Below are 57671 nucleotides of genomic sequence, written 5' to 3' on the forward strand. Positions count from 1 at the left end.
CATTCGGCGTACCCGGGGCTCAATGTGCTCCGTGATCTCGGCAGGCACCGTGGTGAGCCGGTGCTGGCGCCGGTTGTGTACACCAGCGCGCTGAATCTGGGGGAGCTGTTCGCCACGTCGGTCATGGACACCTTTGGCGAACCGGTCTGGATCATTTCCCAAGGGCCGCAGGTGCTGCTGGATGCGCAGGTCACTGAGGTACGCGGCGGCCTGCTGCTCAACTGGGATGTGCGTGAATCAGCTTTCCCGGAGGGCATGGTCGACACCATGTTCGCGCGCTACACCGATGCGGTGGCCGCGCTGTGCACCGGAGACGACGGCTGGAATGCCGATGCGGCCGTGCGGCTTCCGGCCTCGCAGGCCGAGATCAGACGAACCGTCAATGCGACCGACGGCCCGGTGAGCGGCCGATGCCTGCATGAAGGCTTCTTCGATTTCGCGAAGACGTACCCCGGCGCATCCGCGGTGGTGTGGGGCTTCGGTGACGAGGACGGGGCATGGACGTATGGCGACCTGGCCGCGCAGGCCTTGGCTGTGGCCGGTGCGCTTCGGGCCCGGGGCGTTCAGCCCGGTGATGCGGTGGCGGTGCAGCTGCCCAAGGGGCGCGATCAGATACTTGCCGTGCTCGGCGTGCTTGCCGCTGGGGCGACGTACATCCCTATCGGATTTGACCAGCCCGCCCGTCGCCGGGCCAGCATCCTCGAAACCGGTGGTGTTGCGGTGGCGATAACCGCCTCGGGCGCTGATATTCCGGTGCCGTCGGTGTCCATCGATACCGCCCGGCACCACAGTGAGCCGTTGGCTGCGCCGGTCATTCCACCGACCGATGCGATCGCGTATGTCATCTTCACGTCTGGCTCGACCGGCACGCCCAAGGGTGTGGACGTGCTGCACCGTGGGGCGATGAACACCATCGATGCCGTCAATGAATGGTTCGATGTCGGGTCGACCGACAGGGTCCTGGCGCTTTCGGCGCTGGAGTTCGACGCATCCGTGTATGACATCTTCGGAATGTTCTCGGTCGGCGGATCGCTGGTGGCGGTCGATGTCGCACAGCGTGCCGAGGCCACCACGTGGGTGGATCTGCTACGGCGCCACAAGGTTTCGATCCTCAACTGTGTGCCGAGCATGCTGGACATGATCCTGGAGATCGGCGGCAACGGCCTGGGCGACTCGCTGCGGGCGGTCACCCTGGGCGGTGACTGGGTGGGCGCTGACCTGGCGACCCGCCTCGCCGCGCAGGTCCCGGGTTGCAGGTTCTCCGGTTTGGGCGGAGCCACCGAGACATCCATTCACAACACCATTTGTGAGGTGGTGGGAGATCCGCCCGCGCACTGGGCGACAGTGCCTTTCGGTGTGCCGCTGCGCAACGTCCGATGCCGGGTGGTGTCACCCGCGGGTCGCGACTGCCCGGACTGGGTGCCCGGTGAGTTCTGGGTGGGCGGCGCCAATGTTGCAGCCGGATACCGCAACGACCCCGAACGCACCGCCGAACGATTCGTCGAGTACGACGGACTGCGCTGGTATCGGACGGGAGACATGGCCAGGTACTGGCCGGACGGAACCATCGAATTCCTGGGCCGCGCGGACCATCAGGTGCAGATCCGCGGTTATCGCGTGGAGCTGGGCGAGGTGGAAAGCGCGCTGCGGATGGTGCCCGGCATACGCCATGCCGTCGCCGGCATCGTCGGCGGTGATGCGCCGATTCTCGTTGCCGCGGTGTCGGGTACCCCGGATCAGTCGGCAGATTATGCCGCGTTGCTCGGCGATGTGGTGCCCGGTTACATGATCCCGGCCCGCGTCGAGGTCCTCGATCAGATGCCGTTGACCCCGAACGGGAAGATCGATCGGGGAGCGGTGACCGCGCTGCTCGAAGAGGTGGCCACCGCCGGCACCGACTCGGCTCCCCGGGATGATCTCGACACAGCCCTCGCCGATCTGATGGCAGGTGTGCTGGGCGTGGAATCCATTGGGGTGTACGACGACTTCTTCGCCCAGGGCGGTGACTCGGTGCTCGCCACGACGGTAATCGCGCGCGTGCGCGACTGGCTGTCAATCGAACACGCACTGGTCGGCGATCTCTTTGCCACCCGTACCGTCGCCGGGCTTGCCGACCGACTCAAGCAGCGCGAGATCGAACTCGGCACGCCGGACCGCCTGGCCGTGGTCGCGGGGCACTACCTGGAGATCGCGGCGATGACCGATGAGGAGATCCTGGCGGGCACCACCTGACCGGTCATGAGGTCACGGGCGTACCAAGCACCATGCTGCCCACGCTGCACTCCTGCAGCTCTGGAACGGCTGCGGCGGCGGTGAATGCCGCTGTATCGCCGAATCCCTGGGCGCATGCGCCCAGACCCATGGCAGTGGCGGCCAGGTAGATGGTCTGCATGAGAACACCGACATGCTTGAGGATGGCCGAGTAGGCGACCTGCTCGTAGGTCCACATCACCCGCCCGGTGCGCGCGGCCATCACCAGCAGCACCTGTGGTTCGGCGCCCCCCTCCAGCGTCGCGGAGGTCGATTTCAGCAGCTGCTTCACCGCGGTGGAATCGGCGTCGGCCACCGGCCGTAGAACATGCTCAAAGGAGTCGTAGTGGTACATGCCCGGTGCGAGTCCGGCGACGTTGCGCACCACCGGATACAGCTCCAGCTCGTACACGCTGCCACCCGAGGGATACGGACGGGACAGGAGTTCTTCGCCTTCGCTTTCCGAGCGGGCGCCACGGGTACGGGCCGTGCGGTATAGGAGCTCGGAAAGCTGTCCGATGGTGATGGGGTTCGCGTCATCGAAGGCGCGCACCGAGATCCGGTCCTCGATCACCGTGGTGAGTGTCGGATCCCCGGCGCGTAGGGCCGCCAGGTCTGGGGCGGGTAGCGCGACCGGGCTTCCCGGATAGTCGGGTTTGCGTGCGGCCGGCTGCGGGAACTTGCCCTTCGCCCATTTCGTGGGACCGAAGTGGTCCCAGGTGATGGTGCGTTCCCCCAGGGTGCTGCGTCGGTGGAACCACAGGTCCGATGCGTTCCAGCTGACGGAGGTGAACTGGTGGTTTTCCTCAGCGCTGTGGGAGACGACGAATCCGCCCCAGCGCAGATCGGCCTGGAACCGCGCGATGAGATCCTCGCTCAGGTCGGCGATAGCGTGTCCGGGGCCGTCGAGCAGGGGGAGCAGGCGCAGATCCTGGATGCGGATATCGCACCAGCTCAGCGGATTTTCCAGCACGTATCCGCGTGAATCGCGATGCAGTACTGAGAATTTCGACAGATGGACGCCCGACGGTGCGGCATCTTTGGGTTGGGGGCCGGGGACGCCGAAGCACTCGACGGCATAGAGGTCGTGTCTGTCGTCTCGGACCGCCAGCGACAGCCATCCACCTTCGAGTAGCCGCGTGACGAGTGCCTCGATGGCGTCGCTATCGGCATCGGTTATCAGTTCCGCTAGCGTCGCGGGGCCGCTGTTGAGAGTTTTCAGCACGCGCCGCTGCTGTTGCGAGAGCCCGGTGAGTTTCTCGTTGCGCGGTGGGTTCAGAAGTATCGCGCCCGCGGCTGTGACGAGGCACGTTGCGCCGTCACGTAGGGCGAACCGGGTCCCGGCAGGATAGGTGAGAGCGGACAACGGAGGCCTTCCGGACGGTATGCCGACGCCGAATGCGTATGCGTTTTCACCGACGATCATAAGGAACCCCGGTAAGGTACCCCTAACTTGGGTCCTATTTGCTGGACGGGTGGATTGCTGCCAGCCGTTTGGATGCATGAGCTACCTGCTCTGCGGATTCTGTGCGACCTGACGGATGAGCATGCGCGGCCACCCGGCCGATGGTGCTGGATGAGGCCGAAAGTGCCCAGTACGCTGAGCATCCAGCGAATGCCCGAACAATGAGGAGTGCTCGATGAACTTCGGCGATTTCCAGCTCCAGTTCTATGCGGCGGGTGCGCTCGGCAAGGTGTCGACTCTTCCGTTCAACTTTGCCGAGTTGGAGAGCCGTGCGGAGCAGACGCTGGGCGAGGGAATCTTCGGCTACGTGCGCGGTGGCGCAGGCGATGAACACACTCAGGACGCGAATGCCACCGCACTCCGTCGCTACGGGCTGGTGCCACGGATGTTGCGAGACCGCACAACTCGGGACATGTCGACATCGTTTCTGGGGCGGCAGCTCACCAGCCCGGCGTTCATCTGCCCGGTCGGCGTGCTGGGTGCGGTCCGTGACCGCGGCGATCTGTTGACCGCGGCCGCTGCCCGGGAGCTCGATGTGCCCGCGATGTATTCGACGCTCTCCTCGGCCACGCTTGAGGAGGTCGCCGCCGAGCGCGGTGATTCGTACGGAATCTTCCAGCTGTACCCGTCATCGGATTCTGAGCTGACCGACAGCTTCATTCGACGTGCCGAGGCGGCGGGGTACGACGCGCTGGCGGTGACTCTCGACACCGGCACGCTGGGGTGGCGTCCCCGGGATCTGAAACATGGGTACCTGCCGATGCTGCACGGACACTGCCTGGCGAACTACACTTCCGATCCCCGCTTCCTGGAAATCGCGGGAGTACGCTCCGCCGGGGAATTGATGCCGATGCATGCGGGTCTGGTGTGGGCGTCGCTGTTCAGCCATCCCGGGCTGACATGGGCGGATATCGACCATTACCGGGAGCTGACCGATCTACCGATCATCCTGAAGGGCATCTGTGATTCCGACGATGTCCGGCAGGCCGTCGACCGCGGTATCGATGCCGTCGCCTACTCCAATCACGGTGGGCGGCAAGCGAACGGGGGAATACCGGCCATCGATGGCCTCGCGGCGGCCGTCGAGGCCGCCGGCTCGGTTCCGGTGACGTTCGACTCAGGGATCCGCGATGGCGTCGACATCTTGCGGGCCGTCGCTCTCGGCGCCAGCCTGGTGGGGATCGCCCGACCGTACGTCTATGGGCTGGCGCTGGACGGAACCAATGGTGTCAAACACGTCATCCAGTCGCTACTGGCGGAGGCCGACCTGACCATGGCGGTCAACTGTTACCTGTCGCTCGACGAGCTGTCCGTGCAGCGGGTGCTCTGAGGTTCAGCCCCCGAATCGGGGTCCGCGCCGTCGGAGATACCGCTCGAACTCGGCGGCCAGGGCGTCCCCATCGATCTTGCTGAGAATCTCGGTCGTATCCACCTCGGCGTCGCCGCGTTCTTCGAGCGACTGCACGTACTCGGCGATTTCCTCGTCGTCCGTGGTCATCTCGGTGACCGCCTGCTCCCACTCCTCGGCCTGCTCGGGCAGATCTCCGAGCGGTACCTCCACATCGAGCACGTCCTCGACGCGCTGAAGCAGCGCGACCGTCGCCTTCGGATTGGGTGGTTGCGATACGTAGTGCGGGACCGCGGCCCAGAACGCGACAGCCGGTATCCCGGCGTTCACACAGGCGTCCTGGAAGACCCCGGCGATACCGGTGGGGCCTTCGTATCGTGTCTCCTCCAGGCCGAAAAACTTGGCTGCGTCGGGGGAGTAGGCGGTCCCGCTCACGGGCACCGGCCGCGTATGCGGAGTATCGGCCAGCAGCGCACCCAGGATCACCACCGTCGATACGTTGAGGCGGTCCGCGATGGCCAGCAAGCGGTTGCAGAAGGTGCGCCAGCGCATATTCGGCTCGACGCCGTGCATCAGAACCACATCGCGCTGTGAGCCGGGGGGTGAGCAGTAGGAGATGTGCATGCCGGGCCACTCGAGCTCACGGGTGACGCCCTCGACCAGCCGCACGATGGGACGATTGACCTGGTAGTCGTAGTAGTCCTCATCGTCGATGGTCATCAACGGAGTGGCCTGCCAGGTGGTGTCCAGGTGCTCCAGCGCGGCGCTGGCCGCATCGCCGGCGTCATTCCACCCCTCAAACGCGGCAACCACCACCGGGTCGCGCAGCACGGGCAGGCCGTTCTGGGCGGTATCCGACAGGGTCACGGTGCCAGCGTAAGCCCTGCGTGACGGGGACGAGCCGCGGCGGGCGGAGAATGGATTGGATAGCCGGATCACATTGTTGATATGACCGCCCCTCATAGAAAGCCGCACGACACATTGGGCGTTGGCACGACTGTTGCGTGACGACGTAGACTCCATCTGGTCGAGAGGCGTTGCAACGGTTCCGGATCACAGCCCGTGACCGCCACGCTCGGCAGAGTTAAGGACGCCTTCCGCTACGGAAGGAGTGCCCTGTGAACGCCGCGAAGTCGGACCTCTCTGCGCCGGACAGCTTTGTGTCGAACGTCCGCCCCGACTGCACCGATGAACTGACCGCAGCGCTGCGCCGGCGGATCATGGTTATCGACGGCGCGATGGGCACCGCGATCCAGCGCGACCGCCCGGACGAAGAGGGTTACCGCGGTGAGCGGTTCATGGAATGGCCGACCGCGCTGCAGGGCAACAACGACCTGCTCAACCTGACGCAGCCGCACATCATCGAGGGAATCCACCGCGAGTACCTGGAGGCGGGCGCCGACATCCTTGAGACGAACACGTTCAACGCGAACGCGGTCTCGCTCTCGGACTACGACATGGCCGACCTCAGCTACGAGCTGAACTACGCCGGAGCTGCCCTGGCGCGCGCTGCCTGCGATGAGTTCAGCACCCCGGACAAGCCCCGATACGTCGCCGGAGCCCTCGGACCGACGACGCGGACCGCGTCGATCTCGCCGGACGTCAACGACCCCGGCGCCCGCAACGTCTCCTACGACCAGCTTGTCGCCGCCTACCTCGAAGCCCTCAACGGACTTGTCGACGGTGGCTCCGACCTGATCATCATCGAGACGATCTTCGATTCGCTGAACGCCAAGGCGGCGGTGTTCGCCGTCGAGACGCTGTTCGAGGAACGCGAACGTCGCTGGCCGGTGATCATCTCGGGCACCATCACCGATGCCTCCGGCCGGACGCTGTCCGGTCAGGTCACCGAGGCGTTCTGGAACGCGATCAGGCATGCGAAGCCGATCGCGGTCGGCCTCAACTGCGCGCTGGGTGCGCCGGAGATGAGGCCCTATATCGCCGAGGTGGCGCGCATCGCGGACACCTTCGTGTCCTGCTACCCGAACGCCGGCCTGCCCAACGCCTTCGGCGAGTACGACGAGTCTCCGGAGGCCCAGGCCGGCTACATCGCCGAATTCGCCGAGGCCGGACTGGTCAACTTGGTCGGTGGCTGCTGCGGCACGGCGCCGCCGCACATCGCCGAGATCGCCAAGGTCGTTGAGGGTAAAGCGCCGCGCGAGCTGCCGGAGATCGAGTTGGCCACCCGGCTCTCGGGCCTGGAACCGCTCAACATCACTGACGACTCGCTGTTCGTGAACATCGGTGAGCGCACCAACATCACCGGCTCCGCCCGGTTCCGCAACCTGATCAAGGCCGAGGACTACGACACCGCGCTGTCGGTCGCGCTGCAGCAGGTCGAGGTCGGTGCGCAGGTCATCGACATCAACATGGACGAAGGCATGATCGACGGCGTCGCCGCGATGGACCGGTTCACCAAGCTGATCGCTGCCGAGCCGGATATCAGCCGCGTCCCGGTGATGATCGACTCCTCGAAATGGGAGGTCATCGAGGCCGGCCTGAAGAACGTGCAGGGCAAGCCGATCGTCAACTCGATCTCCATGAAGGAGGGCGAGGAGAAGTTCATCCGCGAGGCACGGCTGTGCCGCAAGTACGGTGCCGCCGTCGTCGTGATGGCCTTCGACGAGCAGGGGCAGGCCGATAACCTGGAGCGCCGCAAGGAGATCTGCGGGCGCGCCTACCGGATCCTGACCGAAGAGGTCGGATTCCCAGCCGAGGACATCATCTTCGACCCGAACTGCTTTGCGCTGGCGACCGGTATCGAGGAGCACGCGACGTACGGGATCGACTTCATCGAGGCCTGCGCCTGGATCAAGGAGAACCTGCCCGGGGTGCACATCTCCGGCGGTATCTCGAACGTGTCGTTCTCGTTCCGGGGCAACAACCCCGTCCGCGAGGCGATCCACGCGGTGTTCCTGTTCCACGCCATCAAGGCCGGTTTGGACATGGGCATCGTCAACGCGGGTGCGCTGGTGCCCTACGACTCGATCGACCCCGAGCTGCGGGACCGGATCGAGGACGTCGTCCTGAACCGTCGCGAGGACGCGGCCGAGCGGCTCCTGGAGATCGCTGAACGGTTCAACAGCTCAGAGAAGGCCGAGGACCCGGTGGCCGCCGAGTGGCGCAGCCTCCCGGTCCGCGAGCGCATCACACACGCCCTGGTCAAGGGCATCGACGCCGACGTCGAGTCCGACACAGAGGAATTGCGGGCCGAGATCGCCGGCGCAGGCGGTCGCCCGATCGAGGTGATCGAGGGCCCGCTGATGGACGGTATGAACGTCGTCGGTGACCTTTTCGGCGCAGGCAAGATGTTCCTTCCCCAGGTCGTGAAGTCCGCCCGGGTGATGAAGAAGGCTGTTGCCTACCTGCTGCCGTTCATCGAGGAGGAGAAGGAACGCTCCGGCGACACTTCAACCGAGGACACCAACGGCACGATCATCATGGCGACCGTCAAGGGCGACGTCCACGACATCGGCAAGAACATCGTCGGGGTCGTCCTGCAGTGCAACAACTACAAGGTGATCGACCTCGGTGTGATGGTGCCTGCCCAGAAGATCCTGGACGCGGCGTTGGAGCACAAGGCCGACATCATCGGGCTGTCCGGCCTGATCACCCCGTCCCTTGACGAGATGGTCAACTTCGCCGTCGAGATGGAGCGTCAGGATCTGCAGATCCCGCTGCTGATCGGTGGCGCGACCACCTCGCGCGCTCACACGGCGGTGAAGGTGTCACCGCGTCGTAGCGGTCCGGTGGTCTGGGTCAAGGACGCCTCCCGCTCGGTGCCGGTCGCCGCCGCGCTGCTCGACGACAAGCAGCGTCCGGCCCTGCTGGAGGCCACCGAGACCGACTACGCAGCCCTGCGCGAACGGCACGCCCAGAAGAGCGAGCGGCCGATGCTGACGCTGGAGAAGGCCCGCGCGAATCGGACGCCGATCGAGTGGGACGGCTACACGCCGCCGGTGCCCGCGCAAGGTACGGGAGTACGAGAATTTCTTGACTACGACATCGCCGAGCTGCGCGAGTACATCGACTGGCAGCCGTTCTTCAACGCCTGGGAGATGAAGGGCAGGTTCCCCGACATCCTCAACAACCCGGTGTCGGGCGAGACTGCCCGCAAGCTGTACGACGATGCCCAGGAGATGCTCGACACCCTGATCAAGGAGAAGTGGCTGACGGCCAACGGGGTGATCGGTTTTTTCCCGGCGAACGCGGTCGGCGACGATATCGAGGTCTACACCGATGAGACCCGGAGCGAGGTGAGGACGAAGCTGTTCAACCTGCGCCAGCAGGGCGAGCATCGGGACGGTATCCCGAACCGGTCACTGGGCGACTTCATCGCGCCCAAGAACACCGGCCTGGCCGATCATGTCGGCGCCTTCGCCGTCACCACCGGGCTCGGCAGCGGTGACAAGATCACCGAGTTCAAGGCGGACCACGACGACTACAACGCGATCCTGCTGGAATCGCTCGCCGACCGGCTGGCAGAGGCGTTCGCCGAGCGGATGCACCAGCGAGTCCGCAAGGAGTTCTGGGGATTCCAGCCCGAAGAGCAACTGGACAACGAGGCGCTCATCGGTGAGAAGTACGTGGGAATCCGCCCTGCTCCCGGCTACCCGGCCTGCCCTGAGCACACCGAGAAGGCGACGCTCTGGGAGTTGATGGACGTCAAGGAGCGGGCCGGTATCGAGCTGACCGAGTCGATGGCGATGTGGCCCGGTGCCGCCGTCAGCGGCTGGTACTTCTCGCACCCGCAGTCGCAGTACTTCGTGGTCGGCCGGGTGGCCCAAGACCAGGTCGCCGACTACGCGAAGCGCAAGGGCTGGACCCTGAAGGAAGCCGAGCGCTGGCTCGGCCCCAATCTCGGCTACAACCCGGAGGACTGAGCACCAGCGTCATAGGCAGCAGGCGACCTCTGACAGAATTGGTCGCATGCGTGCGGTGCTGTGGGACATGGACGGCACGCTCATCGACTCGGAGAAGCTCTGGGATATCTCGATGGCCGAAACGTGCCGCAGGCTTGGCGGCGAGATGACCCCCGAGCTGCGCACCGCGCTACTCGGGGGATCAGCCGAGGCCACTATGCAGATGATGTTCGCAGCGTTCGGGCTGGAGCCGGACCCCGAGCTGATGGCCCGTGAGAACGACTGGCTGCATGAGTACACCGCCGAGCTATTCGAAACCGGGCTCACCTGGTGTGACGGTGCCCAGGAGATGCTGACGGCTCTCGCCGCCGAGCAGGTGCCCATGGCCCTGGTGACCAACACCATCCGGTCACTTACCAACCATGCGCTGAAGACCATTGGCACACAGTGGTTTTCTGGAACCGTATGCGGTGACGAGGTGGCGCGCACCAAACCGGCCCCGGACCCGTACTTGCGGGCAGCAGCCCTGCTGGGCGTAGACCCGGCCGACTGCCTGGCCGTCGAGGACTCGGTGACCGGTGCCGCGGCCGCTGAGGCCGCGGGCTGCGCGGTGCTGGTGGTGCCGAACCATGTACAGGTGCCCGGCACCGATCGACGCAGGCTTGTCACCACGTTGTCGGGGCTGTCTCCGGACGACTTGCGACTTGCGCACGCCGACGTGCTGACGGCGACTACCTGCAAACCCATATGACTCGCCAGGCCGGCTCGTGACAGAATCGCCACCCGTGAAGACCTTCGACGAGCTGTTCGCCGAGCTCAGTGACCGCGCCAAAACCCGGCCCGAGGGGAGTGGGACCGTCGCCGCCCTCGACGCGGGGGTGCACACCCTGGGCAAGAAGCTGCTCGAAGAGGCCGGCGAGGTGTGGCTGGCCGCCGAGCACGAGAGCGATGAGTCGCTCGCCGAGGAGGTCAGCCAGCTGCTCTATTGGGCGCAGGTTCTTCTGATTGCCCGCGGTCTCACTCTCGACGACGTCTACCGGAAGCTCTGACATGACGAGTTCAAATGGAGCGCTGCGCGTCGCGGTCCCCAACAAGGGGGCGCTCAGCGAGGCTGCATCCGAGATTCTGTCCGAGGCCGGATACCGGCGGCGTGGGGACGCGAAGGACCTGACTGTGCTCGACCCCGGGAACGATGTCGAGTTCTTCTTCTTGAGGCCCAAGGACATCGCGATCTATGTCGGTTCGGGCGAGCTGGATCTTGGTATCACCGGCCGCGACCTGATGATGGACTCCGATGCACCGGTGGCCGAACGACTCGCTCTGGGATTCGGTGGATCGACGTTCCGCTACGCCGCGCCCGCCGGGCGAGACTGGACGATTTACGACATCGCGGGGAAGCGAATCGCCACTGCCTACCCCAACTTGGTCCGAAAGGATCTGGACACCAAGGGAATCGAGGCCGATGTCATTCGGCTGGACGGTGCTGTCGAGATATCCATTCAGCTTGGCGTGGCCGATGTGATCGCCGATATCGTCGGCACCGGCCGCACCCTGCGCCAGCACGGACTGGTGGCCTTCGGTGAGTCGCTGTGCGATTCGGAGGCCGTGCTGATCGAGCGGGAGAACGCCGACCCGGCAACGGAAACGGCTCGCGCACAGCTGACGGCGCGTATCCAGGGTGTGGTGTTCGGCCAGCTGTATTTGATGCTCGACTATGACTGCCCGCGTGCGGTTCTGGACGAGGCACTCAAGGTGACGCCCGGCCTGGAATCTCCGACGCTGGCCCCGCTGGCCGATGAGAAGTGGGTGGCGGTGCGTGCCCTGGCCCCGCGCAAGGGTGTCAACACCACCATGGATGCGCTGGCCGCGATCGGCGCGAAGGCCATCCTGGCCTCCGAAGTCAGGTTCTTCCGGGCCTAACCCATCCTGCGAACAGTCCCCCGCAAACGGGAGGTGCCCCCAGCTTAGTGCGCATGTATCTCGACATTTCTGTGCACTTTGCGTCTGCTCGCCGGGGGAACGGCCTAGCATGGCCGTATGGCGCTGCACGTCCTCGTCTATAGCGATGACATCACGGTCCGGCGCAAGGTAATTGAAGGAATTGGCACACGACCGGATTCCGCACTGCCGCCGCTGGAGTTTGTCGAGGTGGCCACCGGGCCCATGGTCATCGAACGCCTCGCCGCGGGCGGTATCGACCTCGCGATCCTCGACGGTGAAGCGACGCCGTTCGGCGGGATGGGCGTGGCCAAGCAGGTCAAGGACGAGGTCGATGCGCCGCCGCCGATCATTGTGCTGACGGGGCGTCCAGAGGACCGCTGGCTGGCGAACTGGTCACGTGCCGAGGCTGTTGTACCGAGGCCTATCGACCCGATGCGGTTGACCGCGACGGTAATCGAGCTGCTCGGTTCGACGGCCGCCACGCACTGCTGACTTCATTCGTCCAAGGCCCGCCGGCACCGATACTTAATTACGCAAAACACTGTCAAACGGTGGCACGGATCACGCGCCAACCGATAGTGTGTTTGTTAGGTCACATCTGTACTGGTCGGCAGCCCTCGACCACACACGGAATGACACGGCAATGTTGCCGATCCAGCACAGGGACCCGATGGATCTATTCGGGAGGCTGGTCTGCCATGGATGCGTATGTACCGATTCTGGTACTCGGCGCCATTGCGATGGCCTTTGCCGTTTTCTCCATTGGGATTTCGTCATTCGTGGGTCCGCGCCGCTACAACCGCGCCAAGCTCGAGGCGTACGAGTGCGGTATCGAGCCCACCCAGCATTCGATGGGCCGTGATCATCACGGTGCCGCCGTGGGCGGACACCGGGTGCCCGTGAAGTACTACCTCACCGCGATGTTGTTCATCATCTTCGATATCGAGATCGTCTTCTTGTATCCGTGGGCCGTTCATTTCGAGGCCCTCGGAGTGTTCGGACTGCTCGCAATGGCCCTGTTCATCGTCAACGTGTCGGTGGCATACGCGTATGAATGGAGGCGCGGTGGCCTGAGCTGGGATTAGCTCCGCTCGATTGCCGGAACAGCTGGAAGTCCTTGCAACATCACGAATAAGCACACCTGTTGGGAGAACCATGGGTCTTGAGGAAAAACTGCCTAGCGGATTTCTGCTGAGCACTGTCGAGACACTGGCTGGGTATGTGCGAAAAGGTTCGTTGTGGCCTGCCACCTTTGGACTGGCCTGCTGTGCCATCGAGATGATGTCGACGGCGGGCCCGCGATTCGATATTGCCCGCTTCGGCATGGAGCGGTTCTCGGCGACACCGCGGCAGGCCGACCTCATGATCGTGGCGGGCCGGGTCAGTCAGAAGATGGCGCCGGTGCTACGGCAGATCTATGACCAGATGGCCGAACCGAAGTGGGTGCTCGCCATGGGGGTCTGTGCGTCCTCGGGTGGCATGTTCAACAACTACGCCATCGTGCAGGGTGTCGATCATGTTGTCCCCGTGGATATCTATCTTCCTGGCTGCCCGCCCCGCCCGGAGATGCTGCTGCACGCGATCTTGAAGCTGCACGAGAAGATCGGCCAGATGCCGCTTGGGGTCCACCGTGAGGAAGTCATCCGCGAGACCGAAGCGGCAGCACTCGCCGCTACACCGACCATCGAGATGAAGGGTCTGCTGCGGTGACGGGTAACGAGCAGAACCCAGGGGAGGTCATCGGGGTTCGGCACGGCCTTTTCGGGGTCAGCGGTAGCGGCGACACCTCGGGATATGGCGGGCTGGTTCAGCCAATCTCCTTGCCGGTGAGCTCGAACCGGCCATACGGCGGGTACTTCGACGAGGTTGTCGACCGGCTCGAATCTGTTCTCGCGGCGCAGGAGCACGTCACCTTCGAAGACGCCGTAGAAGGTGTGGTCGTCTTCCGTGATCAGCTCACGATCCATGTGCGCGCCGAACACCTGGTGCAGGTCGCGCAGTCACTGCGCGACGACCCGCAGCTGCGTTTCGAACTCAGCCTCGGTGTCAGTGGTGTGCATTATCCCGATGACACCGTGCGTGAACTGCACGCCGTCTACCCGCTCATGTCGATTACCTGGAACCGCCGGATAATGCTTGAAGTGGCTGTGCCGGATGATGATCCGCATATTCCTTCGCTGAATGCCGTGTACCCGACGACGGACTGGCACGAGCGGGAGACCTACGACTTCTTTGGCATCGTCTTCGACGATCACCCGTCGCTGACGCGGATAGCGATGCCCGATGACTGGGAGGGGCATCCACAGCGCAAGGACTATCCGCTCGGTGGCGTTCCGGTCGAGTACCACGGTGCGACCATCGCTCCACCCGATCAGCGGAGGTCCTACAACTAATGACAGCACAGCCCGAGATCCATCTCATGGCCGGTGGGCAGGACTGGGACGAGATCGTCACCGCCGCAGCCCAAGCCACTGACGAGCGGATCGTCGTCAACATGGGTCCTCAGCATCCGTCGACACACGGTGTGCTGCGTCTGATCCTGGAGATCGAGGGGGAGACGGTCACCGACGTACGCTGCGGAATCGGCTACCTGCACACCGGTATCGAAAAGAATCTGGAGTATCGAAACTGGACCCAGGGCGTCACCTTCGTGACTCGGATGGACTACCTGTCACCATTCTTCAACGAGACCGCCTACTGCCTGGGAGTCGAGAAGCTGCTCGACATCACCGAAGAAATCCCCGAGCGTGCCAACGTGATTCGGGTGATGCTGATGGAACTCAACCGCATCTCCTCGCATCTGGTCGCGCTTGCCACCGGTGGCATGGAGCTCGGCGCGATGACTGCGATGTTCCTTGGTTTCCGCGAACGCGAAATGATCCTGAAGGTCTTCGAAGCGATCACCGGTCTGCGCATGAACCACGCCTATGTCAGGCCCGGTGGCCTCGCGCAGGATCTGCCCGACGGTGCGGAACAGGAGATACGGGATCTGCTCAAGATCCTGCCCGTCAGGTTGCGCGACATGGAAAATCTGTTGAACGAGAACTACATCTGGAAGGCGCGCACCCAGGGCGTCGGCTATCTGGATCTCACGGGGTGCATGGCACTGGGTATCACCGGCCCGGTGCTGCGCGCAACCGGGCTGGCGCACGACCTACGGCGCGCACAACCGTATTGCGGGTACGAGTCGTACGACTTCGATGTCGTGACCCACGAGGACTGCGACTCGTACGGCCGCTATCTGATTCGGGTCAAGGAGATGCACGAGTCCATCAAGATCGCGCAGCAGTGCTTGGATCGGTTGCGGCCCGGACCGGTAGTGGTGGACGACAAGAAGATTGCCTGGCCCGCCGACCTCTCCTCGGGCCCGGATGGGTTGGGCAACTCACCCAAGCACATCGCCAAGATCATGGGCACCTCGATGGAGGGGTTGATCCACCACTTCAAACTGGTGACGGAGGGGATCCGGGTGCCTGCGGGGCAGGTGTACATCGCCGTCGAATCGCCGCGTGGCGAGCTCGGTGTGCACATGGTCAGTGACGGTGGAACCCGGCCCTACCGTGTGCATTTCCGCGATCCTTCATTTACGAATCTGCAGTCCGTCTCGGCGATGTGCGAGGGCGGGATGGTGGCGGATCTGATCGCCGCGGTGGCGAGCATCGATCCGGTGATGGGTGGGGTGGACCGGTGAGCGACGTCTTTCTCGAGCTTGGCAGCCGTCCACCCGAGGACGGGGGAAGATTTGCGGGGCGTAAGAGCTATCCGCCGGAGGTGGTTTCGCGGCTTGCCATCGACGCCAAGGAGATCCTGGATCGGTATCCGAGCCGCAGATCGGCATTACTCCCGCTGCTGCATCTCACGCAGTCCGAGGACGGCTACGTGACCAAGGCGGGTATCGAATTCTGCGCCGGGCAAGTGGGTTTGACATTCGCAGAGGTGACTGCGGTGGCGAGCTTCTACTCGATGTACCGGCGCGAACCGACCGGTGATTACCTCGTCGGGGTGTGCACCAACACGCTGTGCGCGGTGCTGGGTGGCGACGTGATCTTGGCCCGGTTGGTCGATGAGCTCGGCGTGCAGCCCGGCGGCACCACCGAGGACGGCAAGGTCACGCTCGAACACGTCGAGTGTAATGCCGCCTGCGACTACGCCCCAGTCTTGATGGTCAACTGGGAGTTCTTCGATAACCAAACCCCGGATGGGGCAGCCGATCTCGTGGAAGGCCTACGGGGCGGCCGTATCCCCGAGCCCCGCAGAGGCGCGCCGCCGTGCACCTTCAAGGAGACGGGCCGGATTCTGGCCGGGTTCGCCGATGAGCGGCCCGACGCGGTGGCTGCAGCGCAGGCGGGTGGACCGACGCTGGCCGGACTCCGACTGGCCAAGGACGTGCGGGAGGAGGTGCGGTGAGTTCTTCGATCCTTGCCCCGGTCCTATCCGAGCACTGGGACGAGGCCGACTCGTGGACGCTCGACGGATACGTACGCCATGACGGATATCAGGGTCTGCGAACCGCATTGGGGATGGCACCGGATGCGGTCATTGCCCTGGTCAAGGATGCGGGCCTACGCGGACGTGGTGGCGCCGGATTCCCGACGGGCACCAAGTGGTCCTTCATCCCGCAAGGGGATGGCAAGCCGCACTACCTGGTGGTGAACGCCGACGAGTCTGAACCCGGTACCTGCAAAGACATTCCGCTGATGCTGGCGACACCGCACACCCTGATCGAGGGAATCGTCATCGCCGCCTACGCGATCCGTGCCGCACACGCCTTCATCTACGTTCGTGGCGAGGTCATCTCGGTGATCAGGCGGTTGCAGACCGCGGTGGCGCAGGCGTACGAGGCCGGATACCTCGGCCGCAACATTCTTGACAGCGGCTTCGATCTGGAACTCGTGGTGCACGCGGGTGCCGGCGCCTATATCTGCGGTGAAGAGACCGCACTGTTGGACTCACTTGAGGGACGACGCGGACAGCCTCGGCTGCGTCCCCCGTTCCCGGCCGTCGCCGGTCTGTACGCCAGCCCGACCGTCGTCAACAATGTCGAGTCCATCGCCAGTGTCCCGGTCATCTTGCGGCGCGGGGTCGAATGGTTCCGGACGATGGGATCGGAGAAGTCGCCGGGATTCACGCTGTACTCGTTGTCCGGGCATGTGCGCACTCCCGGTCAGTACGAGGCTCCGTTGGGGGTGACGCTGCGCCAGCTCCTGGAGTTGGCCGGGGGAGTGCGGGACGGGCATGGGCTCAAGTTCTGGACTCCCGGAGGTTCGTCGACTCCGTTGTTCACCGCCGAGCATCTGGATGTCCCGCTCGACTACGAGGGGGTGAGTGCCGCCGGATCGATGCTGGGCACCAAGGCATTACAGATATTCGATGACACCACATGCGTGGTGCGTGCGGTACTGCGCTGGACCGAGTTCTACGCACACGAGTCCTGTGGCAAGTGCACACCGTGTCGTGAGGGCACCTATTGGTTGGTGCGCATCCTGGAGCGGCTCGAGTCAGGCGAGGGCATCCCCGAAGACCTGGACAAACTGCTCGATATCTCGGACATCGTGTTGGGTAAGTCCTTCTGCGCTCTCGGCGACGGCGCCGCGAGCCCGATCATGTCCTCTCTCAAGTATTTTCGCGGCGAATATGAGGCGCACCTGGAGAACGGGTGCCCCTTTGATCCGGCCGCTTGCACCGTCTTCGGGGAGGCAGAACAGTGACCGTAATAGAACCGGCCGTCACCACCGATATGATCACCGTCGATATCGACGGAACCAGCATCTCGGTGCCCAAGGGCACGTTGGTGATTCGCGCCGCCGAGCTCATCGGCGTGCAGATTCCCAGGTTCTGCGATCACCCATTGCTCGAGCCGGTGGGCGCATGTCGCCAGTGCCTGGTCGAGGTGGAGGGCCAGCGTAAGCCGCTGGCTGCGTGTACCACCACCGTCACCGATCAGATGGTGATCCATACCCAGGTCACCTCCGAGTCGGCACAGAAGGCGCAGAGCGGTGTGATGGAACTGCTGCTGATCAATCATCCGCTCGACTGTCCCGTCTGCGACAAGGGCGGAGAATGTCCGTTGCAGAACCAAGCCATGTCAACCGGCCGCACCGAGAGCCGTTTCACCGAGGCCAAACGCACTTTCCCTAAGCCGATTCCGCTGTCCACCGAGGTACTGCTCGACAGGGAACGCTGTGTGCTGTGCGCCCGCTGCACCCGGTTCTCGCAGCAGGTGGCCGGTGACCCGTTCATCGAGCTGCTGGAACGCGGTGCGCTACAACAGGTGGGAATCGCGGATGACGAGCCCTTCGAGTCCTACTTTTCCGGCAACACGGTGCAGATCTGTCCGGTAGGTGCTCTCACCGGAGCCGCATACCGATTCCGCGCGCGCCCATTTGATCTGGTGTCTACCCCCAGTGTGTGCGAGCACTGCGCCAGCGGGTGCGCGCAGCGCACCGACCATCGGCGTGGAAAGGTTCTGCGGCGCCTGGCCGGTGACGATCCCGAGGTCAACGAGGAGTGGAACTGCGATAAGGGACGTTGGGCGTTTACCTACGCCACGGCGGGGGACCGCGTCACCAGCCCGATGATCCGCGACGAGTTCGGGAATCTGGTGGCGGTGTCGTGGCCGCAGGCATTGGAAGCCGCCGCAAAGGGTTTGGCGGATGCCGGGGCCAATTCGGGAGTACTCACCGGTGGTCGGATCACCGTCGAGGATTCCTACGCCTACGTCAAGTTCGCCCGGACGGTGTTGGGCACCAACAACATAGACTTCCGGGCCCGCGCGCACAGTGTCGAGGAGGCGGCGTTCCTCGGTTCCGCGGTCGCCGGACGCGGTATGAGGCAGACGTACGCGGCGTTGGAGTGTGCGCCGGTGGTGCTGTTGGCGGGATTCGAACCAGAGGAAGAATCTCCCATCGTCTTCCTACGGCTGCGTAAGGGGGTGCGTAAACGAGGACTGAAAGTGCTTACCATCGCACCGTTCGCCAGCCGCGGCTCCATCAAACTCTCGGCGGATGTGATCGCCACCGTCCCCGGCGGTGAGCCGGAAACCCTGGCGGGCCTGGCTGATTCGGATCTGTTGGGTCAACCCGGGGCTGTGATCATGGTAGGGGAACGACTGGCGTCGGTACCGGGGGGCTTGTCGGCGGCGGCTCAGCTGGTCGAGAAGACAGGTGCGACGCTGGTATGGGTCCCACGGAGGGCCGGGGAGCGCGGAGCGCTGGAAACCGGAGCGCTACCGCGGCTGCTGCCGGGCGGGCACCCGGTATCCGATAGTGCGGCGCGGCGAAATATCGCCGAACACTGGAATGTCATCGCGTTGCCCGATATGCCGGGGCTGGACACCGCAGGCATGCTCAGTCCTGGAAGCCGTCTTTGCGCATTCGTGGTTGGCGGCGTCGAGCTTGCCGACCTTCCGGATCCGCTTGCGGCCACGGCTGCGCTCAAGGCGGCCTTTGTGGTGAGTCTCGAGATGCGGCACGGCGCCGTGACCGAGCTTGCCGATGTGGTGCTTCCGGTCGCGGCGGTGGCGGAGAAAGCCGGCAGTTTCGTGAACTGGGAGGGCAGGCTGAGGTCCTTCGAGACCGCGCTGGACGCCAGCGACACGTTGGATGATCTGAGGGTGCTGGCCGCGCTAGCCCAGCGGATGGATCGCCCGATAGGCCTGGCGCGTGGAGATGACGCGCTCGCCGAGCTCGCCGACATCGGTCCGTGGGAGGGGGCCCGGGAGACACTGATGAGCCACTTGGGCGAAGCGCATCAGACGGCGGGTGCGGTGCATGCGACCGGCAGACCGCGGGCCGAGGCAGGGGAGGCGGTGCTGGCGTCTTGGCGGCAGCTGCTGGATTCCGGTCGGTTGCAGGACGGTGAGCAGTATCTCGCCGGTACCGCACATCCTGCCGAGGTGCGGCTGTCGGAGACGACCGCCAACGAAATCGGGGCCGTCGATGGCGATTCGGTGACCGTGGGCAGCACATCGGAGCCGACCCGGGGCTCTATCACCCTGCCGTTACGAATAACGGAAATGCCCGACAGAGTGGTGTGGGTGCCCATGCGTTCGGCGGGTTCGGAGGTGCATCAGCAGCTGGGTCCTGTGCTCGGGCATGTGGTGCGAATCGAGGTGGCACCGTGACGGGCAAAACGGACCTATCGCAGTTCGGGATCGATCCGTTGTGGCTGGTGTTCGTGAAATGCGTTGCGGTGTTCGCATTCCTGCTTCTCACTGTGCTTGTTGCCATCCTCGTCGAGCGCAAGGTACTGGCCTGGATGCAGCGCCGCATCGGCCCCAACCGGGTGGGTCCGTTCGGGCTGTTGCAGAGCCTGGCGGACGGCGTGAAACTTGCTCTCAAGGAGGGTCTTACCCCGGCCGGGGTCGACAAGCCGATTTATCTTCTCGCGCCGATCATCTCGGTGGTTCCGGCGATCGTCGCGTACGCGGTGATCCCCTTCGGGCCGGTCGTATCGGTCTTCGGACACCGCACGCCCCTGCAGCTCACCGACCTGCCCGTGGCAATTCTGTTCGTGTTGGCGGTCACCTCCATAGGCGTCTACGGGATTGTGCTGGGAGGTTGGGCATCAGGCTCCACCTACCCGCTGCTGGGTGGATTGAGATCCTCCGCGCAGGTGATCTCCTACGAGATCGCGATGGGCCTCACATTCGCGGCGGTGTTCCTCTTGGCGGGGACCATGTCGACGTCGGGAATCGTCGCGGCACAAGCGGGACGTTGGTACGTCTTCCTGCTGCTGCCTTCTTTCCTGGTGTACGTCACCGCGATGGTGGGTGAGACCAACAGGGCGCCGTTCGACCTACCTGAGGCCGAGGGTGAGCTGGTCGGCGGCTTCCACACCGAGTATTCCTCGCTGCGCTTCGCCATGTTCATGCTCGCCGAATACATCAACATGGCAACGGTTTCCGGGCTGGCGGCCACCATGTTCCTCGGCGGCTGGCACGCACCCTGGCCGCTGAGCCTGATCGACGGGGCGAACACCGCCTGGTGGCCCGCGCTGTGGTTCGTGGCCAAGGTCTGGGGCTTCATGTTCCTGTTCATGTGGCTGCGCGCCACGTTGCCACGGCTGCGCTACGACCAGTTCATGCGGTTGGGCTGGGAGGTCCTGATCCCGGTGGCGCTGATATGGATCGTCATCGTCGGTGTGGTGCAGGCGCTGGCGCTCTACGGATACGGAAATCCGTCGATCATCCTCGGGATCACCGGGATCGTCGTCTCGGTTGGCAGCATCGCGTTGATAGGGGTGTTTTCCCGACGCACCGAACCGCCAAAACCCGTGTTGTCGAAAAGATTCGACCCCATGGCAGGCGGATTCCCGGTGCCGCCGCTGCCCGGGCAGCAGAGCTTGGATACCACTGAAAACACCGCTAAGGACGCCAAGGAGGACGCACATGCCTGATCTGCTGCGACATTCGGTCGACGGCCTCGCGGGGTTCTGGGTGACCTTCTCGTCGATGTTCAAGAAGCGGCTCACCGAGCAATACCCGGAGAAGAAAGAGCCGACCGCCCCCCGCTACCACGGTCGACACCAACTCAACCGGTACTCCGATGGGCTGGAGAAGTGCATCGGTTGCGAGCTGTGTGCCTGGGCGTGCCCCGCCGACGCGATATTCGTTGAGGGCGAGGACAATTCCGAGGAGGAACGCTTCTCACCCGGCGAGCGCTACGGCCGGGTGTACCAGATCAACTATCTGCGGTGCATCGGTTGCGGCCTGTGCATCGAAGCGTGCCCAACCCGTGCGCTCACGATGACCAACGACTACGAGATGGCCGACGACAACCGCGCCGATCTCATCTACGGCAAGGACAAACTGCTGGCGCCCCTGCAGCAGGGGATGACACCGCCGCCGCACGCGATGTACCCGGGCACCACCGACACCGACTATTACCTGGGCAACCTGCCGAAGACCGATGGGGACACCAGGTGAGCGCGCAGCTGACAGTGCTTGCGGTCGAGGGGCTGTCCCGCACGCCGACCTGGGAGGGGTGGACGTTCTGGGTGCTTGGCACCATCGCCGTGCTCGGCGCACTCGGTGTGATCGCCGCGCCCAAGGCGGTGTATTCAGCGATCTTCCTGGCCATGACGATGGTCATCCTTGCGGTGTTCTTCGTGGCTCAAGGGGCCCTGTTTCTCGGCGTGGCCCAGGTGGTGGTGTACACCGGCGCGGTCATGATGTTGTTTCTGTTCGTGCTCATGTTCGTCGGCGTGGATTCCTCGGACTCTCTGGTGGAGACCCTGCCGGGGCAGCGGGTGGGTGCCATCATGGCTGGACTGGGATTCGGGATACTTGCGATCGCGGGCATCGGAAGCGCATCCACCACAGCGTTCGTCGGGCTCGAGCAAGCCAACAGTCGCGGAAACGTGGAGGGCCTGGCCGAGCGCATCTTCATCGATTACCTGTGGGCATTCGAACTCACCGGCGCGCTCCTGATCACCGCGACGATTGGGGCGATGGTCTTGGCGCATCGGGAGAAGTTGGGGCAGACCGGCGGCCAGCGCGAGATGGTCATTCGACGTTTCCAGCAGGGTGAGCGGGCCACACCGTTACCGAATCCTGGCGTGTACGCGCGGCATAACGCGGTCGATGTCCCCGCTCTGCTTCCCGACGGATCATTCTCAGAGTTGTCGGTCAGTGGCGTGCTCACACCGCGGGATATGGAGGCGCGGTGAACCCCGACAACTACCTCTATCTCGCCGCACTCATCTTCACAATCGGTGCCGCCGGCGTGATGTTGCGCCGTAACGCGATCGTGGTCTTCATGAGTGTCGAACTCATGCTCAATGCGGCCAACCTGGCATTCGTCACCTTCGCCCGCATGCACGGAAACCTGGACGGCCAAGTCATCGCATTCTTCACCATGGTGGTCGCGGCCACGGAAGTGGTTGTGGGGCTGGGGATCATCATGACCATCTTCCGCACCCGTAGGTCGGCTTCGGTCGACGACGCCGACCTGTTGAAGTTCTAGGAGGGGAGTTTCCGTGACATGGCTCATGCCGGCGCTGCCCCTGGCGGGCGCGGCCGTACTCCTGCTCGTCGGCCGCCGGGGGGACGCCTGGGGGCATCTGCTGGGCTGCGCGACGGCGCTTGCGTCCTTTTTCGTTGCCGTCGCCTCGTTTGTCGGCATGCTCGGCCGGGCGGGATCTGGGCGCGCAGTGCACGAGAACCTCTTCACCTGGGTTCCGGTCGGTACGCTGCACGTCGATTTCGGGCTGGCGCTGGATCAGCTATCTGTGTGCTTCGCGCTGCTGATCACCGGGGTGGGTTCGCTGATCCATATCTATTCGATCGGCTATATGGAGCACGATCCCGACAGGCGAAGGTTTTTCGGCTACCTGAACCTGTTCTTGGCCGCCATGCTGCTGTTGGTGCTCGCCGACAACTTCCTAGGGCTGTACGTGGGTTGGGAGGGTGTCGGTCTGGCGTCGTATCTGCTGATCGGATTCTGGTATCAGAAGCCGTCGGCGGCTGCCGCGGCCAAGAAGGCCTTCATCGTCAACAGGGTCGGTGACATGGGGCTGGCCCTGGCCATGATGCTGATGTTCGCGACCTTCGGCTCGGTCGGCTTCGCTCAGGTGCTCGGATCCGCGGGCGCGGCCGGTGAGAACCGAAACACCGCAATCGGATTGGCTCTGCTGCTGGCGGCCTGCGGAAAGTCGGCCCAGGTGCCGCTGCAGTCCTGGCTAGGGGACGCCATGGAAGGCCCTACCCCGGTGTCGGCGCTCATCCACGCCGCCACCATGGTCACCGCGGGGGTCTACCTCATCACCCGGTCCGGACCGATCTTCGAACACGCTCCGTACGCACAGCTGGCGGTGGTCATCGTCGGCGCCGTCACCTTACTCTTCGGTGCGATCATCGGCTGCGCCAAGGACGACATCAAGAAAGCCCTTGCCGCGAGCACGATGTCGCAGATCGGCTACATGGTGCTGGCTGCCGGGCTTGGACCCGCCGGGTATGCGGTGGCGGTCATGCATCTGCTTACGCACGGGTTCTTCAAGGCCGGACTGTTCCTCGGCGCTGGTTCGGTCATGCACGGTATGAACGAAGAGACCGATATGCGTCGCTACGGCGGGCTGCGCATCGTCATGCCCATTACCTTCGTCACCTTCGGGCTCGGCTACCTTGCCATCATTGGCGTTCCACCGTTCGCGGGGTTCTATTCGAAGGACAAGATCATCGAGGTCGCCTTCGGGCACGGTGGTGTCGGGGGATTCCTGCTGGGCTCGGCGGCACTGCTGGGCGCGGGGATCACCGCGTTTTACATGACTCGGGTCATGCTCCTGACGTTCTTCGGCGAGCGGCGCTGGCGCGAACACGCGCATCCACACGAGTCACCGTCGGTGATGACCTGGCCGATGATGGTGCTCGCGGTTGGGTCGGTGGGGGCGGGGTTCCTGCTGAGCTTCGGTGGAGCCCTGCAGAATTGGCTGGAGCCCGTGGTCGGTGCGCACCACGGCGAGCTGCCGGTCCCGGCGTGGGTGATCAGCGCGGCGACCGTCACCGTGGTGCTCTGCGGTGTGGCCGTGGCCTACCGCATGTACCGCCGCACGGTTCCGGAAACCGCACCCCAAGGTTCGGCGCTCACTGTCGCTGCGCGTCGGGACCTTTATGGCGATGCCGTCAATGAGGCGGTGTTCATGCGTCCCGGACAGCGGCTTACCCGCGCTCTGGTGCTTGCCGACGACAGGGGCGTCGACGGCCTGGTGAACGGCGTCGCCGCGACACTGGGCGCCGTTTCCGGCTGGGTACGACGTATGCAGACCGGCCACGTCCGCTCGTATGCGTTATCCATGTGTGCCGGCGCGGCTCTGGTGGTTGCGCTGTTGATGGCAGTGAGGTGGTGAGTGCCGTGGGTACCGTGACAGCGCTATGGCTCATTCCCTTGGCGGGCGCCGCTGCCGTGCTGGTGATGCCGACCCAGCAGCGGGCATTGGCCAAGTATGTGGCGCTGGGCGCTTCGCTGCTGGTTCTTATCCTCGCGATTGGGCTGGCCATCGCGTTCGATCCCGGAGGACCTCAATACCAGTTTGTCGAATCACATTCCTGGATACCGGCATTCGGGATGAAATACGTGGTGGGCCTCGACGGAATCGGGCTCGCATTGGTACTGCTGACGGCGGGGCTTCTTCCCGTTCTGCTGCTGGCCGGATGGAACGACGGAGCCGAGGCGCCCGGATATACCAATCGGCCGGTGGCGCAACGCTATGTCGCGCTGATCCTGATCGTGGAAGCCATGGTGCTGTTGTCCTTCTCCGCGCTGGACGTACTGCTGTTCTATATATTCTTCGAGGCCATGCTCATCCCGATGTATTTCCTCATCGGAGGGTTCGGGAGTGCGCACTCCGACGTCAAGCAGCGGTCCCGTGCGGCGGTGAAGTTCTTGATGTACAACCTGTTCGGCGGTCTGATCATGCTGGCGGCGGTCATCGGCTTGTACGTGGTCACGGCACGCGGGCAGACCGGCACCTTCGATCTTCGGGATCTCACCGAGATGGTTGCCACCGGAGCACTGGGGATCGATCCGGGTGTCGCCAAGGCACTGTTCTTGGGATTCATGTTCGCGTTCGCGGTGAAGGCCCCGCTCTGGCCGTTCCACACCTGGCTGCCCGATGCCGCAGTGCACGCCACTCCCGCTAGCGCGGTCCTCATGATGGCGATCGTCGACAAGGTGGGTACTTTCGCGATGCTGCGGTACTGCATCCAGCTGTTCCCTGACGCCAGTAGGTATTTCACGCCGGTGATCATCACGCTGGCGGTTATCGGCATTGTCTATGGGGCCATCTTGGCGATCGGTCAGACCGATGTGATGCGTCTGATCGCCTACACCTCGATATCACACTTCGGGTTCATCATCCTGGGCATATTCGCGATGACGAGCCAGGGTCAATCGGGAGCGACGCTGTACATGGTCAATCATGGCATCTCCACTGCCGCCCTGATGTTGGTGGCAGGTTTCTTAGTGTCCCGCAAGGGGACTCGTCTCATCGCGGCATACGGCGGGGTACAGAAGGTGGCGCCGGTGCTTGCCGGATCCTTCTTGGTGGCCGGTCTAGCCACCCTCTCGCTACCGGGGTTGGCGCCGTTCATCAGCGAATTCCTGGTGCTGGTGGGAACATTCACGCGGTATCCGGTGGCTGCGGCGTGCGCCGTCATAGCCTTGGTATTGGCGGCCGTCTACGTCTTGTGGATGTACCAGCGGATGATGACCGGGCCGCTGGCCCCTGGTAACGAGAGCATCGGTGATCTCAAGCGCCGTGAGCTCGCCGTGGTGGCGCCGTTGGTCGCACTGCTTCTGGTGCTGGGGATCTACCCCAAGCCACTGTTGGACATGGTGAATCCCGCTGTCGAGCAGACGTTACGCACCGTCAACGAGAAGGATCCGCCACCTGCCGTCGCGGATATCGCACTCCGGCACGGCGAAGGTGAGCGACAATGACCGATATCGGGATCCTGCCCGCCCCGTCGATCGCCTATGGCGCGCTGTCTCCGATGCTAATCATGTTCGCGGTGGCGGTGGTGTCGGTGCTCGTGGAGGCATTCGTTCCACGGCGGTACCGGCTCACTACTCAACTGATACTGGCCATAGGAGGAATCCTCGGTGCCTTTACCGCCGTTGTGGCGCTGGGTGGTTCACGCCAGGTCGTGATGAACGGTGCCGTGGCGGTAGACGGACCCACGCTGTATCTGCAGGGGCTCATCCTGGTGGCGTCGGCGCTGGCACTGGCGGTCATGGCGCAGCGCAGGGCTACCGCGGTCGTTCCTAGTGCGATCGGTGCCAGCGCCGGTCACGGGCTCGATGCCTTCGCCGCGCAGGCATCCACCGTTCCCGGCGGTGAGCCGGAACGCATCCTGAATCGGACCGGTATCACGCAAACGGAGATCTTCCCGCTGACGTTGTTCGCCATCGCGGGCATGATGCTGTTCCCTGCATGTAACGACCTGCTGACGATGTTCGTTGCGTTGGAGGTGTTTTCGCTTCCGCTGTACGTGATGTGCGCGCTGGCGAGGCGTCGGCGCCTGCTGTCACAGGAGTCGGCGCTCAAGTACTTCCTGCTCGGCGCCTTCTCTTCCGCGTTTTTCCTGTTCGGTTCGGCGTTCGTGTACGGGTATGCCGGAACCGTCGAACTCGACGCCGTCGCGCGGGCCGTCAACGCCGATGCGGGGGAGCGGTCCTTCCTGTTGCTGGGCGTTGCGATGCTGTCCGTGGGTCTGCTGTTCAAGGTAGGGGCGGTGCCCTTTCACTTCTGGGTTCCCGATGTGTATCAAGGGGCACCGACCCCGGTCACGGCGTTCATGGCGGCCACCACGAAGATCGCAGCCTTCGGCGCGCTGCTGCGGGTTCTCTACGTCGCGCTGCCGGGGATCACCGCCGACTGGCGGCCGGTGCTGTGGGCGGTGGCGATCGCCACCATGCTGATCGGATCGATCGGTGCGGTGACACAGACCGATGTCAAGCGCATGCTGGCCTATTCGGCGGTGGCGCACACGGGATTTCTCTTGACCGGTGTCGCTGCCGCCAATGAGCGTGGCGTTTCGTCGACGCTGTTTTATTTGACCGCATACGGTTTCAGCACCGTCGGTGCGTTCGCAGTCGCCGGGTTGGTGCGTTCCGGGAATGAAGAAGACGGGCTGGACGAGGATGAAGAGGTCACCGATCTGAGTCGGTGGGCCGGGATCGGGCGCCGGGCGCCGCTGCTCGGCATCGTCTTCGCGCTGTTCCTGCTGGCATTCGCGGGTATCCCGTTGACGAGTGGATTTGTGAGCAAGTTCGCGGTGTTCGAGGCCGCCGCATCCGGTGGTGCTGTTCCCCTGGTGGTGGTGGGTGTGGTGTGCAGCGCCATCGCGGCGTACTTCTACGTGCGCGTCATCGTGCTGATGTTCTTCGCCGACCCGGCGGAGGACTCCGGGGTGCTTCGGGTCCCCGGTCCGGCGGTGGCGATATCGATCGGGGTCAGCGCGGTGGTGACGGTGCTGCTCGGCGTGGTGCCCCAGCCGCTGCTCGACCTCGTCGGGAATCTCGCAGGCTTCGTAAAGTGAGTCGCATTACCCCTTGACCGCCCGTTCTGCGCCGACAAGGCGTCTGCCCACGCAGAACGCGGTGTGTCGGCGTGCCGATAGTTTCTGCTGTACACCGCCTGTGGCGTGTCCATTTACCAGCGAGTAACCTACGGTACCGTAGGGTGGCAGTACCGTAGGCGTGGAAGGAGACCAATGGCGATCACGGACATCTCGGCATTCGCGCATCTCACCAGCGAGGACGTCGAGAACCTGGCCGCTGAGCTCGATGGGCTCCGGCGTGAGATAGAGACGTCGCGTGGTACTCGCGACGCCCGGTATATCCGTCGCACGATCGGTGCACAACGAGCGCTGGAGCTGACCGGTCGCCTGGTGTTGGCGGCAAGTAAGAAACGCTCCGCGTGGTGGGCCGGCACCTTGACTCTTGCCGTCGCCAAGATCATCGAGAACATGGAAATCGGTCATAACGTCATGCACGGCCAGTGGGACTGGATGAACGATCCCGAAATTCACTCCTCGACGTGGGAGTGGGATATGGCTGGTGCCTCCAAGCACTGGCGGTTCACGCATAACGTCGAGCACCACAAGTACACCAACATCCTGGACATGGACGACGACGTTGGCTACGGAATTCTGCGGGTCACGCGCGACGAGCCGTGGAAGGTGCGCAACCTGTTGAACATGCCGCTGAATTTCATTCTCGCGGCGGGCTTCGAGTGGGGGATCGCACTGCAGCACCTGGAGTTCCGGAAGATCTACGACAAAGAGACCAGGGCTGCCACCAAGTTGCGGGTGCGTGAGCTTGTCACCTCGGCGGGCTCGCAGGTGTTGAAGGACTATGCGGCGTTCCCCGCGATCACCGCACTCTCGCCGGGGGCGAGCTACCGGTCTACGCTGACCGCCAATGCAACGGCCAACCTGATCCGCAACTTCTGGTCAAACGCCGTCATTTTCTGCGGGCATTTCCCGGACGGCGCCGAGAAGTTCACGGTGACGGACATGGAAGACGAGACGCGGGGCGAGTGGTATCTGCGCCAGCTGCTGGGCAGTGCGAACTTCAATGCCGGGCCCACGATGCGGCTGATGAGCGGCAACCTGTGCCATCAAATCGAACACCACATCTACCCGGATCTGCCGAGTAATCGGCTGCACGAGATCTCGATACGGGTGCGCGATATCTGCGACCGTTACGACCTGCCGTACACCACCGGGTCGATGCTGTTCCAATATGCCAAGACCTGGCGCACCATCGCGAAACTGTCTCTGCCGGATCGGTTCCTGCATGCCACCGCGGATAACGCACCGGAAACCCGCAGCGAGCGGATGTTCTCGGTGCTGGAGAAGCCGCTGGAAGCTCCCGTGGTCGAGCCGCATTCGGTTCCACGGCGTGGACTCAAGACTGCGATCGCCATGGTGAGGGAACGGCGCCGCAACAAGGTCGCCGCCTAGTTTCCGTAGTAGCCCAGGTGCGCCTCAGCGCATTCGGCGATATCGACCTAGGCGAGGTCACAGTCAGTCGTGAGGGTGGGGCGCAAATCCTCGACCGCGGACAGAGCGGTTACTGGGCCACAATCTTCGCCCCCTGCTAAACCTTTTGGCCTCGGAAGATCTCGCCGATATTGCTCCGGGGATGGACGGAACCAGGTATCTAAGAATGTGTGACCACGTACTTAGACGCGCCTGTAGTGACCGAAAAGGACCGAACTGACGGCCCGGTCTCGACGTTTACAGAAAAGCCCGCTCGCACTCTTGGCGGCTTCCTGGCTATGACGCTGGATACGTTCGTGGCGATGTTGCGCCGTCCGCCTGCCGTACGCGAGTTCTTCCGGCAGGCGCTGTCGATAGCCAGAGCAGCACTCCTGCCCATGTGCATGGTGGCGATACCACTGGCAATCCTGCTGGTCTTCATCCTCGAGGCCCTCGTGTTCGGCCCGGCGGGATTCCCGACGCACACGGTCTTGGTGGCAGCAGCCACGGGCGCAACGGTGGTGTGCGCCGAGGGGGATTCAGCCCGAATACGAAGAGAAATCGACGCAATGCGGTTCAGGGGCATGGATATCACGCACAGGTTCGTTGTGCCACGGGTTCTCGCTACTGCGGTTGCGGCAGTGCCGTTGGCATTCGTAGCGGCCGGGGTAACGGGTGTCTTCTTTTTCTCGGTGTTCGCCCCGCACAACCCATTCAGTCAATTCGTCGGCAACGTGACGCGGTTGATGAGCCCCTCCAATATCATCGTGCTGGTCGTTGAAGCGGCAGTCCTTGGGCTGATCGGGGGGCTAATCGCTTGCTACAAGGGTATTTCCGCGGCCGATCGACCGGCCGCGGTGGGCAGTGCGATCGGCGAAATCGGTCGGTCCGCCTAGATCACCTTGTGGTCAGTGCGGTTACCAGGCGAAACGCAGGCACGACCAGACCGGCGGCGCGTAGTCCGAATTTCTGCAGACTGCGGTTCCGCATCAGGGATGCGAATCCACCCAATTGTGCGACACCGTAGAGCATGTCCCAGTCGGTGTCGATGTGCGTGATCTTGAAATCCTCGGTCAACGTATAGCGGTCAATGCCAATGAAGTTCAGGCAGCGCCCGGTTCCCTTCAGCTTGGCTCCGGTGTTGGGCTCGACGGTCTCGCCGATCATCCGGCCGATACCTCGCCAGGGAATGGTCACCCGCCACTCGCCGTCGAAGTAATCCCAGTACGGCAGTGAGCGGTTGGTTCCGTCCTGAGGGTAGAACGCGAAGTCGGGGAAGACATCGAAGGCGGCTTGGCAGTTGTCGATCGTGAACTGACGCCCGAGCCTGTTCTCCTGGAACGTGGTGCTGTCGATATAGCTGCAGTCCTCGGCGATGCAATAGTCGATCTTCTTGATGTCCTGCTCGGCCCAAGCCTCGAACCAGGTGGCGGCGAATTCGGTTCGGCCCTGGGCAGGAAGCCCGCGCTCGATATCGTTTGTCTCTTGCTGTTGCACCTTCTTCCAGAACTCCGGCATGAGCCCTTGGTACTTAGCGTGTTCGGGGGACGGACCCAACTTTTCTAGCCTGTTCACTGCATTCCTTTCGTCGTGGGTACATGTGGTGGTGCTGGGCTTGTAGATGCTCAGCGGGCGAATATCCGTGCTGGCAGGCCGCCCGCCAGACCGGTGGAGACCCGCGCTCGATGCCGGGGTGTCCAGCCGTCGCGGATCTGGAATGCGTAGCGCTGCAAGATGGTTCCCAGAACCAGGGTTCCTTCGATGTAGGCCATCCGGGTTCCCATGCATTTGCGTGGTCCGATGCTGAACGGCAGGAAGGCATTCCGATTTATCTTGTCGGTGAGGAACCGGTCGGGGTTGAACTTCTCCGGTTCCTTCCAGAACCGTGGGTCACGCTGCAGCGCATATTGGGTGATGATCACCTGTGAGCCCTTCGGGATGAAGTAGCCGCCGATCTCGTCGTCCTCGATAGCCGTTCGAATGTTGGCGGGAGCGGCCTGAAAGCGCTGTGCCTCGTCGAAACATGCCTTCAGGTACTTCAGGTTCTCGAGATCCTCGTACTCCAGCGGCTTCCCGCCGAGGGCGTCCACCTCTGCATATGCCTTGCCGAGAGCGCCGGGGTTGCGGCACAACAGCGCGATGGTCCAGGCCAGCGCTGCCGCCGTTGTTTCGAAGCCCGCGAATACCAGGCCCGCGGCCTCCGAGCGCCGCCGTCGGTGCTGCGCGTCCGGACAGCCGTCGAATTCCAGCGCTGTGAGGGTGTCCACCAGATCCGGCGTCGCGGACACCGGGCAGCCCCTCCGCTCGTCGATGAAGCGGTCGAGGACACCAAAGAGTTCCTCCTTTGACGCTTCGCCAGTGCGGTGCAAGGGGTTTGGTATCCAGCTCGGCAGGAAGTGCATGGCCACCCGGCTGATGACGTAGACGCCATACCGACGTGCACCCTCGACCGCATCGTCGATCTCGGCGGGGCTCAGCTGAACCTTGAACATCGAGCGCATCAGCCCGTCCATTACGACGGAGCCGAGTTCGTGTTCGAGGTCCACGGATTTTCCACTGTCCAGATGTCGTGACCACGCGTCGACCCGCTCGGTGATCCCTTCCATCATCAGCGGGGTCGCGGCCGCCAAGGCGCGCTCACCGAAGTACGGATTGAAGGCGGTTCGGACTCGTTTCCACTCCTGTCCTTCGAGTAGGGGGAGGGCCACGGGTTCGCCGGAGACCAACTCGATAGTGGCCTCGTGTTTGACGTAGCGATCGTGATGCCGGGTGAAGACGTGGTCGACGTAGTCGGGATGGTTGATCAACGTGAGTGTCAGTGCCGGTCGCCGCGCGGTGAATATCCGGACGATATCGCCATAGCGGTGCGCAATCTTCGGTAACAGCAGGTACGGCAGGCGAGACGGGTCGCCCAGACAACTCAGTCCGAGTGCGGCGGCGCGATGGATCGGGAGCTTCGGCGGCAGCCTGTGTTCGCGATGTGTCGGTAGCGCCGGCTCGCGGGAGCTCACGTCGGTGGCGTGCATGCCTGCCTCTTCTCTCAATCGATTCTGGGGGCGAAGTCTATGGCGGATCCAACCCGGGTGCAATACTGAATCAAAAATAGTTCTATGATTCAATACGCAGGTAGATGAGGTAATGGGAGGCATCGTGGATCGGGAATGTGCGAATTTCGCCGACCAGGCACCCATGGGTGCTGGTTCCCGTCAGGCGCCTGGGCGGGGCGGCAACCCGGTGCTGCAGGCGCACGCCACTACTATCGGCTCCGTGGTAGAGCTCGACTCGTTGCTGCGACAGCTGGCCACCGGCGCCCTGTCTGACACAAACGTGGCGACCTCGCGATTGTTGGACGTGGCACGCGAAGAGTTCATCGCCCACGGCATCGCCCGCACCGCGGTGGGTGATATCGCGCGGCGGGCCGGGGTGTCTCGGCCGACGTTGTACCGGAAGTGCGGAGACAAGGAAGACATTGTCGCGGCCGTATTGGTCCGTGAGACAACGGAATTCTTCGTCCGGGCACAGTCGGCGCTGGCACTGTTGTCGAACGCAGAGGACAGGATGGTCGAAGCTTTCGTGATGGGTATGCGCGAGGCGAGCAATCATCCCCTGGTGACGGCATTGAAAGAATTCGATGCAGAAGCTTTCTCCCGCAATGTGTTTGACACGAGCGCTGACGGATACCAGGGCCTGCTCGCCGTGACGGCGGAATTGCTGGCCGATGATGCATACCCTGTTCCCGCGGTGATGCGGGCACTCGATCTTGCGCTGCGACTGACCTCGACTTTTCTGGTGAATCCCTCGGCGCTACTGCCCACCGATACCGACGAGACCACCCGCGAATTCGCGCAACGGTACTTGCTGCCCCTCATGCGTGCTGCCCGGTAGCACGTTCGCTCCGTATTCTGGGACGGTGGCGACAGTTTTGACGGTGAATGTGGGTCCGCTGCGATCGAATCCTGGCGGCGGACCTGTGCTCACCGGGATCGACAAGCGTCCAACCGATACGGCGGTCGCGTTTCGCCGCAGCCGCCGATAGTTCGGTAACGGCACCTATCGCCTTTGTACAAGCACCGTCTGTGCGCTGGACCCGATATAGCCTTGGCGATCAAAGATTTCCGCGGTGGTCACACCGACACCGTCGGGGCCGACAGACATCCGTGCGCGCACGCCGAACTCATCGCCGTGGGGTATCCGGTGTACATGCATCACGGTGTCGGTGTTCATGTAGACGAATCGCAGCGGATTGAGAGTCGCGCCGATTCCGTTGGCGGAGTCGATCACCGAGGCCAGCCGCTGCCACGGTGTGGTCGGTTCGGCGTCCACGATATGCGCGTGTGGGCGCATCCAGGCGACTTGTGCTTCACCCGATGGCACCGAGAACCATTGGAAATCAACGGATTTCGCGTATCCGGACCCTTCAAACCCTGGCGGTTTTGGCGCAGGCGGATACTCCGGCAGTGAGGGAAAGCGGTCAATGGCCTTGTCCGCCGTCACCGACGTGGCCAGCAGCCAGGCGCTGGCCCGCGCGACCGCGCGGTATCCGCCGTTTGCGTGGGCCTCCATCTCCGCGACGGCGAGCGCGATCCGGCGGCCCGGCCGCTCGATCCAGGCGCGTACCCGCACCGGCTCAAGCGGTACCGGGCCAAGGATGTCGAGTGCCACCCGGCCGATCCGCAGACTTTCGCGCGGTTCGGGGAGCTCTTCGATGGCTTTGAGTAGCAAGGCCATTGGGGGAGAGCCATGCTGCAGATTGGGGCCCCACCCGCTGGCGGTCAACTCGGTAGATTCGAAGACCTGGTAGTCGCCAGATGGTTCCAACCTTTGGTAATAACAACCGGTCGTCATGCGGCATCTCCCGGAATCACGGTCGCGGAGGCTTCGGCATCTTCGATATCCGCGTCGGACACACCGTAGTCGGCGGGCCAGCCCGGGTAGGGCGGCGGCGTACCGCCGAACGCGGGACACAGTGACTGGTGGGCGCACCAATCGCATAGCCGGGAGGGGTTTGGTCGGAAGTCGCCGGTGGTGCCGAGGTTTTGAATTGTTCGCCAGATCGCCATCAGCGTCTTCTCGAACTTGAGCAGCTCGGACTCATCCGGCGTGTAGTCGAGGACCTCGCCGTCGGACAGATACAGCAGTCGCAGCCGTTGAGGCACCACTCCGCGGATGCGATAGAGCGCCACCGCGTAGAACTTCATCTGGAACAACGCCTTGGCTTCGAACAAGGCGCGGGGTGAGCGTCCCGTCTTGTAGTCCACGAGACGCATCGCACCCCCGGGCGCGATATCGATTCGGTCGATGAAGCCGCGCAGCATGGTGCCGTCGGCCAGCTCGACCTCCACGCGTTCCTCGCAACTGTCGGGATCGAACCGGGTCGGATCTTCGAGCCGGTAATAGCCGGACAACAGGTCCCGCGCTTCGTCCAGGAATCCTGGAAGGCGCTCGGCCTCGACCACCTCGGCCAGCTCCGGCTTGGCTTCCACGAGGCGTTCCCAGGCGGGCTCCACCAATCCGGCGGCGGTGGCGTACTCGCGTTCGACCGCGGGCCGGGCGTAGAGATCCTCCAGGGCGGCGTGTACGAGGCTTCCGCGCACCTGCGCGGTCGAGGCGGGCTCGGGGAGTCGGTCGATCGCACGGAACCTGTACAAAAGTGGGCACTGTTTGAAGTCGCTGGCACGGGAAGGAGACAGCGCGGGCCGCCGCGCCGGCCGGTCCTGCGTGGTGGCCTTCGCGGATGAGTCGCTTGCGCGAAGACCATCCTTCATGATTGGCAGCCTAAGCACGGAGTCCGACAGCTGTGGATGCCACGCCGCGCACAATGCCGGATGGCCTAATTCAACACATGTCACAAGTAGCCCCCAAAGTATCCGTACTGCAAGTAACGTGCACCTCCAAGTGATCACGGGCAGCGACGCCCTGTCCGGGAGGAACCGCAGTGACGACGGCAAAGCATCGAAGCGCCCGCACCATTTCGCGGCCGAGGGACACGTCGCTCGCCGGGGCGGGTTTGGCCGCGCAATGGACCGCGGTGGCGGACGGACCGAGTCGATACCCGGGCGTGTCGTTTACTCCCAATGTGTCGATACCGCTGGCCGACGGCACCGTGCTCAAGGCCCAGGTATTTCGTCCGGCCAACGCCAACGCCGACGGCACGCCGGTGGGTGACCCGGTGCCGGTGCTCTTCAACCTGACCCCCTACAACAAGTCAGTCACCCACCTGGCGGCCTGGCTGCTGCGAGGACTGCAACGGTTCGGTATCACCGCGCCCGCCACGCCGCCAAAGAATCCGCGCTGGTTTGAGCTCGCCGAACTCGCGAGGGCCATTCCGGGTGGCGGTCTGACGACATTCGGGGTGAACGATCCGCTGATCCGCAGCGGCTACGCACAGGTGGTCGTCGATGTGCGCGGTACAGGTGCGTCCACCGGCGACTGGGGGATGTTCGACGACATCGAACAGCGCGACACCGCCGAGGTGGTGGCCTGGGCGCAAGCGCAACCATGGTGCGACGGCTCGGTGGGAATGTATGGCATCTCGTACTGCTCGATAAATTCCCTGCAGGCGGCCGGTAATCGAGTGCCCGGGCTCGGCGCGGTGTTTGCGGTCGAGCCTGTCAGCGACATATCCCGTGATCTCATGAAAACCGGTGGGGCGCAGACGCTCTTCCTGCCGGTGTGGATGCTTGCGGTGGCACTGGCCAAATGGCTGCCGTCACCATCGGATGTGGTCCGCGGCGGGGTGGACCTGCGCTGGCTCGGCGGGCGATTGCGGCGGCCGCTGAACCGTTTGGTGAGGTACATCTTTGAGGGCTTGCGCGGTCACGGATCGCTCATCGACGACGACGCCTACTTCCAGCGGATCAGTCCACGGTTCGAGGACATCGAGATCCCGACATTCGTCTATGGGGCCTGGGATGACATCTTTGGTCCGTCCGCGCTACGTATCCACCGGCGCACCCATGTGCCGGACGGCAAGTTTCAGGTCGTCATCAATGAGGGGTACCACGGCTCCCCGGGTTCGCAGCTCGGCAGACAGGACGCACCGCCGCGTCTCGATGTCTTGCAGCGCGCGTGGTTTGACAAGTGGCTCAAGGGAATTGACAACGGCATCGAAAGCTATGGTCCGGTCACGTTGCAGCAGCAGAATGGCGGCTGGCACACCTTGGAGGCCTTTCCTCGACCCGAAGCGACGCCGCGGCGGTTCTACCTGGATGCCGAACCTTCGGGATTTGGGGCGCATTCGGCGTTTGACGGATCGCTCGGCGGCGCCGCACCGCTCAACCGAACCGAGCATTCCCTGCACCGTCGACTCGGCCTGCTGAAGTCGCCCACGACATCGCGGCTGGTAGCGGGCGGCACGGCGGTGTTGGGGACCTCGGGCCTCAAGGACTCGCGTCACTTCGAACGTGGTGCACTGACATTCACCAGCGTTCCCGCCCAGGAGCCATGGGTTATCTCCGGATCCCTCAACCTTCATCTGCGCACCAAGTCTCTAGGTACAGAGGCATTCTGGGTTGTATCGGTGACGGACGTGGGGCCGGACGGGTTCTCCCGAATGCTTGCCGAGGGCGCATTGCTGGCATCGCGTCGTGGCGTGGACGAGGACAAGAGTCTGCGGACCGTCGACGGTGACTACCTGTCGCCCTGGCATCACACCGGCCTGGGGCACAAGCTTCCGGTGAAACCCGGTGTGCCAACGACTCTCGACATCGACCTGACCGAGGTTGACGCTGTGATCGCGGCTGGCCATCGACTGCGGGTCGTTATCTCGGCAGCCAGCCTGCCTCGGTACATTCCGTCTGTTCCCGAGCTGTGGGCCAGCAGGCACGGACAGTCGGTGCTGCTGGATCCAGACGCGCCGAGCTACTTGGTGGCCCCGGTGGTCGACGGCTCCGCTGTCGGGGCTGCGTAGTCCTCATTAGTTCATCTATCCCTAATCTATTTTTCTGTAACCTACGGTACCGTAGGTTAGGGATCGCGGGACAGCCGTGCAGAGAGGTGGACGAGATGGTGACTGGATTGCAAACACGATTGCTCACCGAGTTGGAGCCCGTCGTCGAGGAGAATCTCGAACGGCACCTTGGTGTCGCACGACCATGGGCCCCACATGATTACGTGCCCTGGAGTCGGGGCCGGGACTTCGCATTCCTCGGCGGCGAGGACTGGAAACCTGAGGACAGCCCGCTCGATCCGGTCGCTCAGGCGGCGTTGGTCGTCAATCTGCTGACCGAGGACAACCTGCCGTCCTATCACCGCGAGATCGCCACGAGATTCGGGCGCGACGGCGCGTGGGGGACGTGGGTGGGCCAGTGGACGGCCGAGGAGGGGCGTCACAGCATCGCGCTTCGCGATTACCTGGTGGTCACCCGCGGTGTCGACCCGAGCAACCTCGAAGCAATGCGTATGGCGCACACCGTGGCCGGTTACGACTCGGGTGACAAGACACCCCTGGAGGCGCTGGCCTACGTGTCGTTCCAAGAGCTGGCCACCCGGATATCCCATCGCAATACCGGAAGGGCCTCAGGCTGCCCGATCGCCGACCAGCTGCTGGCACGGGTTGCGTTGGACGAGAACCTGCACATGATCTTCTACCGCAATCTGATGTCGGCAGCATTCGATATCGAGCCCGATGCCGCGATGCAGGCGATCTGCAAGGAGATCGTCGGCTTCGTGATGCCCGGTATGGGGATGGAAGGCTTCGCACAGAAGGCGATAGCCATCGCCAAGGCTGGTATCTACGACCTGCGTATCCACCACGACGACGTCCTGCAGCCCATCCTGCGTTTCTGGCGTGTGTTCGAACGTTCCGATATCGGGCCCGAAGGTGAGCAGGCTCGCGAGACCCTGGCGAAATTCCTTGCCGCCGTGGATGACCGCGCGAAGTTCTACGAGGAGAAGGCGGCAGCGCGCGCGGCTAGAGGTGCCTGAACGCGATTACCGGAGGTCACCCGCGGTTGGCGGATGGCCTCCGGTAATCAGCTAGTGACTCCTGGATTCAGACCTACCTCGACGTGCTGCTGCCCGCTCGCTGTGCGGATCGCTGCCCGCCGCCACCACCACTGCGCCGCGGTGCTCGTGCCGGCCGTCCCTCGGCGCCGCCGCGGGGCCGGTGTGAACGCTGGCCACGCGGGCTGTTCGCGGCGGGGGAGCCGTTAACTTTCTGGGCGGGAGCAGGTTTCACATACGGTCCCACCTCACCCACCAAAGTCTTGACCTCATCGGAGTGAGCCGTCACCTGCAGCGGAGTGGCCGTGATGGCGGCCTTGCGCAGCAGCTGCGTGACATCGCGGCGCTGCTCGGGCAGCACCACGGTCACCACATCGCCGGTGCCACCGGCGCGGGCAGTCCGGCCCGACCGGTGCAGGTATGCCTTGTGCTCGGCAGGCGGGTCGACGTGTACGACCAACGTCACGTCATCGACGTGAACGCCCCGCGCCGCCACGTCCGTGGCAACCAACACCCGTGCCTGGCCACTGGAGAAGGCGGCGAGGTTACGGTCGCGCGCACCCTGAGAAAGGTTGCCGTGCAAGTCGACCGACGGGATGCCTGACTGATTGAGCTGATGCGCGAGCCGCTTCGCCTGATGCTTCGTGCGCATGAACAGGATGCGCCGCCCGGCCCCGGAGGCCAGCGTGTTGACGAGATCGCGCTTGGCATCGGGGCCGCTGACGGTGAACACATGATGCGTCATCGCGGCCACGGGGGAGTCGACGGAATCGACCGAGTGCTCGGCGGGATTGTGCAGGAACCGCTTGACGAGTTTGTCGACGTCGTTATCCAAGGTGGCCGAGAACAGCAGGCGCTGGCCGGAACTCGGTGTCGCGGCAAGCAGCCGGGTCACCGCGGGCAGGAAGCCGAGGTCGGCCATGTGGTCGGCCTCGTCCAGCACGCAGATCTCCACGGCGTCCAGGGACAGTTGGCGTTGCTTCAGAAGATCTTCCAGGCGTCCCGGGCAGGCGACAACGATGTCGACACCTGCCGAGAGGGCCTGCACCTGCCGGTGCTGGGAGACTCCACCGAAGATGGTGGTGACCTTGAGGCGGCAGGCCGCCGCCAAAGGTTCAATGACTGCGCTGATTTGGGTCGCGAGCTCCCGGGTGGGTGCCAGCACGAGTGCACGCGGCTTACGCGGTACCCGGTTGCCGCTGGCAATACGGGCGACGAGGGGAATCGAGAATGCGAGAGTCTTTCCGCTGCCGGTCTTTCCGCGGGCGAGCACGTCACGGCCGCCGAGAGTGTCGGGCAGCGTCGCGGCCTGGATGGGGAACGGCGCGTTGATTCCGCCGGCCCGCAAGACGTCGATAAATGGTGCGGGCACACCGAGGGAAGTAAATGTGGGTTCAGACATGGGTGATTAAACGCCTTTCGAGGCATTGTGGTGGCGAGATTGCCAATGGGCAATATCGATCGCCGAGAGAAGAGCCTGAAAGTCTGCCTAAATTCACACCGGCTGACGAAAGAAACGTTCTTCGACGCGAGCGCAAATTCAGCGCTCAGTGACACACACTACTGCCTGTTGGCATCTATAGCTAAACCTGTGCGACGAAACACACTGGTGACGGCTACTCCGGCCTGTCCTGATATCTGCCCGATTCGGAGTCGGCAACGGATACCTGGCAAGGTAAGCGGATGACTCGGACCGGACCTTTCGTCGTCGGTGATCGTGTACAGCTGACCGATCCCAAGGGCCGGCACTACACGATGGTGCTCGAGCCCGGCAAGGAGTTCCACACCCATCGCGGAGCCATTGTGCATGACGGCGTGATCGGTATCGCCGAGGGCAGCGTCGTGAAATCAACCAACGGTGATTCGTTCCTGGTGCTGCGCCCACTGCTTATTGACTATGTGCTGTCGATGCCGCGCGGCGCGCAGGTGATCTATCCGAAGGACGCCGCGCAGATCGTGCACGACGGCGATATCTTCCCCGGCGCGCGGGTGCTGGAGGCCGGTGCGGGATCGGGTGCACTCACCTGTTCGCTGGTGCGGGCGGTGGGACCCGAGGGAACGGTGATCTCCTACGAGGTTCGTGAGGATCACGCGGAACACGCTGTGCGTAACGTCACAACGTTCTTCGGTGAGCGACCTGATAACTGGGAGCTAGTACTCGGGGACCTGGCCGAGCGGCCCGCGGATGCCGGTGCGGTCGATCGCGTGGTGCTGGACATGCTGGCCCCCTGGGAGACTTTGCCTGCGGTCGCCGGATCCCTGGTGCCCGGCGGCGTGCTCATCATCTACGTCGCCACCGTCACCCAGTTGTCGCGAGTGGTCGAGGCGCTTCGCGAGCAGCAATGCTGGACCGAGCCGAGATCGTGGGAAACGATGCAGCGCGGCTGGAATGTCGTGGGGCTGGCGGTGCGTCCCGAACACAACATGCGGGGTCACACCGCGTTCTTGGTTAGTGCTCGCCGTCTGGCGCCGGACACGATCACCCCGCCGCCGCTGCGGCGTAAGCGCTTACCGACCTAGGGTGCCAACTACCGGGGCGGCACAGGAGCCGGCGCCTCGGTAGCAGGCGCACCCGGTGCAGCCGTCTCGTGGGGCACTCCGGTCCCTGCGAGGCTGGTTCCGGTCTTGAGTAACAGCTCGGAGGTCCGCTTCGACAGCTTCCAGCCGTCATTCTCAGACGAGAACGACATCGGGATGGCGAATCCGCCCATCTTGGGGCTCGGGCTGTTGATGGTGACGACGGCTTCGACATCGCCCGATGTCTCCGTCGACCACTTGGGGTCCTTCACGGTGAACGACAGCGGCGAGAACCCGGCGTCGCTGATCGCCTTGGTGAACTTGTCCAGCTGCTCAGGGGTCGCGCCCTGCACGGAGCTGACTTTCTCGGCGCCTGGCAGATTTGGGTCGGCGAGACGATTGAGGACATCGGTCAGCACCGCCGGATCCGGCAGCGGATGACCCGGTACCGCCGCCGCGGTGGCAGATGACGCAGGCTGAGTCGCCGACGTGCTGGTGGGGCTGGCTTTATCTCCCGAGCTACAGGCGGAGAGGGCGAGGACCGCCCCGATGAGAACAGCCGGGCCTGCGGCGACGACGGCGAGGCGAAGGTGACGGGCCATGATGAAGGTGACTCCCATTCGGCGTTTCAGCTAAGTACGGTGACGATATCGGTGGGTGAGTTCATGTTGTCACCCACCACCGTTCTACCGTCCAGACTTACCGGATGCCGCCTGGATCAGTGAAATCGCCGATGCCTTGCTGATCTTCCAGCCGTCCTGGTTCACGAAGTTGATCTTCGTGGTGTACGCCTGGGTCTTGGGGCCGGTGATGGTGACCGCGGCCGCGGCGAGGCCTGGACCGGTGGACTTGATGTCAGACACCGTGAAGGCGAGTGGCAGGTAACCGTCACGGTTGGCGTTCTTGAAGGCGCGGTCGGCGTAGATCGACTCCCCGGCGCCGATGCCGCCCTCAACGAGACCGCCCTTGGCGAGGGCCGACACGCCCGGATCTGCGAGCGAGTACAGCAAACCGCCCAGCTCGTCGGAAGTAGGTGTCGCCTCAGCCGGCTCGGAAGGCACGTCCATTGGGATATCCCATGAGGCGGGGACGATGCCTGCGGGCATCGCCGTCGTTGCTGTCGGACTAGGAGAGCTGGCTGTCGGCATGGCCACACCAACCACTGCCGCCGCGAGTAAACCCAGCATGGCGGCTCCCGACACACTGGTTCGTGAGCTCACGGTTGTCCTTTCGATCGAGCTGAATGTGACGAACGCTAACAGCGTAGACATCTTAGGCAACGGGTAGACCCCGCATTACCGGCCGATCGCCGGTAGCGTTGAAGTATCCACCGCACCAATTCTCGGTGTGGGAAAGGAGGACATCATGAGTGAGTCGGAGCGTTCAGAGGCGTTCGGCACACCGGATGCCGCCGAACTGGAGCGGCTACGTCGAGAGATTGCCGCCCTTCGTCAAGAACTGGAAGGCAGTGCCTCTCAGCGGGGACCGAGCGCGGGCGATACCGGTCGTATTCGCGATCTGAACCAGCTTGAGGCTCGCGTTGACTCGTTGAACGCGCGGAACGCGAAGCTGATGGACACCCTCAAGGAGGCCCGTCAGCAGCTCCTGGCACTGCGCGAGGAGGTTGACCGGCTGGGGCAGCCACCGAGCGGTTACGGCGTGCTGTTGGCCGTGCAGAGCGACGATACGGTGGACGTGTTCACCTCGGGCCGCAAAATGCGGGTGACCTGCTCTCCCAACATCGAGACCAGTGAACTGCGCCGAGGACAGACCGTGCGCCTCAACGAGGCGCTCACCGTGGTCGAGGCCGGCAACTTCGAATCGGTCGGTGAGATCAGCACCCTGCGGGAGTTGCTCGACGACGGTCACCGTGCCCTGGTAATCGGGCATGCCGATGAGGAGCGCATCGTCTGGCTGGCCGATCCGTTGATCGCGCCCGACCTCTCCGAGGTGTCCGAGGACGCCGACGGTGCGGATCTGAAGCCCCGGAAACTGCGACCGGGTGACTCGTTGCTGGTTGATACCAAGGCCGGGTATGCCTTCGAGCGGATCCCGAAGGCCGAGGTCGAGGACCTGGTACTGGAAGAGGTTCCCGATGTCAGCTACAGCGACATCGGTGGTCTGACCCGCCAGATCGAGCAGATCCGCGATGCGGTGGAGCTGCCCTTCCTGCACAAGGACCTCTACCGGGAGTACTCACTGCGCCCGCCTAAGGGTGTGCTGCTCTACGGGCCGCCGGGATGCGGAAAGACGCTGATCGCCAAGGCAGTTGCCAACTCGCTGGCCAAGAAGATGGCCGAGATCCGTGGTGACGATTCGCGTGAGGCGAAGTCGTACTTCCTGAACATCAAGGGTCCGGAGCTGCTCAACAAGTTCGTCGGTGAGACCGAGCGGCATATCCGCTTGATCTTCCAGCGCGCCCGTGAAAAGGCCTCTGAAGGTACGCCGGTCATCGTTTTCTTCGACGAGATGGACTCGATCTTCCGCACCCGTGGTACCGGTGTCAGCTCCGATGTGGAGACGACTGTGGTGCCGCAGTTGCTCAGTGAGATCGACGGTGTCGAGGGCCTGGAGAACGTCATCGTCATCGGTGCCTCCAACCGTGAGGACATGATCGATCCCGCGATCCTGCGGCCCGGCCGTTTGGACGTCAAGATCAAAATCGAGCGGCCGGATGCCGAGTCGGCACAGGACATCTTCTCCAAGTACCTCACCGAGAAGCTGCCGGTTAACGAAGACGATCTCGCCGAGTTCGGCGGCGATCGCGGGTTGACCATCAAGGCGATGATCGAGAAGGTCGTCGACCGGATGTACGCCGAGATCGACGACAACCGGTTCCTGGAGGTCACCTATGCCAATGGTGACAAGGAAGTCATGTACTTCAAGGACTTCAACTCCGGTGCCATGATCCAGAACGTCGTGGACCGCGCGAAGAAGAACGCCATCAAGGCGGTGCTGGAGACCGGTCAGAAGGGTCTGCGGATTCAGCATCTGCTGGACTCGATCGTTGACGAGTTCGCCGAGAACGAGGATCTGCCCAACACCACCAATCCGGATGACTGGGCCCGGATCTCAGGCAAGAAGGGCGAGCGGATCGTCTACATCCGCACCCTGGTCACCGGCAAGAGCTCGAGCGCGTCGCGGGCCATCGACACCGAGTCGAGCCTGGGCCAGTACCTCTAGAACCTGCTTCACGCTCGACGCGCGGTCGCCACGGCCTGCCAGTCGCCGCGGGCGAGCTGGCGCCTGTCAGAGCGGTCGTAGCGGTCTAATAGGTCGGGAACCCGCAGGTGGTCGACGGTTCGAAAGCCGTGGTGCGCAAGCAGTTCGTCGGCTTGCGCGGCGGTCATCCCGGTGCGATACGGCTCGCCCCGTCGGGTGACGGACTTGGATACCCGACGCACCTCGGGGCGTGGGCTGTCGTGGCCGACGATATCGGGATCTCCGTAGTCCATGACGAGCCGGCTTTCCGGCGCGCACAGCTTGGCCAACTGCGCGAGTGTCGATTCGAGGGCGGCGCCCGTCAGGTAATAGGTCACCCCGAGCCACACGACGAGTGCCGGTGCGGTCGTATCGAATCCAGCGTCGAGCAGCTGGATCGTCAGGTCATCATGCTCGAAATCGCAGGGCACCCATCGTGGATGAACTCCATGGGATTCCAGAAGACGTCGTTTCTCTCGCTGGGTCGATGGTGCGTCAACCTCGAACACCGTGACGGGTAGCGACCCGAGGTGCTGGCTGGTTGTGTCGAATCCAGCGCCAAGAATCACGACCTGGGTGATACCGGCGTCTGCGGCCGACCGTAGCTCGGCATCGGACACGCGCCGCCGCAACACGATATGGGCGTGCAGACCTCTGCACCATCGATCGAGCAGGCGTAGACCCCAGTTGGCCGCAGTGGGGGAGAGCATCGCGACACGCAGCAGAGGGTTGGTGACGAACCATCCGGACTGCGGGTCGTTCAGGAGGCCGTCGCCCTGAAGCGACTCGGCAGCCCGCTGCCACGCGTTGAACTGTGCGGTCAGACTTGCGCTTTGGTCGAGTCGTCGTTGGGGCATACCGCGAGGATAGAAAGTCGGGCGGGCCGAAACTGATGCGCTGGCAGTACGTGGCAGTGCCTGGCAGGTGCCGGCGGTGCTGGTCAGGACGATTTACCTAGCATGGCGAGTACAGCCCGAGGAGGTATCCGTGAAATCCATGAAACCCCGAGAAATGCTTTCCGCTGAACGTGCCAGCTTGGCTGAGTTCCTACACACACTGTCCGAGGAGGACTGGCTGACTCCGTCCCTCTGTGCGGGCTGGCGGGTCCGCGATGTCGTGGCACACGCTTCGGTCGACGCGATATCGCTGGGTGCGTATCTGGGAACCGCGCTGCGGAACCCGTCGATCAACAGGCTCAACGACGCCCTCCTCGAACGCACTAGCCATCTGTCGAATCAGGATCTGCTCCGCCATTTCGAGTCGGCGGTGCAACCCGGTGTCTTCGGCAAGATGGCGCCCGCGGCGCTTCATACCGACGCCATGGTGCACCACCAGGACATCAGGCGACCATTGGGGCAGCCGCGGACCATTCCCGTGGACCGGCTGGTTTTCGCGTTGGACCATCCGGACTTCGGCGCTCACCCGAAGCGATACACCAAGGGTCTGCGGTTCGTAGCCGATGATGTGGACTGGGCCAAGGGCGAAGGGCCCGAAGTCCACGGCACCGGGGAAGCGCTGGTGTTGGCGATGGCGGGCCGTCCGGTAGTGCTCAGTGAACTCGAAGGCGATGGCGTGCCGATCCTGGCCGGGCGAATGGCTTGACGTCACGCCCGGCTTGAGGCGGCCAGGTAGACATCGCGTCCCGCTAGGCTCACCGCGACATCGGCAATCAGCGGCTCGAAGAACCGACTGCGGTACTGGGGGTCGATGCTGCTGTTGACGGTGAAGTACAGACCGGACAGCACCGAGACCAATAGCGACATGTGGATCAGCGTCTGCGGCACACCGATCCGGATACCGAACCATGTCCCCGAGCATGGCGGGGCGGCCCCGGACGGGCATGCGGATTCGCCGGCCCAGAGCGCCATCACATCATGTGGCACCGCCACGATGCCGAGCAACATAAAGAAGGCGAACACCCCGGAAGTGAAGAAGACCACCTGAATGGCCTGCGAAACCACCATCACCAGAAGCACATTCAACTTTTCGGGCCACCGTAGTGCGGGTCGGGGTACTTCGGCATCGGTGAGGTCCGCCAGCGGCGTCCCGGTGAGCAATGCCGCGGTGTTGGGGCCCTCCGAGCGATTCTCTCGCAGGCCGGCCAGCTCGTCGCGCACGGTGGCGAACATGAAAACTGTCGCCGTCAGTGCCAGGAATCCAATTGTCTGCCAGAGTCTTTCACGAGTGGTCCGGGCCGATAACTGCCACAATTCGCCGGTGAAGAAGACCACAACCGTCAGCATGAGCAGCGGCAAGGCGCGGGACATGAGTGTGCCCAGCGCGCCGAATTGCGTTGAGGCATAACGCAAAGCCCATAGCCCGATTGATCCGGCGCCCAGGTAGGTCAGCCAGATGAGCGCCAACGCGGCCGCGAGATATGCTGGCATCCGCGTGGCGGCCGCTGCCCACGTGCCGGTATCGACCGCAGGCAAGCCGATCACGAAGATCGCTATGACAAGCCAGGACAGGGCGCGGCGCGCAGTATCGGCGCGGAGCGTACCGATGCGCTGTAGCGCCGTGAGTATCAGCGGCTGTGCGGCCATTAGTAGCGCCACCACCGCGAGCAGGATCATCAGCATGATCGAGCGCGTGTCGTTGTCGGTGGAGATGAGCTCGTAGAGCGCCGCACCTGCACCCGCCACCCCGATCATGGGTGCGGCGCGATCGATTAGTTCACGCGAGCGCACTCGACGGTCTAGGACGACGGGCAGTCCTCGTGCCAGGAACCACTCATGGACGTCCTCAAGGTTGCGCACCACGTCATGATCGCCCGAGAGATGGCGATAATCGCCGACGCGATACGGCGTGTTTCGAGGGGAATCGGTGCACGAAGGCCCTGGTCGATTGGGGAAAACGCGCGTACGTTGAACCTATCGGGCGGCCGGATCGTGTAACGGTCGGAGGTGTTTCATGGCGGATGGGCAGGCGAGCCCTGATGGTGTTCGCGCAATCGGCTCATCAGGGCTGATGCGGGCCTTTTACGACGAGTACGCGGGTCCGCTGCATCGCTATGTCATGTATCTGACCCACGACTCGGCGCTGTCGGAAGACATCGTGCAGGAAGTGTTGTTGCGCGCCTGGCGGCATCCGACGCTCGTCAACCAGACCGAGGGCTCGGCGCGTGCCTGGCTGTTCACGGTCGCCCACAATCTGGTGCGCGATAACGCACGGAGCTCGCGTTTCCGCAGCGAGATAGCCACCGCCGAGACACCCGAGTTCGCGTCCCCGGATCAGGTGGATGCGACGTTGGACGCATGGCTCGTCGCCGAGGCGCTGCGTTCACTGTCCACCGACCACCGAGCAGTCATTCTGCGTGCGTATTACCGCGGCAGCTCGGTCGTCGATATTGCCGCTGAACTGGGTGTGCCCGAGGGCACCGTCAAATCACGCCTTCACTATGGTGTACGCGCACTGCGGTTGTCGCTGCAGGAAATGGGGGTCACGCGATGACTATCGAACACGTCTACGCCGACTGGGATGCCGCCTATGTGATGGGTGCGTTGTCGTCGACCGAACGCCGTGAGTATGAACAGCACCTGGTTGACTGCGCCAGCTGCCAACGCGCCCTCTCCGAGGTGACCGCCATGCCCGGCCTGTTGTCGATGGTTGATCGCGACTACGCCGAGAAGATGGAACTCGAAGACCCGCCGGCGCTGGCCAAGCCGGCCACCAGCTGCCCGGTATCGGCACTGTGGCCCAAGCTGCAGGCTCGGTGGCGCCGGCAGAGCGCCGTGCGTCGGCTCGGCTATGTTGGCGCGGTCGGGGTAGCGGCAGCCATCGCGCTGACGGTTTCTCTGGTGCCGCCGCCCTGGTATCACCGGCCCGCGCCGATGAATGTCGCAGCGGGCTCGTTGCCGTCGGGCGAGCACTGGCAGCCGATGCGCCAGGTGACACCCTCGCCGTTGAGCGCTCAGGTGGCGCTCGTCCGTGACAGCGCCGGCACTCGCATCGAAATGTGGTGCAGCTACCCCGTGTACGGAGACGATCCCGATGACGCCGCGGCGCCGTATGCGCTGCGGATCGGTACCCGCGACGGCGGGAGCATCATCGCCAGCACGTGGACGGCCAAGCCGGGCTCGACGATGATGACATCGACAACTGTCCCGATGTCGCCGGATCAGATCGAGAGTGTCCAGGTGATCGACCATCACGGCGACGCCTCACCACTGGTGTTCCTCGAACTGCGCCGCTGAAGTTCCTCACCCGCGAGGCTCCTGGCGCTTTGACGTGCCCATATTCAGGCTACCTGAAACTCGATTCATATTGTGCCATCACATGATTGAGATGACTCGATCACTTTTTCTTGTCGATTGTTGAACCCGTCACGTGTGACAGTCGTGTACTAGTCATGACCCCGCCGATATGCGCCCGAAACGGGAACATGCGAGTGGTTGATTGGCTCGCCTCGGAGCTGCATCGCCACGATATCGACTTCATCTTCGGGGTCGACGGCGCGAATATCGAGGATCTCTACGATGCGGTGTACTACACACCCGGGCTCGAGGCGATTGTCGCCAAGCATGAGTTTTCGGCGGGCACGATGGCCGACGGCTATGCGCGTGCCACCTCGAGGATGAGTGTGGTGGCCGCGACATCGGGTGGTGGCGCCGTTAATCTTGTTCCCGCGCTTGCAGAGTCATACGCCAGTGGGGTGCCGGTCCTAGCGATCGTGGGCCAGCCGCCTCGACCTTTGGAGGGCAATGGTGCGTTTCAGGACGGGAGTGGCCGCGCGGGAAGCATGGATTTGCAGGCCGTTTTCCGCCCGATCTCCGGATTCTGCGCGCGGGTGGCCCGGCCCGAAGATATTGCGGATGCGCTCACCCATGCCTTCGGAGCGATTCGCGACGGTCTACCTGCGGTTCTCCTGATACCCAAGGATGTTCAGCAGGCTCCCATGCCCGCCACGTCGCCGATGCGGGAGCCGCAGGTTCGCACCGGGGCGGTACCGGCCCAGCTGGCCGATTTCGCCGAGCATTTGGCGGACATGCCCGGCGGGATCCTGGTGGTGGCAGGGCCGGAGGTCGCACGTCATGATGCTCGCGAGGAACTGGCGGAGCTCGTAGACCGGCTCGACGCGTTTGTCGCGGTCTCTCCCGATGCCAAAGACGCTGTGGACAGCGATGATCCACGGCTATTGGGCGTCATCGGTGTGATGGGGCACCCCGCCGTCGAGAGGGTGTTGCACCACGGCGTCACGTGCGTGTGCATCGGGACGACGATGCCCGTGATGACGCGAGGGGGCCTCGACTTCTCTGCAACCCCCGTGCTGTCCATCGGTTCGACGACACCGCATATCGCGTCCCGGCATCTGCAGACCGAGGATTTGGCATCGACGTTGTCCGGGCTTGCCGCCGCCTTACCGTCACGTGTTGATACCTCGTACAATGAAACCCTCTACGCACCAGCTCATCTCGAACCGCCAGCGCATGACGGCGACGGCGTGAGGTACCACGATGTCATGCACGTACTCGACCGGGCGATTCCTCCCGGGGCGGATATCTTCGTCGACGCGGGCAACACCGGAGCCTCCGCGGTGCACTACCTGGGAGCTCGGCACCGCGGGCGCTATGTCGTCGCCCTCGGGATGGGCGGCATGGGTTATGCCTTCGGGGCCGGTATCGGTTGCGCGTTCGCTCGCTCCGGCCGCACCGTGGTGGTCGCGGGCGATGGCGCATTCTTCATGCACGGCATGGAGATCCACACGGCGATCGAACATCGACTGCCGGTGACATTCGTCATCGTCAACAACAACGCACATGCCATGTGTGTCACTCGCGAACAGTTGTACTACGGCGGGCAGTACAGCTTCAACCGGTTCGCGCCCTCGAATATCGGGGCCGGGCTGGCCGCGATGTTCCCCGGCCTGGTGTGCCGTTCGGCCGAAACGGTGGCCGATTTCGAGGCTGCCATGTGTGCGGCGATGGCTCACAACGGCCCTTCCGTGGTCGAGGTCGTCTGCTCGACCGACGAAATACCCCCGTTCGCGCCCTTCTTGTCATCCGCAATCGCTAAGGAGAAAACGCATGACCGAAACGATTACCGAAGCCACGAAAGCCTTGCCCGCGCTTAGCGATATCGTCGCCGATGCCGGCACCGAGGACGCCCTGCCCGGAGTGCACCGGATCGAGACCTCGCCACGTGCGAAGGCGACACCGATCATCATGGACATGATGCGGTCGGTGTATCCGCACGACCAGGTGTTCGGCCCGTTCTGCACCGTGCAGGAGTATGTGGACTGTCCACCCGACGAATTGCACCGCTACCTCTCCGACACCCGTTCCTTGGAGGAGTGGACCTACAGCCTGCGCGGCTTCGAGCAGACCGATGAACCCGGGCTGTGGGTTGCACACGACCGATTGGGTTCGGACACACTCATCTACACCCGCACCGAATCGAACGCCGAATCGGGAACCGTCGATTATCACTGCGCTTGGGATCAGGGCGATCATCTGTGGATGGTCTACCTCATGCGGGTGGTCGACGCACAGGTCGTACTCAACAAGCCGGGTTCCGTCGTGTTGTGGACCAACTGCCACCACCCGTTCTACGACGAGAATCCCTATCCGGAAACTGCGCCGCCGGAACGTAAGCCGTGGGTGGGGGACTTCTGGGACATGTTCGGTGCCGGTCATCTGCTGGAGCTGTTGAACCTCAAGGCCATCGCCGAATACCGCCACAGCCATGGGCTTCCGATCGTTCCGGAGTGGATGAAATGACCGTCAGTATTTTTGATATCGCCAGTTACCTACCTGAGAACCGGGTCAGCGCAGACTATTTCGCGCAGTATGCCAAGGACGATGACCTGGCCGAGAACGTCATGTTCCGCAGCCCGGCCTACCGACACCACGTGGCCGCCGACGAGTCGGCAGTCGATATGGCCGAGCGTGCGGTCGCCGGACTCAAGGACCGGCACGGCGACGGTGTGCTGGACGAAGTAGACATTCTCCTGACCCACACCCAGTTGCCCGATCTGCCGTTCGTGGGCTGCGGTGGGGAGGTGGCGAACCGGCTACAGATCCGCCCAGAGTGGATTCTGGACGTGCACAACGGCGGTTGCGTGTCGTTCGTCCTGATGCTCAAGCTTGCGCAACAGCTCATGGCGACATCCGGCGCTCGGTCGGCCCTCCTGGTCAACATGCAGAATGCGGCGGGTCAGATCTTCGTGCAAGACCAGGTGCGATCCACCGCGCAGGCCTCGATACCGGGCGACGGCGCCACCGCAGCCCTCATCACCCGCGAGGGGGATTCCCCGGTGTTGGGCATCGAAACCCGGAATTTCGGCGAGTACGCCGGAGACATGACCTACGCGGTGACACCCCATCGCAAGTACTGGGAGGCCGGAGCGGGACAAGGGCGGGTGGCATTCACCGAGCACAAGATCAGCAAGGTGTTGGCGCGCGGTAACCGGATGGTGCCCGAGGTTGCGCTGGCCGTTTGTGACCGAATCGGCATTCCGTCAACGGATCTGGATGCTCTGGTCACCAATCAGCCGAACCGGATCTTCCTGCGGAATTGGCGCGATGCCCTGCAACTGCCTCAGGAGAAGCACCCCGACACCTTTGACGAGTGCGGCAACCTCTTCGGGGCGGGTATTCCGCACACGTTCGATCAGGCGATCACCGATGGGCAGATCAAGGCCGGGGACACCGTGATGCTGGCAGGTTTCGCGCATGCCGGCGATTACGCGGCCGCCGCGGCCATTCGATGGGGCGGGAGGGGCCTGTGACGGTGAGTCCGCTCCGGTTGGCGCTGAACGAAAACCCATATCGTCCACTGCCATCGGTGCGTGATGCGCTCAGGCATGACATCGCCGAGGTGAACCGGTATCCCGAGTTTCTGCCCGTCGTGCTCCCGAATCTGATCGCAGAGCGCGTGGGTATGACACCTGAGGAAGTGGTGGTCGGTGTCGGCGCCACCGGCGTCGCACTGCAGGTGCTGCAGGCGTTGTGCCAGCCCGGCGATTCGCTGGTGTTCGCGCACCCGACATTCGATGGCTATCCGATACTGGCCGATATCGCCGGGCTCATCCAGGTGCCGATTCCGCTGGCGGACAACGGCATGACCGATCTCGACGAGCTGCTGGGGGCGGCATATGACGCCGATGCCGCCGCCGTTGTGCTCTGCCGACCGCACAATCCGACCGGAACGCTGATACCCGCGGATCAGGTCTACGAATTCGTGCACAAGGCGCCTCGGACCGCCGTCGTCATCGTCGATGAGGCATACATCGAGTTCGTGGACCAAGAGGCTCACCTCGATATCCGGCGCCTTATCTCCATGCATCCGAATCTGGTTGTGTTGCGGACATTCTCGAAGGCCTACGGGCTGGCGGGCCTGCGGATCGGCTATGGGCTGGCCGCGCCCGCGGTGTGCGGGGTTATCCGGCGCTACCAGTTGCCGTTCGGGATGAACCGGGCGGCGGCGGTGGCGGTGGCAGCCTCGTACGCGGCCGAGGATGAGCTGAATATCCGCGTGGATTCCATTGTCCGCGAACGTGATTTGCTCCGTAAACGCCTCGCTGAGGTGGGGGCGCAGACCCCGGAGAGCTACGCCAACTTCGTCTATCTGCCGGCCCGTGACGACGGCGAGCATTGGATGTCGATTTTGGGGACCAGCGATGTCGTCGCGAAGGTCTATCCCGATGGGGGTGTACGGCTCACCATCGGCGATCCGCGCGAGATGGCGATTGTCGCCCGGCGTCTGCGCGAAGGAGGACCAGCACCGGCCGAGGTGCGCAGACCGGCGTCATAGACCGGTTGGCCGCGGCGATCCGTCCCCCCGATTGCCGGCCCCGAAACGGCAAGGACTGCCGCGGCTAACCCCAACTTCTCAGAACGAGTAGCGGTGGTACTGGGCCATATAGCGCAGCTTGTTCGACAGCGACATCACCTTGGCGAGAAGGCGATACGCCTTCGGAACGCGTTGAAAGCTGAACGAGTCGAAGGGCGACTCCCATTCCAGTAGCCGCAGCTGCGGTACGGCCTGGATGATGTCGTCGGGTCCGTCGATGCCCCAGTGCAGCGTGGCGCCCGAGCGGCGTACCACCGCGTTGGACCATTGCGTCTTGATACCGAGGGAGTTGAACGCGTCGAATTGCAGTTCCCCGGAGGGAAAACGATCGACGATCCGGCGGAACAGGGCCACGCCGTCCTCCTCTTTGAGATACATCGTGAGTCCCTCGCCGATTGTCAGCACCGGGCGGTCACCCGGAATGTCGTTGAGCCACCCCGGGTCGGTGACCGATGCCGAAACCACGTGGTAGTGCTCATAGGTGGGGTAAAGCTGGTTGCGCAGTGCCGCCACGTCCGGGTAATCGACGTCGTACCACTCGACCCCCGGGCCGGGCTGCAGCCGGAAGAATCGGCTATCGAGGCCGCAGCCCAGATGTAGCACAACGGCTTCGGGGTGCGCAGAGAGGAACGCGCGTGCCCAGGTGTCGAAATGCGCAGACCTGGTCGTGACGGCTGGGACCGCGCGGCGGTGATCGTGGTCCTAGACCAGTCGTAGTCGATTCGGTCCACGATGTCGCGCGCGTACACGTCGTTGAGGATCGGTTGGTGCAGGTCGGCGTCGAGCGCCTTGGCGTAGAACGTCGCCAGCATCGTCTGGGGCGCTCCGCTGAGGTCGACGTGAATCTTCTCGGGATGGCTCATGAGCCCGACGCTAATGCGGGTGAGATGCGCAAACGGGAAGCCTGAACAGTCCCCGGCGTGGTGTTCAGCCTCGCCTCTCTAGGCTGAACGTCATGCAACGGATCATCGGTACCGAGGTTGAGTACGGCATTTCGTCGCCCACGGACCCCGCCGCCAACCCGATCCTCACCTCCACGCAGGCGGTGCTGGCGTACGCCGCGGCCTCCGGGATCCAGCGGGCCAAGCGCACCCGGTGGGACTACGAGGTGGAGTCGCCGCTGCGCGATGCCCGCGGTTTCGACCTGGGCCGGGTGAGCGGACCGGCCCCGATCGTGGACGCCGATGAGGTTGGCGCGGCCAACATGATCCTCACCAACGGCGCCCGCCTGTATGTCGATCACGCCCATCCCGAGTATTCGGCGCCGGAGTGCACCAACCCGCTGGACGCCGTCATCTGGGATAAGGCCGGTGAACGCGTCATGGAGGCCGCCGCCCGCCACGTCGCCAGCGTGCCCGGTGCCGCCAGGCTGCAGCTGTACAAGAACAACATCGACGGCAAGGGTGCCTCCTACGGCACGCACGAGAACTACCTGATGAGTCGGCAGACGCCGTTCTCCTCGATCATCACCGGCCTCACCCCGTTCTTCGTATCGCGCCAGGTCATCACCGGTTCGGGTCGCGTGGGCATCGGGCCCTCGGGTGACGATGCGGGCTTCCAGCTGTCGCAGCGCGCCGACTACATCGAGGTCGAGGTCGGCCTGGAAACCACCCTCAAGCGGGGCATCATCAACACCCGCGACGAGCCGCATGCCGACGCCGACAAGTACCGCCGCCTGCACGTGATCATCGGGGACGCCAACCTGGCCGAAACCTCGACATTTCTGAAGGTCGGCACCACCTCGCTGGTGCTCGACCTCATCGAGTCCGGCGCGGACCTCTCCGATCTCACGCTGGCGCGTCCAGTGCACGCGGTGCATGTGATCAGTCGCGATCCGTCGTTGCGCGCCACCGTGGCACTCGCGGATGGCCGCGAGCTGACAGGGCTTGCGCTACAACGCATTTACCTGGAGCGCGTCGCCGAGCTCGTGGCCTCGCGTGACCCGGATCCGCAGGCGACCCATGTGCTGGAGGTGTGGGCCAAGGTCCTCGACCTGCTGGAGCGCGACCCGATGGAATGCGCCGATCTGCTGGACTGGCCGGCCAAGCTGCGGCTGTTCGAGGGCTTCCGGCAGCGCGAGAACCTGAGCTGGTCCGCGCCGCGCCTGCATCTGGTGGACCTGCAGTACTCCGATGTGCGCCTCGACAAGGGGCTCTACAACCGGCTGGTTGCCCGCGGGTCCATGCAGCGGATGGTCACCGAACAGCAGGTCTTGGATGCGGTGACCCGGCCCCCGGTAGACACCCGGGCCTACTTCCGGGGCGAGTGCCTGCGCCGATTCGGTGCCGATATCGCCGCCGCGAGCTGGGACTCGGTGATCTTCGACCTGGGCGGGGATTCGCTTGTCAGGATTCCAACCCTGGAGCCGCTGCGCGGCAGCAAGAGCCATGTGGGCGCGCTGCTGGACTCGGTGGATTCCGCGGCTGAACTGGTCGACCAGCTCACCACCTAGCAGGTTCTGGAGAACGCCGAGTCTTGGCCAGTCTCGGCAGGGTGCGTTGCCGCCGCTGTGACGGAGCTGCCCGGTAGGCTAAATAGAACCGACGTGAGAGTCAGGAGGCAGCGATGGCGCAGGAGCAGACCAAGCGCGGTGGTGGCGGTGACGAGGACGATGTCACCGACCTAGGGGGACCGGCCGGGCAGGAGCGCCGCGAAAAGCTGGCGGAGGACACCGACGATCTGCTCGACGAGATCGATGACGTGCTGGAAGAGAACGCCGAGGACTTCGTGCGGGCATATGTCCAAAAGGGTGGCCAGTGATCTGGCGCGATGACTCGATCGCCAGCCAATCTGCCGGGCAGCATTTCCGTAACTCGAACCTTTCCTCGTTTTCCGAGTACCTGAGGGTCCAGGCCCCGGAGCTACTTCCGGTGCTCGGGAAGGCACACGGAGCGATCGAACACAGGGACGTGATCTCGGGCCTGCCGCACGGCACCACCATCGTGGCGCTGACGTATAGCGGTGGGGTGCTGATCGCGGGTGACCGACGCGCGACCCAGGGCAATTACATCGCGAACCGCGATATCGACAAGGTGCAGATCACCGACAACCATTCGGCGACCGGTATCGCGGGAACCGCTGCCATTGCCGTCGAGTTCGCGCGGTTGTACGCCGTCGAGCTGGAGCACTACGAGAAGCTCGAAGGTGTGCAGCTGTCCTTCAACGGTAAGGCCAACCGACTGTCGGCCCTGGTGCGTGGCAATCTCGCCGCGGCCATGCAGGGTCTGGTGGCGGTGCCCCTGTTGGTGGGTTACGACATCGACGACTCGAACAGTGAAACCGCCGGGCGCATCGTGTCTTTCGACGTCGCGGGTGGCTGGCACGTGGAGAGCGACGGCTACCAGGCCGTGGGCTCGGGCTCGATGTTCGCCAAGTCATCTATCAAGAAGCTGTACAAGCCTGGCGGCGACGCGTGGGGCGCGCTAGCGGTGGCCGTGGAGGCGCTGTACGACGCCGCCGAGGACGACTCGGCAACGGGCGGTCCGGATCTGGTACGCCGGGTGTTTCCGACGGCCGTTCGGATCGATTCCGGGGGAGCGGTCCGAGTCCCCGAGGCCGATATCGAACGCATCGCGCGCGAGGTCATCGAGAAGCGGACCGAAGCGGCACGTGGTGAATCAGGCTCGGGAGCTGACGCATGACCTTTCCGTATTACGCATCGGTCGAGCAGCTCATGCGCGACCGTTCGGAGCTCGCACGCAAGGGAATCGGCCGTGGCCGTTCGGTAGTGGCGCTCACGTACGCCGACGGAGTGTTGTTTGTCGCCGAGAACCCGTCGAACTCGCTGCAGAAGGTCAGTGAGGTCTACGACCGTGTGGGTTTCGCGGCCGTCGGAAAGTTCAACGAGTTCGACCGGCTGCGCCGTGGAGGCATTCAGTGGGCCGATATGCGTGGCTACGCCTACGACCGTCGCGATGTGAGCGGACGACAGCTGGCCAACATCTATGCGGAGGCGCTCGGCACCATCTTCAACGAGCAGGCCAAACCGTACGAGGTGGAGCTGTGTGTGGGCGAGGTCGCTCACCAGAACCAGGACACTGCGCCGGTGCTGTACCGGATCACCTACGACGGGTCGATTGCCGATGAGCCGCATTGGGTGGTCATGGGCGGTATCACCGAACCGGTGATCAATTCGCTCAAGGAGAGCTACGCCGAGGGCGCCGCTCTCAAAGATGCGGTGGGTTTCGCGGTGAAGGCACTGCAGGCCGGGGCAAGTTCGGCCAATGGCTCCGCCGAGGGCCGGGTATTGGGCGGACTCGAGGTGGCGGTTCTCGAACAGAGCCGTCCCCGCCGGGCGTTCCGGCGGATCAAGGGTGTCGCGCTGGAAGCACTTCTGCCCGAAGATTTCTCGCCGGGGCAGCCAGAGGGCGGCGGCGATCCCGCACCGGAGTCAGGTGATTCCAAGGACACCAAGGACTCGAAGGATTCCAAGGACACGAAGGACAGCTAGCTCCAGTGCTTTCGGAGCGACAACGGCCGGCAATCGCCGGTGCGGTTCTTGCTGCGCTCTTCGTGGTGCTGGGCTTCGTCGCTCACGCCGGTACTGTCGTCGACCATTCGGTGCTGGAGTTCATGCTGGGCCGGCGCCGAGACTGGCTGACTCCCATCGCGGTGTTCATCACCGATGTGGTGGGCCCCAACGGCATGTGGCCGCTCGGGATCAGCATCGGCGCGGTGCTTTGGTGGCGCTGGCGTAAACCGTTGCCCGCTTTGGTGATCTTCGGGACCTTGATCGCTACCAGGATCGCGATCCCGCTGACCAAACACCTCGTGGGCACCGAACGTCCACCACACGCCGTACGGCTCGTGGTGGAGGAATCCCCGTCATATCCGTCGGGACATTCGTTGACGACGCTTTCGGTGTTGGGGGTG

The 57671-nt window shown here is 63.9% G+C and carries 51 protein-coding genes and 2 pseudogenes (2 of these 53 running past the window's edge); 41 read left to right on the forward strand and 12 right to left on the reverse strand.

Translation table 11 applies throughout. From position 1 onward, the window contains the following. Positions 1-2232 carry the 3' portion of an amino acid adenylation domain-containing protein gene (locus AB0H22_RS18045; protein WP_358147799.1) on the forward strand. The gene continues 1245 nt to the left of window position 1, outside the view, so the window shows 2232 of its 3477 coding nt (coding positions 1246-3477); its start codon lies beyond the left edge, outside the window; its stop codon occupies positions 2230-2232. A 4-nt stretch (positions 2233-2236) separates the two neighbouring features. Here AB0H22_RS18045 and AB0H22_RS18050 read toward each other — a convergent pair whose 3' ends face one another. Further along, positions 2237-3676 carry a SagB family peptide dehydrogenase gene (locus tag AB0H22_RS18050; protein ID WP_358147801.1) on the reverse strand — a complete coding sequence of 480 codons (1440 nt, stop codon included), beginning with the start codon at positions 3674-3676 and terminating at the stop codon, positions 2237-2239. 214 nt (positions 3677-3890) lie between these two features. Here AB0H22_RS18050 and AB0H22_RS18055 point away from each other — a divergent pair, with 214 nt between their 5' ends. Next, positions 3891-5045 (forward strand): alpha-hydroxy-acid oxidizing protein, encoded by a 1155-nt coding sequence (locus AB0H22_RS18055; protein ID WP_358147803.1) that lies wholly within the window; start codon positions 3891-3893, stop codon positions 5043-5045. 3 nt (positions 5046-5048) lie between these two features. Here AB0H22_RS18055 and AB0H22_RS18060 read toward each other — a convergent pair whose 3' ends face one another. Beyond that, a complete protein-coding gene (locus AB0H22_RS18060) occupies positions 5049-5930 on the reverse strand; it encodes a PAC2 family protein (protein ID WP_180751360.1) in 882 nt (293 codons plus the stop codon). Between the two features lie 251 nt (positions 5931-6181). Here AB0H22_RS18060 and metH point away from each other — a divergent pair, with 251 nt between their 5' ends. The 21 genes from metH (at position 6182) to AB0H22_RS18165 (ending at position 30244) form a co-directional block, all read left to right on the forward strand. Beyond that, positions 6182-9946 (forward strand): methionine synthase, encoded by a 3765-nt coding sequence (metH, locus tag AB0H22_RS18065; RefSeq protein WP_358147806.1) that lies wholly within the window; start codon positions 6182-6184, stop codon positions 9944-9946. Positions 9947-9992: 46 nt separating this feature from the next. After that, on the forward strand, positions 9993-10676 hold the full coding sequence (locus tag AB0H22_RS18070; protein ID WP_180751358.1) for an HAD family phosphatase: 684 nt from the start codon (positions 9993-9995) through the stop codon (positions 10674-10676). A gap of 16 nt (positions 10677-10692) precedes the next feature. Beyond that, positions 10693-10974 carry a phosphoribosyl-ATP diphosphatase gene (locus AB0H22_RS18075; RefSeq protein WP_005061184.1) on the forward strand — a complete coding sequence of 94 codons (282 nt, stop codon included), beginning with the start codon at positions 10693-10695 and terminating at the stop codon, positions 10972-10974. Position 10975: 1 nt separating this feature from the next. Then, a complete protein-coding gene (hisG, locus tag AB0H22_RS18080) occupies positions 10976-11845 on the forward strand; it encodes an ATP phosphoribosyltransferase (RefSeq protein WP_180751357.1) in 870 nt (289 codons plus the stop codon). A 117-nt stretch (positions 11846-11962) separates the two neighbouring features. Continuing rightward, entirely contained in the window at positions 11963-12358 is a 396-nt protein-coding gene (locus AB0H22_RS18085) for a response regulator transcription factor (RefSeq protein ID WP_180751356.1), read from the forward strand. Between the two features lie 206 nt (positions 12359-12564). Next, positions 12565-12951, forward strand: coding sequence for an NADH-quinone oxidoreductase subunit A (locus AB0H22_RS18090; protein ID WP_180751355.1), 387 nt, complete (start codon positions 12565-12567; stop codon positions 12949-12951). 70 nt (positions 12952-13021) lie between these two features. Continuing rightward, positions 13022-13576 (forward strand): NADH-quinone oxidoreductase subunit B, encoded by a 555-nt coding sequence (locus tag AB0H22_RS18095; protein WP_180751354.1) that lies wholly within the window; start codon positions 13022-13024, stop codon positions 13574-13576. Next, entirely contained in the window at positions 13573-14259 is a 687-nt protein-coding gene (locus AB0H22_RS18100) for an NADH-quinone oxidoreductase subunit C (protein WP_358147841.1), read from the forward strand. Before AB0H22_RS18095 ends, AB0H22_RS18100 begins: the two co-directional genes overlap by 4 nt. Further along, positions 14259-15557 carry an NADH dehydrogenase (quinone) subunit D gene (gene nuoD / locus AB0H22_RS18105; RefSeq protein ID WP_255486021.1) on the forward strand — a complete coding sequence of 433 codons (1299 nt, stop codon included), beginning with the start codon at positions 14259-14261 and terminating at the stop codon, positions 15555-15557. The genes AB0H22_RS18100 and nuoD overlap by 1 nt, the downstream gene beginning before the upstream one ends. Beyond that, positions 15554-16273, forward strand: coding sequence for an NADH-quinone oxidoreductase subunit NuoE (gene nuoE / locus AB0H22_RS18110; RefSeq protein ID WP_358147844.1), 720 nt, complete (start codon positions 15554-15556; stop codon positions 16271-16273). Before nuoD ends, nuoE begins: the two co-directional genes overlap by 4 nt. Then, positions 16270-17574 (forward strand): NADH-quinone oxidoreductase subunit NuoF, encoded by a 1305-nt coding sequence (nuoF, locus tag AB0H22_RS18115; RefSeq protein ID WP_180751351.1) that lies wholly within the window; start codon positions 16270-16272, stop codon positions 17572-17574. Before nuoE ends, nuoF begins: the two co-directional genes overlap by 4 nt. Beyond that, entirely contained in the window at positions 17571-19988 is a 2418-nt protein-coding gene (locus AB0H22_RS18120; RefSeq protein ID WP_358147847.1) for an NADH-quinone oxidoreductase subunit G, read from the forward strand. The genes nuoF and AB0H22_RS18120 overlap by 4 nt, the downstream gene beginning before the upstream one ends. Continuing rightward, a complete protein-coding gene (gene nuoH, locus AB0H22_RS18125) occupies positions 19985-21262 on the forward strand; it encodes an NADH-quinone oxidoreductase subunit NuoH (RefSeq protein ID WP_358147849.1) in 1278 nt (425 codons plus the stop codon). The genes AB0H22_RS18120 and nuoH overlap by 4 nt, the downstream gene beginning before the upstream one ends. Beyond that, positions 21255-21791, forward strand: coding sequence for an NADH-quinone oxidoreductase subunit NuoI (gene nuoI, locus AB0H22_RS18130; RefSeq protein WP_180751348.1), 537 nt, complete (start codon positions 21255-21257; stop codon positions 21789-21791). The genes nuoH and nuoI overlap by 8 nt, the downstream gene beginning before the upstream one ends. A gap of 14 nt (positions 21792-21805) precedes the next feature. After that, positions 21806-22534 (forward strand): NADH-quinone oxidoreductase subunit J, encoded by a 729-nt coding sequence (locus AB0H22_RS18135; RefSeq protein ID WP_358147982.1) that lies wholly within the window; start codon positions 21806-21808, stop codon positions 22532-22534. After that, a complete protein-coding gene (nuoK, locus tag AB0H22_RS18140) occupies positions 22531-22830 on the forward strand; it encodes an NADH-quinone oxidoreductase subunit NuoK (protein ID WP_043077524.1) in 300 nt (99 codons plus the stop codon). The genes AB0H22_RS18135 and nuoK overlap by 4 nt, the downstream gene beginning before the upstream one ends. A gap of 13 nt (positions 22831-22843) precedes the next feature. Then, entirely contained in the window at positions 22844-24709 is a 1866-nt protein-coding gene (gene nuoL / locus AB0H22_RS18145; RefSeq protein ID WP_358147852.1) for an NADH-quinone oxidoreductase subunit L, read from the forward strand. After that, entirely contained in the window at positions 24706-26301 is a 1596-nt protein-coding gene (locus AB0H22_RS18150) for an NADH-quinone oxidoreductase subunit M (RefSeq protein ID WP_358147855.1), read from the forward strand. The genes nuoL and AB0H22_RS18150 overlap by 4 nt, the downstream gene beginning before the upstream one ends. Continuing rightward, complete coding sequence (nuoN, locus tag AB0H22_RS18155; protein WP_358147857.1) at positions 26298-27902, forward strand: NADH-quinone oxidoreductase subunit NuoN; 1605 nt, start codon at positions 26298-26300, stop codon at positions 27900-27902. Before AB0H22_RS18150 ends, nuoN begins: the two co-directional genes overlap by 4 nt. Before the next feature lie 174 nt (positions 27903-28076). Continuing rightward, a complete protein-coding gene (locus AB0H22_RS18160; RefSeq protein ID WP_180751344.1) occupies positions 28077-29330 on the forward strand; it encodes a fatty acid desaturase in 1254 nt (417 codons plus the stop codon). A 236-nt stretch (positions 29331-29566) separates the two neighbouring features. Next, positions 29567-30244 carry an ABC transporter permease gene (locus tag AB0H22_RS18165; RefSeq protein WP_358147984.1) on the forward strand — a complete coding sequence of 226 codons (678 nt, stop codon included), beginning with the start codon at positions 29567-29569 and terminating at the stop codon, positions 30242-30244. 1 nt (position 30245) lies between these two features. On the opposite strand, the gene AB0H22_RS18170 is transcribed toward AB0H22_RS18165, so the two are convergent. Together AB0H22_RS18170 and AB0H22_RS18175 are read right to left on the reverse strand one after the other, a co-directional pair. Further along, positions 30246-30923 carry a nuclear transport factor 2 family protein gene (locus AB0H22_RS18170; protein WP_358147859.1) on the reverse strand — a complete coding sequence of 226 codons (678 nt, stop codon included), beginning with the start codon at positions 30921-30923 and terminating at the stop codon, positions 30246-30248. A 50-nt stretch (positions 30924-30973) separates the two neighbouring features. After that, positions 30974-32374: a cytochrome P450 gene (locus AB0H22_RS18175; protein ID WP_180751341.1), complete on the reverse strand. Its 1401-nt coding sequence runs from the start codon at positions 32372-32374 to the stop codon at positions 30974-30976. 112 nt (positions 32375-32486) lie between these two features. On the opposite strand from AB0H22_RS18175, the gene AB0H22_RS18180 reads away from it, so the two are divergent. Both AB0H22_RS18180 and AB0H22_RS18185 read left to right on the forward strand, forming a co-directional pair. Beyond that, positions 32487-33233, forward strand: a complete 747-nt coding sequence (locus AB0H22_RS18180; protein ID WP_358147861.1) for a helix-turn-helix domain-containing protein — start codon at positions 32487-32489, stop codon at positions 33231-33233. Between the two features lie 25 nt (positions 33234-33258). After that, a pseudogene (locus AB0H22_RS18185) lies at positions 33259-33369 on the forward strand (MOSC domain-containing protein); the annotation flags it as partial. 29 nt (positions 33370-33398) lie between these two features. Here AB0H22_RS18185 and AB0H22_RS18190 read toward each other — a convergent pair. Both AB0H22_RS18190 and AB0H22_RS18195 read right to left on the reverse strand, forming a co-directional pair. After that, positions 33399-34193 carry a thioesterase family protein gene (locus AB0H22_RS18190; RefSeq protein WP_180751340.1) on the reverse strand — a complete coding sequence of 265 codons (795 nt, stop codon included), beginning with the start codon at positions 34191-34193 and terminating at the stop codon, positions 33399-33401. Then, on the reverse strand, positions 34190-35113 hold the full coding sequence (locus AB0H22_RS18195; protein ID WP_358147864.1) for a RecB family exonuclease: 924 nt from the start codon (positions 35111-35113) through the stop codon (positions 34190-34192). Before AB0H22_RS18195 ends, AB0H22_RS18190 begins: the two co-directional genes overlap by 4 nt. A gap of 170 nt (positions 35114-35283) precedes the next feature. Between AB0H22_RS18195 and AB0H22_RS18200 the strand changes: the two genes are divergently transcribed. Both AB0H22_RS18200 and AB0H22_RS18205 read left to right on the forward strand, forming a co-directional pair. Then, positions 35284-37257 carry a CocE/NonD family hydrolase gene (locus AB0H22_RS18200; protein WP_358147866.1) on the forward strand — a complete coding sequence of 658 codons (1974 nt, stop codon included), beginning with the start codon at positions 35284-35286 and terminating at the stop codon, positions 37255-37257. A gap of 95 nt (positions 37258-37352) precedes the next feature. Further along, positions 37353-38273: an acyl-ACP desaturase gene (locus AB0H22_RS18205; protein WP_358147868.1), complete on the forward strand. Its 921-nt coding sequence runs from the start codon at positions 37353-37355 to the stop codon at positions 38271-38273. A gap of 73 nt (positions 38274-38346) precedes the next feature. On the opposite strand, the gene AB0H22_RS18210 is transcribed toward AB0H22_RS18205, so the two are convergent. After that, on the reverse strand, positions 38347-39663 hold the full coding sequence (locus tag AB0H22_RS18210) for a DEAD/DEAH box helicase (protein ID WP_180751588.1): 1317 nt from the start codon (positions 39661-39663) through the stop codon (positions 38347-38349). Positions 39664-39974: 311 nt separating this feature from the next. Here AB0H22_RS18210 and AB0H22_RS18215 point away from each other — a divergent pair, with 311 nt between their 5' ends. Beyond that, positions 39975-40811: a tRNA (adenine-N1)-methyltransferase gene (locus AB0H22_RS18215; RefSeq protein ID WP_180751337.1), complete on the forward strand. Its 837-nt coding sequence runs from the start codon at positions 39975-39977 to the stop codon at positions 40809-40811. 8 nt (positions 40812-40819) lie between these two features. Here AB0H22_RS18215 and AB0H22_RS18220 read toward each other — a convergent pair whose 3' ends face one another. Together AB0H22_RS18220 and AB0H22_RS18225 are read right to left on the reverse strand one after the other, a co-directional pair. After that, complete coding sequence (locus AB0H22_RS18220) at positions 40820-41428, reverse strand: hypothetical protein (RefSeq protein ID WP_358147871.1); 609 nt, start codon at positions 41426-41428, stop codon at positions 40820-40822. 66 nt (positions 41429-41494) lie between these two features. Next, a complete protein-coding gene (locus AB0H22_RS18225; protein WP_180751587.1) occupies positions 41495-42010 on the reverse strand; it encodes a hypothetical protein in 516 nt (171 codons plus the stop codon). A gap of 163 nt (positions 42011-42173) precedes the next feature. Here AB0H22_RS18225 and arc point away from each other — a divergent pair, with 163 nt between their 5' ends. Then, positions 42174-43991: a proteasome ATPase gene (gene arc / locus AB0H22_RS18230; protein ID WP_180751335.1), complete on the forward strand. Its 1818-nt coding sequence runs from the start codon at positions 42174-42176 to the stop codon at positions 43989-43991. An 8-nt stretch (positions 43992-43999) separates the two neighbouring features. Here the strand turns inward: arc and AB0H22_RS18235 are convergent, their stop codons facing one another. Beyond that, positions 44000-44866: an SAM-dependent methyltransferase gene (locus tag AB0H22_RS18235; RefSeq protein ID WP_358147875.1), complete on the reverse strand. Its 867-nt coding sequence runs from the start codon at positions 44864-44866 to the stop codon at positions 44000-44002. A 139-nt stretch (positions 44867-45005) separates the two neighbouring features. Between AB0H22_RS18235 and AB0H22_RS18240 the strand changes: the two genes are divergently transcribed. Next, entirely contained in the window at positions 45006-45611 is a 606-nt protein-coding gene (locus AB0H22_RS18240; protein WP_358147986.1) for a maleylpyruvate isomerase family mycothiol-dependent enzyme, read from the forward strand. Positions 45612-45613: 2 nt separating this feature from the next. Here the strand turns inward: AB0H22_RS18240 and AB0H22_RS18245 are convergent, their stop codons facing one another. Next, on the reverse strand, positions 45614-46765 hold the full coding sequence (locus tag AB0H22_RS18245; RefSeq protein ID WP_358147878.1) for a hypothetical protein: 1152 nt from the start codon (positions 46763-46765) through the stop codon (positions 45614-45616). Between the two features lie 211 nt (positions 46766-46976). Here AB0H22_RS18245 and AB0H22_RS18250 point away from each other — a divergent pair, with 211 nt between their 5' ends. From AB0H22_RS18250 to AB0H22_RS18275, 6 genes are all read left to right on the forward strand, one after another. Next, complete coding sequence (locus tag AB0H22_RS18250) at positions 46977-47459, forward strand: sigma-70 family RNA polymerase sigma factor (RefSeq protein ID WP_180751585.1); 483 nt, start codon at positions 46977-46979, stop codon at positions 47457-47459. After that, a complete protein-coding gene (locus AB0H22_RS18255; protein ID WP_358147880.1) occupies positions 47456-48202 on the forward strand; it encodes a zf-HC2 domain-containing protein in 747 nt (248 codons plus the stop codon). The genes AB0H22_RS18250 and AB0H22_RS18255 overlap by 4 nt, the downstream gene beginning before the upstream one ends. Before the next feature lie 188 nt (positions 48203-48390). Beyond that, positions 48391-50079: a thiamine pyrophosphate-binding protein gene (locus AB0H22_RS18260; protein ID WP_180751583.1), complete on the forward strand. Its 1689-nt coding sequence runs from the start codon at positions 48391-48393 to the stop codon at positions 50077-50079. Further along, complete coding sequence (locus AB0H22_RS18265) at positions 50066-50725, forward strand: SRPBCC family protein (protein ID WP_180751584.1); 660 nt, start codon at positions 50066-50068, stop codon at positions 50723-50725. The genes AB0H22_RS18260 and AB0H22_RS18265 overlap by 14 nt, the downstream gene beginning before the upstream one ends. Then, positions 50722-51735: a 3-oxoacyl-[acyl-carrier-protein] synthase III C-terminal domain-containing protein gene (locus AB0H22_RS18270; protein ID WP_358147882.1), complete on the forward strand. Its 1014-nt coding sequence runs from the start codon at positions 50722-50724 to the stop codon at positions 51733-51735. The genes AB0H22_RS18265 and AB0H22_RS18270 overlap by 4 nt, the downstream gene beginning before the upstream one ends. After that, on the forward strand, positions 51714-52760 hold the full coding sequence (locus tag AB0H22_RS18275) for an aminotransferase class I/II-fold pyridoxal phosphate-dependent enzyme (protein ID WP_180751330.1): 1047 nt from the start codon (positions 51714-51716) through the stop codon (positions 52758-52760). Before AB0H22_RS18270 ends, AB0H22_RS18275 begins: the two co-directional genes overlap by 22 nt. A 78-nt stretch (positions 52761-52838) precedes the next feature. Here the strand turns inward: AB0H22_RS18275 and AB0H22_RS18280 are convergent. Continuing rightward, positions 52839-53662 (reverse strand): annotated as a pseudogene (locus AB0H22_RS18280) (class I SAM-dependent methyltransferase). Positions 53663-53754: 92 nt separating this feature from the next. Between AB0H22_RS18280 and dop the strand changes: the two are divergent. The 5 genes from dop to AB0H22_RS18305 form a co-directional block, all read left to right on the forward strand. After that, complete coding sequence (dop, locus tag AB0H22_RS18285; protein ID WP_180751328.1) at positions 53755-55251, forward strand: depupylase/deamidase Dop; 1497 nt, start codon at positions 53755-53757, stop codon at positions 55249-55251. Positions 55252-55364: 113 nt separating this feature from the next. Beyond that, positions 55365-55559 carry a ubiquitin-like protein Pup gene (locus AB0H22_RS18290; RefSeq protein ID WP_030095612.1) on the forward strand — a complete coding sequence of 65 codons (195 nt, stop codon included), beginning with the start codon at positions 55365-55367 and terminating at the stop codon, positions 55557-55559. After that, positions 55556-56440 carry a proteasome subunit beta gene (prcB, locus tag AB0H22_RS18295; protein WP_358147888.1) on the forward strand — a complete coding sequence of 295 codons (885 nt, stop codon included), beginning with the start codon at positions 55556-55558 and terminating at the stop codon, positions 56438-56440. Before AB0H22_RS18290 ends, prcB begins: the two co-directional genes overlap by 4 nt. Continuing rightward, positions 56437-57249: a proteasome subunit alpha gene (gene prcA, locus AB0H22_RS18300; RefSeq protein ID WP_358147890.1), complete on the forward strand. Its 813-nt coding sequence runs from the start codon at positions 56437-56439 to the stop codon at positions 57247-57249. Before prcB ends, prcA begins: the two co-directional genes overlap by 4 nt. A 5-nt stretch (positions 57250-57254) precedes the next feature. Then, positions 57255-57671 carry the 5' portion of a phosphatase PAP2 family protein gene (locus tag AB0H22_RS18305; protein WP_180751325.1) on the forward strand. Its footprint extends 219 nt past the window's final position, so 417 of the gene's 636 nt are visible here — the first part of the coding sequence; the start codon lies at positions 57255-57257; the stop codon falls past the right edge of the window.

It is taken from the genome of Mycobacterium sp. NPDC050853 (genome assembly GCF_040653875.1).
GTDB lineage: Bacteria > Actinomycetota > Actinomycetes > Mycobacteriales > Mycobacteriaceae > Mycobacterium.

What these genes read in the sequence shown, in the direction of transcription:
- AB0H22_RS18050 (WP_358147801.1), bottom strand. Translation starts at nt 3,676, where the DNA reads ATGATCGTCGGTGAAAACGCATACGCATTCGGCGTCGGCATACCGTCC.
- AB0H22_RS18055 (WP_358147803.1), top strand. Translation starts at nt 3,891, where the DNA reads ATGAACTTCGGCGATTTCCAGCTCCAGTTCTATGCGGCGGGTGCGCTC.
- AB0H22_RS18070 (WP_180751358.1), top strand. Translation starts at nt 9,993, where the DNA reads ATGCGTGCGGTGCTGTGGGACATGGACGGCACGCTCATCGACTCGGAG.
- hisG (WP_180751357.1), top strand. Translation starts at nt 10,976, where the DNA reads ATGACGAGTTCAAATGGAGCGCTGCGCGTCGCGGTCCCCAACAAGGGG.
- AB0H22_RS18085 (WP_180751356.1), top strand. Translation starts at nt 11,963, where the DNA reads ATGGCGCTGCACGTCCTCGTCTATAGCGATGACATCACGGTCCGGCGC.
- AB0H22_RS18090 (WP_180751355.1), top strand. Translation starts at nt 12,565, where the DNA reads ATGGATGCGTATGTACCGATTCTGGTACTCGGCGCCATTGCGATGGCC.
- AB0H22_RS18095 (WP_180751354.1), top strand. Translation starts at nt 13,022, where the DNA reads ATGGGTCTTGAGGAAAAACTGCCTAGCGGATTTCTGCTGAGCACTGTC.
- nuoD (WP_255486021.1), top strand. Translation starts at nt 14,259, where the DNA reads ATGACAGCACAGCCCGAGATCCATCTCATGGCCGGTGGGCAGGACTGG.
- nuoI (WP_180751348.1), top strand. Translation starts at nt 21,255, where the DNA reads ATGCCTGATCTGCTGCGACATTCGGTCGACGGCCTCGCGGGGTTCTGG.
- nuoN (WP_358147857.1), top strand. Translation starts at nt 26,298, where the DNA reads ATGACCGATATCGGGATCCTGCCCGCCCCGTCGATCGCCTATGGCGCG.
- AB0H22_RS18160 (WP_180751344.1), top strand. Translation starts at nt 28,077, where the DNA reads ATGGCGATCACGGACATCTCGGCATTCGCGCATCTCACCAGCGAGGAC.
- AB0H22_RS18175 (WP_180751341.1), bottom strand. Translation starts at nt 32,374, where the DNA reads ATGCACGCCACCGACGTGAGCTCCCGCGAGCCGGCGCTACCGACACAT.
- AB0H22_RS18180 (WP_358147861.1), top strand. Translation starts at nt 32,487, where the DNA reads ATGGGAGGCATCGTGGATCGGGAATGTGCGAATTTCGCCGACCAGGCA.
- AB0H22_RS18190 (WP_180751340.1), bottom strand. Translation starts at nt 34,193, where the DNA reads ATGACGACCGGTTGTTATTACCAAAGGTTGGAACCATCTGGCGACTAC.
- AB0H22_RS18195 (WP_358147864.1), bottom strand. Translation starts at nt 35,113, where the DNA reads ATGAAGGATGGTCTTCGCGCAAGCGACTCATCCGCGAAGGCCACCACG.
- AB0H22_RS18205 (WP_358147868.1), top strand. Translation starts at nt 37,353, where the DNA reads ATGGTGACTGGATTGCAAACACGATTGCTCACCGAGTTGGAGCCCGTC.
- AB0H22_RS18215 (WP_180751337.1), top strand. Translation starts at nt 39,975, where the DNA reads ATGACTCGGACCGGACCTTTCGTCGTCGGTGATCGTGTACAGCTGACC.
- AB0H22_RS18220 (WP_358147871.1), bottom strand. Translation starts at nt 41,428, where the DNA reads ATGGGAGTCACCTTCATCATGGCCCGTCACCTTCGCCTCGCCGTCGTC.
- arc (WP_180751335.1), top strand. Translation starts at nt 42,174, where the DNA reads ATGAGTGAGTCGGAGCGTTCAGAGGCGTTCGGCACACCGGATGCCGCC.
- AB0H22_RS18235 (WP_358147875.1), bottom strand. Translation starts at nt 44,866, where the DNA reads ATGCCCCAACGACGACTCGACCAAAGCGCAAGTCTGACCGCACAGTTC.
- AB0H22_RS18240 (WP_358147986.1), top strand. Translation starts at nt 45,006, where the DNA reads ATGAAACCCCGAGAAATGCTTTCCGCTGAACGTGCCAGCTTGGCTGAG.
- AB0H22_RS18250 (WP_180751585.1), top strand. Translation starts at nt 46,977, where the DNA reads ATGCGGGCCTTTTACGACGAGTACGCGGGTCCGCTGCATCGCTATGTC.
- AB0H22_RS18255 (WP_358147880.1), top strand. Translation starts at nt 47,456, where the DNA reads ATGACTATCGAACACGTCTACGCCGACTGGGATGCCGCCTATGTGATG.
- AB0H22_RS18260 (WP_180751583.1), top strand. Translation starts at nt 48,391, where the DNA reads ATGCGAGTGGTTGATTGGCTCGCCTCGGAGCTGCATCGCCACGATATC.
- AB0H22_RS18270 (WP_358147882.1), top strand. Translation starts at nt 50,722, where the DNA reads ATGACCGTCAGTATTTTTGATATCGCCAGTTACCTACCTGAGAACCGG.
- AB0H22_RS18275 (WP_180751330.1), top strand. Translation starts at nt 51,714, where the DNA reads ATGGGGCGGGAGGGGCCTGTGACGGTGAGTCCGCTCCGGTTGGCGCTG.
- dop (WP_180751328.1), top strand. Translation starts at nt 53,755, where the DNA reads ATGCAACGGATCATCGGTACCGAGGTTGAGTACGGCATTTCGTCGCCC.
- AB0H22_RS18290 (WP_030095612.1), top strand. Translation starts at nt 55,365, where the DNA reads ATGGCGCAGGAGCAGACCAAGCGCGGTGGTGGCGGTGACGAGGACGAT.
- prcA (WP_358147890.1), top strand. Translation starts at nt 56,437, where the DNA reads ATGACCTTTCCGTATTACGCATCGGTCGAGCAGCTCATGCGCGACCGT.